We start from the raw sequence: 56,138 nt of genomic DNA on the forward strand, positions 1-56,138 counted from the left end.
CATAAATGCGCTTTTCGGCACTGGGTTCGCTCAGGCCTGTCAAGCGCAAACCCTGGCCATATTGGCCCCCGTTGAAAGTTGATCAAATATTGATCGCAGGTTAAATCGCCAACGCTGCCGGGCCCTTGCAAAGTTATCCACAGAGATACCCACGGTTTTCGTGGACAACTCTTTTTACTTTTTCAGGTTTTTTTTGCGCATCACGCGCCGTCAGGAAACGTGCCAGGCAGCAAGATCTCGCGATTCACCTCGCGTATATCGTTATAGCCACACAGTGCCATCGAAACATCCAACTCACGGGCGATGATCTCGAGCGCTTTTGTCACGCCCGCTTCGCCCATCGCCCCCAAGCCATACAGGTGCGGGCGCCCGATCATGGTGCCCTTGGCGCCCAGTGCCATGGCCTTGAGTACATCCTGACCAGAGCGGATACCACCGTCGAGCCACACCTCAATCCGACTGCCCACCGCCTCGACAATCGCCGGCAGCTGGCTGATGCTCGACGGCGCGCCATCCAGCTGGCGGCCGCCGTGGTTGCTGACCACCAACGCATCGGCGCCGGTATTGGCCGCCAGGCGCGCGTCCTCCACATCGAGGATGCCCTTGATGATCAGCTTGCCGCCCCAGCACTTCTTGATCCACTCCACATCGTCCCAGCTCAGGCGCGGGTCGAACTGCTGGGCGGTCCACGCCGACAGCGAACTCATATCGGCCACCCCCGTCACATGCCCGACGATATTGCCGAAGCCCCGTCGCTGGGTGCCCAGCATGCCCATCACCCAACGCGGCTTGGTCATCATGTTGAGGGTGTTCGGCAGGGTCAGCCTGGGCGGCGCGGACAAGCCGTTGATCAGGTCCTTGTGGCGCTGCCCGAGGATCTGCAGGTCCAGCGTCAACACCAACGCATCAACACCAGCCGCCTTGGCCCGCTCGATCAAACGCTCGATAAACCCACGGTCGCGCATCACATACAACTGGAACCAGAAGGGCTGGCCGACGTGCTCGGCAATGTCTTCCAGCGAACAGATGCTCATGGTCGACAAGGTATAGCGCAGGCCAAACGCCGCAGCGGCGCGGGCGGTGAGAATTTCGCCATCGGCGCGCTGCATGCCCGCCAGGCCGGTGGGTGCCAGCGCTACCGGCATGGCCATGTCCTGGCCGATCATGCTGGCGCGAATCGAACGCTCATCGATATTGCGTGCCACGCGTTGACGGAACTTGATCCGGGCAAAGTCGCTTTCATTGGCTCGGTAAGTGCTCTCAGTCCAGGAGCCGGAATCGGCGTAGTCGTAGAACATCCGCGGGACACGTTTTTGCGCAAGCTTGCGTAAGTCTTCGATGGTTGTGATCAACGACATCGGGTCACCTCTCCCTGAACTGAAAACAAAGAGTACCCGGCCCTCGCCCAGCTAACCAGCCGTTGCGTTTATAAGCCTTGCCGAGCGTCGAGGTGCGGGTAGACGTCGAGCAGGTCGAGGGCATCGGCGACCGCATGGCCGCTGGCGGTATTGTCGAAAATGCACCAGGTGGGAATGCCCTCTTCAATCGACTGGCGCAGCAACCGCGCATACGCCTGCACCCGCTCGTGCCCATAGGCGCTGTGATAAATCCGCGGCGAGCCGTGCAAACGCCAATAACGCACGCCGTGCCAGGCATCACCGGCAGCGATCACCGCAGGGTCGGCGCTGACCCAACCGATTTCGAGCGACTGCAACAAAGTTCCGGCCGCGAGCCAACTGGAATGGCGCGGTTCCAGCACCACGGTACCGGCAAACCGTTGGCGCAGCGCCTCGAAAAAAGCGTCGGCAACCAACGGCTCATACCTCAGGGACGGCGGCAGCTGCACTAACAGGCAACCCAGCTTCTCGTCCAGTTGCAGGCATTGCGCGAGAAACTCGTCCAAGGCGGTACCGCACTGCTGCAAGCGCAGTTCGTGGGTGATCCGCTTGGGCACCTTGACGGAAAAACGGAAACCCGCAGGCACCGACTCACGCCAACGCTCATAGGTTTTTGCCAGGTGAGGTCGATAAAACGAACTGTTGATTTCCACCGCATTGAAACGCGAGGCATAGCGTTGTAAATGCGTGCCTTGCTCTGCGAAGGCCGGCCAATGCTCGCGGGGCAAGCTCCAGCCGGCGCAGCCCACATACAGAGGTGCTGTCAAAACAACACCGTGGCGGCATCGCGCATGAAAATCTCGATGGTCTTGGGGCCGACACCCTCGAACTCACCCAGGCGTTTTTCGAACGCCTGGCGGTTATCGCTGGCCTCACGCATGTGGGTGATCTTGCCGCCGTACTCGGCGTTGAGCTTCGCACTCAGGTCCAACAGGCGTTGCGCCGTGGTTTCGTCGTAGCGCACGTAATGCGCACGCCCCAACATCGCGACCAGCTCCCGCGCCGTGCAGTGCTGCAATTTGCGCGGGGTGTCGCGGCCCTCCTCTTCAACGATCACCTTGTAGGCTTGCGCGGCAATGGGCGCCTGAATGCGCTTGCCCATCAGGAAACTGGCGATAAACCACTTGAACAGGCTGATGTCATCGTCAGGCTTGAGCGCGATGCCCAACTCAGCCGCGCTGATGGAACGGGCCATGCTCACTGCCCCTTGCTGAGCTTCTCGTTGATCGCATCCGTCTGGCGTTCGATGTCCTTGATCGAGGTTGGCGTCACGACCTTGTCGATGGTTTCGGTCTTGGGATTCGGACGCTCCAGGGTCTGCCCCTTGGCGCTGTCGGCATGGCCTTTTTGCGCGTCTTCGGAACTGATGGGTGCGGGGGTTTTATCGGCGGGCGTGTGATCGGTCACAGTGCTATCTCCTGGCAATGACAGGCCACCCACAGCGGCGGCCCTATGCAGCAGAACCTTGGGAATTTGGATTAGTTCAAGGAAATTGCCCGCTTGGCCGCTGGGTCAATTCACGCAAAAAAAATTTAAACCTTTTGCGCAGGGCGTGGCTCAACACTGATGTAACAGCATGACGTAACGGCATCACGCCATTTCCCAAGGAGAGACACCATGACGACTCGACTGATGAAACAAATGGGCCTGACATTCGCGCTGGTTGCGGGCTCGATTTCCACCGCGATGGCCGCCACGTCCAACGACTTTGTCGACAATGCCGCCGAGGGTGGTATCACCGAAGTGGAAGCCGGCAAGCTGGCCCTGGAAAAAAGCAGCTCGGCAGACGTGAAAACTTTTGCCCAACACATGATTACTGACCATACCAAGGCCAATCAGGAACTGATGGCCCTGGCGAAAAAACTCGACATCGAAGTACCGGATGATGCTGCTCTGACCGACAAGGCGAAGAAAGCCATCCTGGAAATGCGCGATGAATCGTTCGACAAGGCGTACGCCAACAACCAGGTCGACGCCCATCAAAAAACCGTCGACCTGTTCAAGAAGGAAGCCGAGTCCTCGGACAACGCCGAGTTGAAGGCCTTCGCTACCAAGACTCTGCCAACCCTGGAAGCACACCTGAAAATGGCCAAGGAGCTGCAAGCCAAACACGCCCATTAATCCTTCCATGACCCAAGGAGACACTCGACCATGAGTTCGCAACTCAACGGCAAGCACATCCTCGTCATCACCTCCAACACCGGCATCGAGCGTGACGAACTGCTCAAGCCCTTGCAAACCCTGCGTAGCTACGGCGCGACGGTAACGCACGCGTCCAGCAAAGGCGGCACCACCCAGACCTTTGTCGGCGATACGGAAAAAGACCAGACCGTGGAATCCGACGTGCAACTGTCGGACGTGGTCGGCGGCAACTTCGATGCGCTGGTCATTCCCGGCGGCACCGTGAATGCCGACACCCTGCGCCAGGACGCAGCCGCGCTGCGCTTGATCAATGAGTTCGCCCAGGCCGGCAAGACCATCGCGGCGATCTGCCACGGCCCGTGGGCGTTGATCGACGCCGGCGTGGTCAAAGGCAAGACCCTCACCGCGTATAAAAGCGTGCGTATCGACCTGGAAAACGCCGGTGCCGCTGGCGTGGTCGATGCCCAGGTGCAGGAATGCAAAGCCAATGGCTGGACCTTGATCACTTCGCGCACGCCGGACGATCTGCCGGCGTTCAATGAAGCGATTGCCAAAGCAGTCGCGGGCTGATCTTTAGGCCGCAACCAAAACAGGCGCCCCATGGGGCGCCTGTTTTTTTATCGCTGAATGCTGTTAGTTTTTGCGCTCTTGCGCCATCTCACGCTTAGGCCCGAACATCGCCCAGGCAATCAGCCCCAGCAGCGGTACGAAGACCAGCACCACCACCCACAAGCCCTTGGTTTCCCAGCCCCCAGTGCTGCGCAATACGATATTGATCGCCCACAGTTCCAACAGCAGCAGAATCACCGCCAGTACGATCCAGATATAGTTTATTTCCATGCTTCACCTCCTGATGTCTAAGGCTTAGGTCAAGCAGAAGCGCCAAGGGTTCCATTGGATTTTTTCAACTGAAACCTGGGCCAACGCGGTAAATGTGCGTTGTGCAATCCCGGCAACGCCTGATCATGCAAGCTGCACGACAGCGAAACGCTAGCTTGACTCTATCTATATGATTCTTAAAACAATTTTTTTACGTGAAAGTTGGTACGCGTAATGCAATTTTCTGACTCACGAGGCGTGCGTTTCGACATGCCCGACGACTATCCGTGAGGTTCCACATGAATGCCATCGACCTTCTCAAAGCCGACCATGAACGCGTCAAGACCCTGCTGACCCAACTGAGCGAATCCACCGAGCGCGGGGTGAAAAAACGCACCGAGTTGCTGGCCAAGCTGGAGATGGAAATTACCGTGCATACCAAGCTGGAAGAGGAAATCCTCTACCCGGCTTTCAGGGAAGCCGGCGGTAAGGAACAGGACATCATGTACCACGAAGCCAAGGAGGAGCACCGCACTGTCGATTCACTGGTGCTGCCTGACCTGAAGCAGACCGATCCGTCTTCCACCGAGTTTTCCGGTCGCGTCAAAGTGGTCAAGGAGCTGCTGGAACACCATATCGAAGAGGAAGAAACCGAGATGTTTCCCCAGGCCAAGAAACTGCTGGGCAAGGCAAAGCTGGACGAGCTGGGCGCGCAAATGGAAGCGATGAAAGCAACTTACAAGAAGTCTTTGGCGAGTAAGCCATTGGCCGCGTGATGCCCTGTTTTCAAGCCCTTCCCTGATTTGCGGTAGCGACAGGCCTGCTCACAGGCCCTGTCGCGTTGCATCGCAAATGAAAAAATCATCAATATGATCACGACAGTGACGGCGCTGCACATCGGGCAGGCAAAGTAGTTCGGGATGTTACTGGAAGACCGGTCAGCCAACCCTTTAGCGGACACCGAGACGTCCCTTTTCATGCGCCGACGCTACCACCGAACCCGCAAAAGGACGCAGCGCAATGCTGCCCTGTGGCAGAACGTCGCAGATTACGCGGGGTGGCCAAGGTTGGTAGACTCTGCACCCTTCTCGCTACTCCTTTTCAAAGCCGGGTGGGCCGCTGCACAGCCATTCAGGCGTTTCACAGGACGCACAGTTGATGAGTACGTTATTCACCCGCCGCAAAGTGCTGACCGGCATGGGCCTGTTAGGCCTGGGCAGCCTGCTGGGCGGCTGTGACTACAGCCCCAAGCTGAATTTCAAGTACGGCAAAGACCTCAGTGACAAGATCATGGGGCGCACCTTCAAGCTCAAGAACACCGACGGCGAAACCGTCACCCTCAGCTCGTACCGTGGCCTGATGCCCGTGGTGTTCTTCGGTTTTACCCAATGCCCGGCGGTCTGCCCGACCACCCTGGCACGCGCCGCCCAGGCCAAGAAGCTGATGGGCCGCGACGGTGAAATCATGCAGGTGGTGTTCATCACCCTGGACCCCGAGCGCGACACCCCCGAGATTCTCGACAAATACGTCAAGGCCTTCGATCCCAGTTTCGAAGCCCTCTACGGCACCCCGCAGGAAATCGCCGTGGCCGCCAAGGAGTTCGGGATCTTTTATGAAAAGATCCCCGCCGGCGACACCTACACCCTGTCCCACACCGCCACCAGCTTCGTGTTCGACACCCGTGGCAACCTGCGCCTTGGCTTGCAGGCGTCCCTTACTGCTAAAGAGTGCGCAGAAGACCTGCTCACCGTCATGGAGGTCTGCTAATGACTGCCGTTCAACACCTCAAGCGTCTCACCCTCGGCCTCACCCTGCTCGGCCTCGCCGCCCACGCCAGCGCCCAGGTGCAAGTGACCGACGCCTGGGTCCGCGCCACCGTGCCGGGCCAGCCCTCCAGCGGCGCGTTCATGACCGTCACCGCCGACAGCGACAGCCAGTTGCTGCGCGTGGCATCGCCCGTGGCCAAGGACGTGCAGATCCATGAAATGAGCATGAAGGACGACGTGATGCGCATGGGCCCGGTGGACTCGGTGGCCCTGCCCGCCGGCAAAGCCGTCACGCTCGACCCGAATGGCTACCACGTGATGCTGATGGGCCTGACCGGCCAGATCAAGGAAGGCGACCAGGTGTCGCTGACCCTTACGGTAAAAGATGCCAAGGGCGCTGAGCAAAGCATTGAAGTGAAGGCTGCTGCGCGGGGAGTTGACGGGATGGACCATAGCCAGATGGACCACAGCAAAATGCATTGAGGCTCGAACCCGGTCAGAAATGTGGGAGGGGCGGTGCGACGATTCGACTTGCCCTCGATGGCGGTGGGTCAGTCACAGATGGAGCGACTGATACTTCCTCATCGGGGGCAAGCCTCCCACATTTGGATTGCGGCGTATCAGTTACATAGCCGTCGATGGCCAAGCTCCCACAGATTCGAAACCACGCCCATTTCGGGGATCCTTGTTATCCTGGCGCTCCAGTTCACATGGACGCGCGCCCATGCCAATCGACCCCGCCTTCATCCTGCACCAGACCGAACACTGGCTGCTCAACCATCATCAATCTTCAAAACTGCCGGGCTACCTGATGCTGGGCGCCAAGGCACCGATTGCCTCCCTGGCTGAAATGCCCGACGCCGCACTGGCGGAACTGGGCGGTCTGCTTGCCCGAACCCAACGGATAATGGAAACGCAGCTGCAGCCCAAGTGGCTCTACATAAGCCGCTACGGGCATACGCCGGGATTTGCGCTGCACTTTCATTTCATCCCCGTCTATGACTGGGTAGAGCAAGCGTTCTGGCAGGACGAGCGCTATCGCACGCTGCACAATTTCGGCTCGCAAGCACAAGCCAAAACCCTGACCGATGGGGCTGAACTGACGCTGTTTGTATGGCGGGAATTTGGCGAGAGCCTCACACCGCCGCTGATTCAAGGGCCCGGGGTGGAGCAGGTGATTGAGCGATTGCGCACTGATTTCAAAGATCGTTCCCCCGCTCCCGCGTGGGAATGCAGCACATGACGCTCTGCGTCACCTGAGCGCAGTGGCTGGCAGGACGCGGAGCGTCCCGGAAGGCATTCCCACGCAGAGCATGGGAACGATCAGGGCCATATGATGATCGGCCGAGCAGATGATTACGTAACCAGGCACTCGCTTTGGTCGCCCGCCGCACCGGAATTCTGCGCAAGCTTTTTCACCATCGGCACACACGCCAGCACCAGTCCCGCTGGCGAGCGATACACCGCCTGCTCATGCCCCACATACCCGCACGCTCTATAAAAGCTCACCGCGTTCAACGTCGAGTCAAGCACCACCTCTGCAACCGCCCGCTGCCGCGCAACGTCTTCCAGGTGGTCAAGCATTGCCTTGCCATACCCGCGCCCGGTGAATGCGGACCTTACGAACAACGCCCCGAGTTCATTGTTGGCCAGGTCAAGCATGCCCGTGACGACGGCTTCACCGTTCACCCAACCCATGTAGAACAATTTTTCCATCAATGTGCTGTAACCGTCGCTTGCGCGACCTCGGGTCCAGAGTGCCATTTGCTCAGCGCTGTAGGCGCCAATGCACTGACTGCGAATGGCCTCGCGACGAATCTCAAACGCCCTGTCAGCGTCGTCTGGTGTGGCTCGTTTTATCTCTAGCACAGCACTCACTCTCTCCATGACTTTAAAAAATCCACCCTTAACCGTTTGTATTAATCGCCCTACCTCCTCCACCGAAGGCTATCTCAAGACCCGCTGCATCCGATATTTATGCTCACTCCCAAGCTTAATAATATTTTATTAAAAACCACCCTCCCCCTAGCCTTGAAGTCATGCCCACGTTGAATCCAACTGCATGACGCAAGGACAGACACATGACTGAATCAATAACAAAAACCGACACCCTGGTGGTCGGCGCCGGCCAGGCCGGTGTGGCCATGAGCGAGCATTTGAGCAAGCACGGCGTGCCGCACCTGGTGCTGGAGCGCAGTCGTATCGCCGAGCGCTGGCGCACCGGGCGCTGGGATTCACTGGTGGCCAACGGGCCGGCCTGGCATGACCGTTTTCCCGGCCTGGAATTCGATGATGTGGCCCCCGATGGCTTTGCGCCGAAGGAGCGCGTGGCGGATTACTTTGAAGCCTATGCGCGCAAGTTCAATGCGCCGATTCGTACGGGCGTGGAGGTGACGTCGGTGGTGCGCAATCAAGGCCGTCCAGGCTTTACCGTACACACCAGCCAAGGCGTGATCGAAGCCAACCGTGTGGTGGCCGCCACCGGGCCGTTTCAGAAGCCGGTGATTCCTGCGATTGCGCCGACAGATACCGCGCTGCATCAGCTGCATTCCGCCGATTATCGCAACCCGGCGCAACTGCCGGCGGGCGCCGTGCTGGTGGTGGGTGCGGGCTCTTCCGGCGTACAAATCGCCGATGAACTGCAACGCTCCGGTCGTCAGGTGTACCTGTCGGTCGGCGCCCATGACCGGCCGCCTCGGGCTTATCGCAACCGGGATTTCTGCTGGTGGCTGGGAGTGCTGGGCGAGTGGGACCAGGCCGCGATGAAACCCGGCCGCGAGCACGTGACCATCGCGGTGAGCGGCGCCCACGGCGGCAAGACCATCGACTTTCGGGAACTGGCCCAGCAAGGCATGACCCTGGTCGGCCTCACCCAAGCGTTTAATGGCAGCGTCGCCACATTCCAACCGAACCTGGTAGAGAATCTGGCCCGTGGCGATGAGAACTACCTGGCCCTGCTGGATGCGGCCGATGCCTACATCGAGCGCAACGGCCTCGACCTGCCGCTTGAGCCTGAAGCCCGCCGCGTATTCCCGGATGCCGATTGCATAAAGCATCCGATCCTGGAACTTGACCTGGCCCAGGCCGGTATCACTTCGATCATCTGGGCCACCGGGTTTGCCGTGGACTACAGCTGGCTCAAGGTCGACGCATTCGACGCAGCCGGCAAGCCCCGGCACCAGCGCGGCGTAGCCAGCGAAGTCGGGATTTATTTCCTGGGGCTGCCGTGGCAGTCGCGTCGTGGCTCGTCGTTTATCTGGGGCGTATGGCACGACGCCAAGTACGTGGCCGACCATATCGCCATTCAGCGTCAATACCTTGAGTACCGCGAAGCCGCCCCGCTGGCTCGCCCCTCCCCTGTCAGCGCCTGATCCCTTTTGCCGGAGTTTTTTTCGATGCCTACGCATACTCGCATCCGCATGTTCAACACCAAAGAAACTTACCCCAACCAAAGCCTGGACAACGACCTGTGCCAGGCCGTACGTGCCGGTAATACCGTGTATGTGCGCGGCCAGGTGGGCACCGATTTCGACGGCAACCTGATCGGCCTGGGCGACCCACGTGCCCAGGCCGAACAAGCCATGCGCAACGTCAAGCAACTGCTTGAGGAAGCGGGCTCCGATCTGTCGCATATCGTCAAGACCACCACCTACCTGATCGACCCGCGCTACCGCGAACCGGTGTATCAGGAAGTCGGCAAGTGGCTCAAGGGCGTGTTCCCGATCTCCACCGGGCTGGTAGTTTCGGCGCTGGGCCAGCCGCAGTGGCTGATGGAAATCGATGTGATCGCGGTTATTCCAGAGTAAGGAGACTAGCCATGACCTTTTCAATCGTGGGTCGCTGCGCGGAGACCGGCCAGCTGGGCATCGCCATCAGCTCCTCGAGCATCGCCGTGGGCGCGCGTTGCCCATGGCTGCGGCCGGGTGTAGGTGCGGTCGCCACCCAGAACATCACGCTGCCGGCTCTTGGCCCGGAAGTGCTCGACTGCCTGGAGCAAGGCCTCACGCCGGCGGACGCCGTCGACACAGCCCTGACGCGCAACGGCTACAGCCAATACCGCCAGCTGACCGCAATTGATCACCTGGGCCGCAGCGTGCATTTCAGCGGCAGCGAAACCCTGGGCACCCACAATGCCGTGTCGGGCGAGCAATGCGTGGCGGCGGGGAATATGCTCGCCGACCGAGGGGTGATCGAGGCGATGGTCAGCGCATTCGAACACGGCGAAGGCCAGTTGGCGGACCGCTTGCTCGCGGCAATGCATGCCGCCATCGGCGCCGGTGGCGAAGCCGGCCCGGTGCATTCCGCCGCGCTGGTGGTGGTGGGTGAGCTGACTTGGCCGATCATCAACCTGCGCGTGGACTGGGCCGATGAAGCCCCCATCAGTCAATTGCAAACACTGTGGGACGCCTACCGTCCGCAAGTGCAGGACTACATCGACCGCGCCCTCGCCCCGGATCGCTCCCCAGGCTATGGCGTGGCCGGAGACGAGCGATGAGCCGCAGCCGCGAGTTGCTGCAGACGCTGGTGGGGTTCGATACCACCAGCCGCGAGTCCAACCTGCAGTTGATCGAGTTCGTGCGCGACTACCTGGAGGGGTTCGGCGTGGCCAGCGAGCTGATCTACAACGCGTCGCGCAGCAAGGCTAACCTGGTCGCCAGCATCGGCCCGGTGGAATTACCCGGCATCGTGTTGTCGGGGCATACCGATGTGGTGCCGGTGGATGGGCAGCCCTGGACGCTGCCGCCGTTTCAACTGACCGAGCGTGACGGCAAGCTGTACGGGCGTGGCACCGCCGATATGAAAGGCTATATCGCCTGCGTGCTGGCGCTGGTGCCGGAGTTGGTCGAGGCGCGGTTGCGCCTGCCGGTACACATCGCCCTGTCGTATGACGAAGAAGTCGGCTGCCTCGGGGTACGCTCGCTGCTCGACGTGTTGGCGCAACGTCCGGTGAAGCCGATGCTGTGCATTATTGGCGAGCCGACCGAGCTCAAACCGGTGCTCGGCCATAAGGGCAAGCTGGCGATGCGCTGCGATGTGCATGGCGAGGCCTGTCATTCGGCGTATGCACCGTCCGGGGTGAATGCGATCGAGCATGCCGCCGAGTTGATCGGCGAACTGGGGCGCATTGGCCAACGCTTGCGTGCGCACCAGGACCCTCGCTTCGATCCGCCGTTCAGCACCGTGCAAACCGGCGTGATCAGCGGCGGCAAGGCACTGAATATCGTGCCCGCCGACTGCCGGTTTGATTTCGAAGTACGCGCCCTGCCCTCGACGGATCCCGGTGAAGTGGCGCACGAACTGCACACCTACGCCATGCAGCAAGTACTGCCGCGCATGCAGGCCGTGAGCACGCAGAGCTCGATTCGGTTCACCGCGTTGTCCGCCTACCCGGGTTTGGTCACCGATGAGCACAGCCAGGCCGCGCAATTGATTGCGTCGTTTTGCGGCTCCAGTGCGTTTGGCACCGTGGCGTTTGGCACTGAGGGTGGGCTGTTTGATGCAGCGGGTATTCCCACGGTGGTGTGCGGGCCTGGCAGCATGGACCAGGGGCACAAGCCGGATGAGTTTGTGAGCGTGGAACAGCTGGCAGAGTGTGATGCCCTGTTACAGCGGATGCTGGACTCGCTACGCATCTGAAATACACCACAAATCAAATGTGGGAGGGGGCTTGCTCCCGATAGCAGTGGTTCAGCCAATACATGAGCTGGCTGATACACCGCTATCGGGAGCAAGCCCCCTCCCACATTGGGCTCTGTGTTTACCCGAGCAATCGCGCCAGCTCTTCGCGACAGTAATCAACGAACAGTTGCACCGGCTTGGTCAGCGGGGCGCGCTTGAGCCACACCGCCGACAACCCCGAGCCAGTGACGGTTTCCGCCAGCGGAATACACACCACCTTCTGCCCATCATAGGTGTACTCGCTGAACGGCTTGGTCACCAGGATCGAAAACCCGAACCCGCGCCCCACCATGCCCCGCACCATCTCGATCGACGGCGAGCTGAACACGATATTCGGCGTCAACCCCCGCTCGTCAAAGATGCTCACGAAGTAGGTCCGGCTCGGCAGCACATCCAGCAGAATCATCGGCTCCAGCACCAGGTCGACCAACGACACCTTGGCCTGCCGTGCGAAACGGTGATCGGCCGGCAACAACGCGTATGGTTGCTGCGGCGGCATCAACGGCGTGGTCTCGATGGCGCCGCCCAGGTCGTGCTCGAACAGCATCGCCACATCGATGGTGCCCGCCGTCAGCGCCTGCACCAGCTCCTGCTGCTCGCCGTCACGCAGGCGGATTTCCACCCCCGGCCAGCGTGTCTTGAACCCGGCGATCAGGCGCGGCAGGTACAACGGCGCCACGGTTTCAAAGCAGCCGATATCGATCTGCCCGGCCACCACATCATTGTCGGCCAAGGCGTTCTGTTCGAACTCATGGGCCACCCGCAGCAGCTCCAGCGCCTTGCGATAAAACCGCGCGCCGCTGGGGGTCAGCGACACACCCTGGGCGTGATGGCGGATAAACAACTGCACACCAAAACTGTCTTCCAGCTGCTTGATGGCGGTGGACACCGACGGCTGGGCGATATACAGCTTGCGCGACGCCTCGGCGACGCTGCCGCATTCGGCGGTGGTGACGAAATATCTGAGTTGGCGCAGGTTGTAGGCAGCCATCGGGGCCTCCGAAAACGGGGGTTTTCGCCCCAAAAACGTGCAAGAAAAACCGGCTTTTTTCATCGATTCAAGCCCATGCAACATACCGGAGCAAAAACCGCCGCGAGATACTTTTTTTAAGGTCTATAGCAACAAACTTACTAATTTACCTCCCCCTGCCCATTGCAGATGATCACTCCAACAACAAAGCGCCGCCGTTGCTGCGCACAGCGAAGTACGTCCACGTACTCACCTTGCCTTGGAGCTCGTCATGGTTACCACTGCAACATCCTCCGCCCCGCTTATCGAAAAACACACGATTGGATACGTGCCCCCGGAAGATCGCCATGGAAAGGTAAGAGACCTGTTCACCCTGTGGTTCGGCGGCAACATCGCGCCGCTGCCGATCGTCACCGGCGCATTGGGGGTGCAGTTGTTCCACCTCAACCTGGTATGGGGCATCGTCGCCATCCTGGTCGGCCATCTGGTCGGCGGTGTGTTGATGGCGCTGCACTCGGCCCAGGGCCCGCAAATGGGCATTCCGCAAATGATCCAGAGCCGTGCCCAGTTCGGCTCCCTCGGCGCGCTGCTGGTGGTGGTGATTGCCGGCGTGATGTACATCGGCTTCTTCGCCTCCAACATCGTGCTGGCCGGCAAATCCCTGCATGGCGTGGTCGATGCGGTGCCGGTGCCCGTCGGCATCGTGATCGGCGCCATTGGTTCGGGCATCATCGGCATCATCGGCTATCGCTTCATCCATGTGCTCAACCGCATCGGTACCTGGGTACTCGGCGCCGGCATCGTGCTGGGCTTCGGCTACATCTTCACCCATGTGCAGACCACGGATTTCCTGACCCGCGGCAGCTTCAACATTTCCGGTTGGCTGGCCACCGTTTCCCTCGCCGCGCTGTGGCAGATCGCCTTTGCGCCGTACGTTTCGGATTATTCCCGCTACCTGCCGGCCGATGTACCCGTCGCGTCCACCTTCTGGACCACCTACCTGGGCTCCGTACTGGGGTCGAGCCTGGCCTTCATCTTCGGCGCCGTCGCCGTGCTCGCCACCCCCGTGGGCATGGACACCATGGACGCCGTCAAGCTCGCCACCGGCGCCATCGGCCCGCTGATGCTGGTGCTGTTCCTGCTCAGCGTGATCAGCCACAACGCCCTCAACCTGTACGGCGCGGTGCTGTCGATCATCACCCTGGTGCAGACCTTCGCCTACCGCTGGATCCCTACGGCGAAAAGCCGCGCGGTGATCTCGGTGGTGGTGCTGGCCGCCTGCGCGATTGCGGCGGTATTCGCCTCCAAGGACTTCATCGGCCACTTCGTCGACATGGTGCTGGTACTGCTGGTGGTCCTGGTGCCGTGGACGGCGATCAACCTGATCGACTTCTACGCGATCCACAAAGGCCAATATGACATCGCCTCGATCTTTCGCGTGGATGGCGGGATCTACGGCAAGTACAACCCACAAGCGTTGCTGGCGTATGCGGTGGGGATTGCGGTGCAGATTCCGTTCATGAATACGCCGCTGTACGTCGGGCCGATTTCCGAACACATCAACGGCGCGGATCTGTCCTGGGTGGTGGGGTTGGTGGTGACGTCGCCGTTGTACTTCTGGTTGGCGAGCCGGGACAGTGCGTATAAGCGCCGGATGGAGGGGGGCAAGTTGGCGGCTGGGGTCTGATACAAACGCTCGGTTGCGCCTGTGCGAAGGTCACCTTCTAGTTCGTCCCGTCGCTGGCTTTGGTCGGCGATGGGGTTTCGCAAGGTTCAAGCCTAACGATTGGTCGTGTCGATTCGGTCAAAACCGCGCAGATCTTTTGTAGGAGCGAGCTTGCTCGCGAAAGACTCATAGGCGCCGCGTTCATTCAGAAAGCACGCGTTATCGTTGACCTTTTTCGCGAGCAAGCTCGCTCCTACAAAAGGCGACGGATGACCTTCCGGTGCCATCAGCCCAATGTTTCTTTAAGATGCCCCTTTCACTGAATATCCCTGGAAACACCCGTGCCCGCCCTCTCCTTTCGCAACGCCCTGCCCACCGACGCTCCCCGCGCACTGGGCAAGCAAAGCATTCACTTGATGTGCAAGGATCAGCATGTGCCGTTGTACACCCACCTGGGCTACACCTATGTGCAGCCTTCGCCCTCGGAGCACGGTGGCATGGCGTGGGATGAGACGGTGCAGACGCTTTAGCCTCTATTTTTCGAGCCACGCCATTAGAAAAAACCCAACGAACACTCGTCGACTCGCGTTCGACCCAAGGAAGGATGCTCACCGTGCTCAATGCAACCCCCCTGACCTTTCAACAAACCTTGAAGAAAAATCTCAAACGAGTAGCAACCTATTGGGCACCACTGAGCGTCGTTTTCGCTGGGTTCGGCACGCTGCTGGGGTTTTATACGTTGTCGACCTACGCCACTTCGATAGGCCGCCCGGATCTGATGGCCGCCGCGCTCGAGGCCAAATCTGCGCTGATCCCGTGGCTCGCCGCGGTGATGGGAATGCTGAGTGTTTACCTGCTGATTCTATTGTCGACCACTGTGCTGTTCGGGCTGACGGTTTCGTTGTTCAACGACATTCCGTCCCAGCAGCACAAACTGACTGGCGTGCTTCTTGTACCCATACTGGTCGGAATCGTTGGGCTGCTCTGGCAAAACTTTAAAGGCCCCGACTTGGACGATTGGGGCAAACTTATCTGGATGCTTATCTGGCTTGCCGGGTCACTGCTTGTGCTGCTGCTGATTCCGACGTTCAGGGTGGCCGTGGACACGAGCGCCACTATGGCGAGCCTTCGCAACCCTCGCAGTTGGTCGCTACGGTGCTGGTTCATGCTGATGGTTGCATTGCTGCTGGTCGCAACCGTGATCGGCGCAGTGTTTCCGGCCAGCCTGATCCTGCAAGCCTACACGGGAGAAGACACACCCGAGGCCCTGAGCCGCCTGATGGTTATCTCGATGTTCGCCGCCACCATCGCGCTGCTGCCCGTCGTAGTGTTCTACGTCAGCAAGGCGGATTTATTCAAACGCCTCAGCCTTGGCTTGTTAATAATGCTCGTGTCCGCAGGCGTGGTCATCGCTATTTCGCCCGGCAGCCCCGCTGCGATCGTTTATTCGGCGGCATTGATGATGGAGGCCCGGACCTCGGTAGAGGCCCGGTACATGCTGACGAAGGATTATGCGACAGAAGATTTCGACACGACTATCTGGGGCAACGTGGAAACCGTGCGCGGCAAGCCCGAGGTATCAGCGTTCCCCCTGTTTTCCTTCGGTGACGTACTGTTGTTATGCCCCACGAGCCTGGTCAAGACGAGCCGCAAGGAGTGGCCGCAACACTCGGCCTATTGCGTGCTCACACAAGCCAGCAGCGCCATACGCCGGCCTAAAAAGTCAGACCCGGCAGCTGCGCCCACACCAGGCGTCGACGGCTCAACTGATCACTAGGCGCAGTGCCGGGCTGGCGGCGTAGGCTACCAACTCCCCGACGCCCCACCGCCGCCACTGGAACCTCCACCACCGGACGAGCTGCTACTGGAATTGGAACTGGAACTGCTGGAACTCGAACCCGACCCACCGCCAGACCCCGATCCCGAGCCCTCGCCGACCTTGCCGAAAATAATCAGCGCCACGAACGACGCAATAGGAAACGCCAGCAGCCAACCGTCGCGACCGTCATCCAGCATCCACCCGGCCACCCCATAGACGGCGACCGCCGCCAGCAGCCGCACGACAAAGCCTGTGCGGCTGGTCCTCCAGGTGTGCCTCATGATCATCAACAGCAGCAGATACAACCCCAACACCGCCAACACAGCCAGCGGCCACGCCAGCCAATGGACAAAACTGACGTCCACATACCGATCCGCCACCCCCAGCGCGACGCTGTAGACCAGCAGCCCGACCACGCCGTAAAACAGCGGCCGTAGCTGCCACAACGCGCCGAAAGTGGCTCCGCCAATCAACAGGGTCAGCGGTATTACAAACAGAAACATCGGCCATTCCCGACCACCGCCCAGCAGCGTCAGCAATAACGTGGCCGCCACGGCGACGATCAAGGCCTTGCGCCAATGCACCTTGCCGGCGGCGAGCAGCGCCCCAATGAGGCCGCCCAGGACAAACGCCGCCAGTACCGCGATGATTTGTGGATTGATCCCAGGCCCGGCCACTTTGGGCAGGTCGCCGCCGTCCACCAGCGCGGTCAGGGCGTCCACACCCTGTTGAACGCCGCCGGCAAAGTCGCCCTGACGAAACGCCGGGGTGATGCGCTCTTCGATGATGCGATGGGCCAGCAGGTCGGTGACCGTACCTTCCAGGCCATAGCCCACTTCAATGCGCACCGTACGGTCAGCCTTGGCCACCACCAGCAGGATGCCGTCATCGACGTCCTTGCGCCCCAGCTTCCAGGCGCGGAACAGTTGGTTGGCGTAGTCTTCGATGCCGGTGTCGCCGGTGCTGGGCACCAGCAATACGGCAACCTGTGCGCCTTTGCGCTGCTCAAGGTCGGCCAGTTGCTGCTTGAGGCGCAGGACGCTGCCCGCGTCGAGGGTATTGGTCAGGTCTATGACCCGTTGATCGAGCGCAACGCCAATGGGCGATGTGTCGGCTTGGGCGGTCATCAACAAACTGGCAAACATCAGCACCAGCACACTCATGACGGATTGCCGCAGAATCACCATCATCTATTGTTACCTGAAGTTTCTTCCTGAAGGCGCCGACTTTACCTTATCTACGCGCAAACGCGTGACCCAGGCCCTGCGACTCTCTAAACTGCCGCCACGCTGTATAGCAACAAGCCATCTACGAGAACGCCATGGATCTACGTCACCGCAACAACGTCAATGTGATGGGCCGCGGCGCTGCGACCCTGGTGTTTTCCCACGGCTTCGGCTGCAACCAAGCGATGTGGAATTACCTGGCACCGCATTTTCTAGAACGCTTTCGCGTAGTGCTGTACGACTTGGTCGGCGCCGGCCTGTCGGACCTTGGCGCCTTCGACAAAGCCAAGTACAGCACGTTGGAAGGTTACGCCCGCGACCTCGACGAGTTGATCGACGCCTATGCCGAAGGCCCGGTGATTCTGGTGGGCCACTCGGTCAGCGCCATGATCGGCACCCTCGCTGACCGTCTCGCGCCGGGGCGGGTCGCGGCGCACGTGATGATTGGCCCATCGCCGCGCTATATCGACGCCGAGGGTTATGTCGGCGGTTTCAAGCGCGACGACATCGAAGACCTGCTCGACACCCTCGACAGCAACTACCTCGGCTGGTCCAGCAGCATGGCCCCGGTGATCATGGGCGCCCCTGGGCAACCCGAGCTGAGCACCGCACTGACCGAGAGTTTCTGCCGCACCGAACCCGACATCGCCAAGCAATTTGCCCGGGTGACCTTTCTCTCGGACAACCGCGACGATGTGATCGGTCTGACCACGCCGGTACTGATCCTGCAGTCGAGCGACGACCTGATCGCCCCAGTGGCCGTCGGCGAATACCTGCATGCCGTGCTGCCCAACAGCACCTATCACCTGGTAGACAACATCGGCCATTGCCCGCACATGAGTGCGCCCCAGGCGTGCGCGGCGGCGATGGATGAGTTCCTGGCGCCATGGGCCAGCGTCAGTGCCGGCTGAGTCGCTGTTCGACAACGCCGCCTGCGCCCTGGCGGTGACCCAGCAAGACGGCACGATTCTGCACGCCAACCAGCGCTTGGGTGAGTGGCTCGGGCTCAGCGCGGCCCAGTTGCGCGGCCAACGTTTCCAAGACCTGCTGACCATGGGCGGGCGGATTTTCTACCAGACACACCTGGCGCCGATGCTGCGCATGCATGGCAGCGTCAACGAGGTGAAGCTCGACATTCGCCATCGTGACGGGCACAAAGTCACCGTGCTGCTCAATGCCAGCCAACGCCAGCAGGCCGAGAGCGTGGTGTATGACCTGGCGCTGTTTGGCACCACCGACCGCGACAAGTACGAGCGCGAGCTGCTCAACGCACGCAAGCTTGCCGAAGCGTTGCTTCAGGAAAAAACCGCCGCCGAACAGGCACTGCACCAGGCCCAGGCCGAATTGAGCGAAGCCTATGCCATTGCCCAGCAACGTGCGTTGTTCGCCGAGCAGATGGTGGCGATTGTCAGCCACGACTTGAAAAACCCCCTCGCCGCGATCCGCATGGCGTCGGACTTTCTTCGACGCGGCGAGCGCACACCCAAGGAGCACCAGCTGCTCGGGCATATCGACCAATCGTCCGAACGCGCCCAGCGCATGATCGCCGACCTGCTGGACTTCACCCAGGCCCGGGTCGGCCAGGGCATCACCATCCGGGCCCGGCCACTGGATTTGCACCGGGTGATTCATCACGCCGTGGACGAACTGCGTGTGGCCTTCCCCAGGGCCACACTGGTGCATCAGGCCGAGGGCCATGGCGACGCGTGCCTGGATGCCGACCGTGTGCAGCAGATGATCGGCAACCTCGTCGCCAACAGCGTGGCCTATGGTGACCTGCAACAGCCGATCACCGTCACCTCGCGCCTGGGCGCCAGGGGCGGTGAGGTTGCGGTACACAACTACGGCGCGGCGATTCCCGAAGCGTTGCTGGCCGGGCTGTTCGAACCCATGACCCGAGGCACTCACCAGGGCAGCGATGTGCGCAGCGTGGGCTTGGGCCTGTACATCGTGCGCGAACTGGCCAGAGTGCACGGCGGCGATGTGGCGGTGAACTCCTGCGCTACGCGCGGCACCACCTTCAGCGTGACGTTCCAGGCAGGTACGCCGCACCCTGCATGATCGGCTCGACGCTGCCCGTCAACACCACCCCACCCTGCCCGTCCCATTGCACCGTCAGGGTTCCGCCATCGCATTCGACCTCCACTTTGTCATCCAGCAGCCCGCGTCGAACGCCATTGACCACCGCCGCGCAGCAACAGGACCCGGAACCCAGCGGCACGCCGCCGCTACGTTCCCAGATCCGCAGGCGGATACGGTTACGCTCGAGCACCTGCACAAAATGCACATTGGTCCTGGCCGGAAACAGCGGGTGATATTCCAGGGCCGGGCCCACCGCTTCGACATCCACTGCAGCGATGTCTTCCACGAAGAACGTACAGTGCGGATTGCCCATGCCGCAGGCGGCCGGTTCACCGTCGATGGGCAGCACGCGGGTGTCCATCGCCCGCGCCAGCGGCACCGCTTCCCACGCCAACGATGGCTCGCCCATGTCCACCGACACCCGCTGCCCGTCCACGCGTACGCAGGTGAGCAGTCCACGGTCGGTACGCAGCACCACGGCATGGGTGCCGGCCTCATGCATCAAGCGGTCGGCCACGCCCCTTGTGGCGCTGCCACAGGTTTGCAGTGGCGTGCCGTCGCAGTTCCAGAACTGAATGCGGGCGGCGGCGTCGTCACAGTCGAGCATGACCGCGAGTTGATTGAAACCGATGCCGGTGTGCCGGTCGCCCAGGCGTCGGGCGATCTGCGCCGTGATAGGGTTATCCTGGCCACGGCGGTCGATGATGATGAAGTCGTCGCCGTGGGCGTGCATCTTGACGAAGGGCAAGGTCATGAACGGTCCTGTAGTCGAACGAAACAGCCCCACTCTAACACCCCCGTAGCAGCGAGGAGATCAACCATGCTTATCGTATTCAGCGGCCTGCCCGCCACCGGCAAGACCACGATTGCCCGGGAGCTGGCCCGGCAGATGGGCGCGGTTTATCTGCGCATCGATGTGATCGAACAAGCGCTGCGCGAGTCTGGCGGGCTGGCGGGCGATGTGGGTGCCAGCGGGTATGGCGTGGCGAATGCGTTGGCACTGAGTAATGCGCGCCTGGGGCAACGAGTGATCGCTGACTGTGTGAACCCGGTGAGGGAGAGCCGCGAAGCTTGGCGAGGCGTGGCGCGGGCGGCGGGCGTTGAGCTGGTCGATATCCAGGTAATTTGTTCTGATCAGCAGGAGCATCGGCGCAGGGTCGAGAGCCGTGAAAGCGATATTCCAGGGTTGCTGCCGCCGACTTGGCAGTCGGTGTTGGCACATGAATACGAAGCCTGGGATGAGCCGCCGTTCCTGCTCGATACGGCGCGGCTCACACCCGCACAGGCCATCGCGTCGGCCCACGCACTGCTTGATCGTCCCCACGCTCCGCGTGGGCATGCAGCCCGTGACGCTCTGCGTCACCTGCGCAACGGGACGCGGAGCGTCCCAGCAGGCATTCCCACGCGGGAGCGTGGGAACGAGCCCTGACAGAGGGTTGGCGTCAGCCGGGGAAGTTGGCGCGCAACGCCTCCAGGCCATCGCTGTACACGCCGGCAAACAACGTCTCCGCCGCTGCATCCGTGGTGCCCTCAGCCGGCGTGAACACACCGGACCAGGTTACTTTGGCAGACGATTCGGTCAGCGCTTCAACCTGCACGGTCGCCAAGTAGGCGCTCACCGGAAACGGCGACTGCTCGATGATGTAGCTGTAGGTGCGCGCCACGTTGTCGAAGGTCTGCAACCGCTCGACAATCTGGCCGCCATCGGCAGTATGCAGGTGACGCACGCGGCCACCGTCGCTCGGCTCGCTTTTGGCGATGAAGGGCAGCCAGTCAGGCAGGCTGTTGAAGCCACCGATGAGTTTCCAGACCTGGTCAGCCGACGCAGGGATTTCAATCACAGAAGACGCTGTTGCCACGATAAATACTCCAGACCGTTAAAAAATCAGATCGCCATGCTGTCGACAACACCACCGTCGACCCGCAACGCGGCGCCGGTAGTGGCAGACGACAGCGGTGAAGCAATGTACGCCACCAGGTTGGCCACTTCATCCACATTCGCCGCGCGCTGGATGATCGACGTCGGCCGCGCGTTGCGCACGAACACATCGGCCTCGTCCCGAGCGGTGCGCCCGGATTGTTGCGTGGCGTCCTTGAGCATGTGCTCCAGGCCATCGGTGAACGTCGGCCCCGGCAGGATCGCGTTGACCGTCACACCGGTACCTGCCAGGCGCTTGGCCAGGCCATGGGACACCGCCAGATTGGCGCTTTTGGTCACGCCATAATTGATCATGTCTGCCGGGGTCGCCACGCCGGATTCAGACGACACAAAGATCACCCGCCCCCAGCCCTGCTCGACCATGCCCGGTACGTAATGCCGCGCCAGGCGCACGCCGGAGATCACGTTGACTTCATAAAAACGCGTCCATTCACTGTCCGGTGCCTCGAAGAAATCCACATCATTGAAGATGCCCAGGTTGTTGACCAGGATATCGGCGCGGGGTTCGGCGGCGAACAGTGTCTCGGCGCCTTCGACCGTGCCCAGGTCGGCCACGCACCCGCGCAGATCGGCGCCTGGCACCGCCTGGCGGATGCTCGCCAGTGCAGCGTCGACTTTGCCGCTGTCACGCCCGATCACCACCACGGTGGCACCGGATTGCGCCAGGGCCTGACTGATGCCCAGGCCGATCCCGGCCGTGCTGCCGCTGACGATGGCTACTTTGCCGCTCACATCGATTTTCATGGTTGAACTCCTGAAGTTAAAGCGGCAGAGGCGCGCGAGGCGAGATCAACTGCGCATCGCGCAACGCCTGCCAGAAGGCTGCTGGAATCTGCTCTGACAACGCCGCCACGTCTTCGGCAATGCGCCCCGGACGACTGGCACCGGGAATCACCGCGGCCACGGCCGGGTGGGCCAGGGAAAACTGTAGCGCAGCGGCCTTGACGCTGACGCCAAACGCTTGGGCAATCGCCTTGATCTGCTCGACTTTGCCGATGATCGCCGGGCTGGCCTGCTGGTATTCAAAGTGCGCGCCGCCGGCAAGGATGCCGGAGCTGTAGGGGCCACCGACCACGATCTCAACGTGCTGTGCGAGGGCCGCGTCCATCAGGCGCTGCAAGGCACGCTCGTGGTCGAGCAGGGTGTAGCGCCCGGCCAGCAGAAAGCCGTCGGGTTGGGCTTCGGCCAGGTCCAGCGTCAGCTCGCACGGTTCGACGCGGTTCACGCCCAGGCCCCAGGCCTTGATTACGCCTTCTTCGCGCAAGCGCGTCAGCACCTTGAACGCGCCGGTACGCGCCTGGTTGAAGTACTCCAGCCACTGGTCGCCGTAGAAATCCTGGGCAATGTCGTGAATCCACACGATGTCCAGGCGGTCGGTGCGCAGGCGCTCAAGGCTGTCCTCGATCGAGCGCAAGGTGGCGTCGGCGCTGTAGTCATTGAGCATTTTGTTCGGACGGCCGTGCTCGAACACGCCGCTTTTCTCGCCCAGGTCACGGGCGCTGTCTTCGACTTCGTCGAGAATCACCCGGCCGACCTTGGTGCTGAGCACGTAGTCGTCGCGGTTGTAATGGGACAAGGCCTGGCCCAGGCGGATTTCCGACAACCCCGAACCGTAGAACGGCGCGGTATCGAAATAACGCACGCCGTGATTCCAGGCGGCCTCGACGGTGGCCTGGGCTTCGTCTTCAGGAATGGCGCGGAACATATTGCCCAGCGGTGCGGTGCCAAAGCCCAGGACGCCGGGCAGTTTGTCTTTCAAGCTCATGGTGGTTCCTCAATCGGTTCAGGGTCGCAATGACCGTTGAGCAGATCCTAGATTGCCTGGATCGGACCGTCCAAGACATACTACGACCAACTTGAGTCCTGATAGGTCTTACATGATTGATCTACGCCAACTGCGCTACTTCGAAGTGGTCGCCGAAGAACAACACGTCGGCCGCGCCGCCGAGCGCCTGCACATCTCCCAGTCACCGTTGAGCCGGCAGATCGCCCAGCTTGAAGATCGCCTGGGCCTGACGCTTTTCGAGCGCAGCCAGCAACGTATCCGCCTGACCCGCGACGGCCAGACCTTCCTCGCCGAAACCAGGGCGCTGCTGACCCACGCCAACCGCCTGGAGTCCCTGGGCAAGCGCCTGGGCCGGGGTGAAGAAGGCGGTTTGTGCATCGGCTATATCGAGAACGCCATGCACGCCGGGATATTGCCCACTGCCTTGCGCGTGCTGCGCGATGACCGGCCTAACGTGCATATCAAGCTGTATAACCTGCCCTCCCTTGAACAGTTGGAAGGCCTGCGCCAGCGCAGCCTGGACATTGCCCTGGTGGGCGAACCACCAGCAGCCGACGACCCGGACCTGACTGCCCGCCAGGTGCTCGATGAACCCATGCTGCTGGCCTTGCCCGAACATCACCCGCTGACGCAGCAACACGAGCTGTTGCCCGAGCACCTGGCCGACCAACAATGGATCGGCGTACAGCGCAAACCCGGCGCCAGCCCGGCTGATGACTTCGTCGCCGCGTGCATCCGTGCCGGTTTCACCCCACAGATTCCAATGGAAGCCAGCGAGCCCTTCACCGCCTTGGGCCTGGTGGCCTCCGGACTGGGCGTGGCCATGGTCCAAAAAGGCCTGAGCCGCAACGCACCGCCCGGCGTGGTGTTGCGCGAGCTGCCCTGGCTGAGCTACACCACCCCGCTGTGGGCGGCCTGGCATCGGATCAACCTGCGGCCGTTGGTGGAGACGTTTCGCAAGGTGCTGACCGACCCCCAAGGCTGACGCGATCCAAACTGTGGGAGGGGGCTTGCTCCCGATAGCGGTGGGTCAGTCAGCTCATCTATGGCTGATATACCGCAATCGGGAGCAAGCCCCCTCCCACAGTTTGACCGAGTCCATACTGGCATCTTGTAAAGTCCCGCACTTCACCCTAGCTTATGCGCCCCCCGCCCAGCGCTTTAAGGCCTTGCCCCATGGTTTTGCGTTTTCGTCCCGTCGTCACTTCACGTTTCGCCCTTGGCCTGTTGTTCAGTGGAGGCATCGGTCACAGCCTGGCGGCGCAGGTTGAACTGCCGGCGGTGCAGATCCAGGGCCAGGATGAGGCCGGCTATCGCTCGCAAACCGCCGCGGTCGATGGCTTCGATGAGGCGCCCCTGCTCGATACGCCCGCCTCGATCAGCGTAATCAACGCCACGCTGATCAAGGACCAGCAAGCCCGCCTGCTCAGTGAGGTGCTGCGCAACGACGCGTCGGTGGGCGACAGCTACGCGCCGATCGGCTATTACGAAAACTTCGTGGTGCGCGGCTTCTCGCTGAATGCAGCGAGCAGCTACAAGATCAATGGACGCACCATCACCGGCGAGCAGAACGTCGCCCTGGAAAACAAGCAACAGGTGGAAGTGCTCAAGGGCCTGGCCGGGTTGCAAAGCGGGATTTCCGAGCCCAGCGGGGTGATCAATTACGTGACCAAGCGCCCAGAGGACGTGCGTTCGGTGACGGTGTCCACCGATGATCGCGGCAGCGGTTATGTGGCCACCGATGTCGGCGGCTGGTTCGGCAGTGAGCAGCAGTTCGGCCTGCGCGCCAACGTCGCCCACGAGGATCTTAATTCGTACGTGGAGCATGCCAACGGCCAGCGCGATTTTATGTCCCTGGCCTTCGACTGGAACATCAGCCCGGATGCCATGTTGCAACTGGATGCTGAATACCAGAACAAACAGCAGCGCTCGGTACCGGGATATCAATTGTTGGGCGGCACTGAAGTGCCTCACGACGCTTCACCGAAAAAGCTGCTGGGGCATCAGACCGGGGGCAAGCAGGTGGGCATCGACTCACTGAACCTCAACGGCAAATTCGAATACCATTTCAGCGATCAATGGAAAGGCAGTGTCAGCGCGGCGCGCAGCAAGGTGGTGATTGACGATTACAGCTCATTTGCCTGGGGCTGCTACGGGTCGACCAGCTGCAGCTCGGCAAGCGTGCCGAACTACTTCAGCCCCGAAGGCAATTACGACGTCTACGACTACCGCAGCCCCGACGACACCCGCCGCGACGATGAAGTCCAGGCCGCCATGACCGGCCTGTTCGACACCGCAGGCATAGGCCATGAGCTGACCTTCGGCACCAGCGCGTTTCGCCGGGTGATCGACAAGCGCAAGTCGGTCAATGAGCTCATTGGCACCGCCAATATCGACGCAGATGCGCCGAGCTTCCCGCCGACTGACAAACCGTTGAACGACAGCCACCGCAACCTCGACAGCCGCCAATACGGCCTATTCGTCACCGATCGCATTCGCTTCAACGAGCAATGGCAAACCATCCTCGGCGGCCGCGAAGTGCGCCTGGATGAAACAGCCTTCGACGGCGTGAGCGGCAACCAGGTCCGCCACACCCAGCAGTATGTGTTCCTGCCGCAGGCTTCATTGATCTACAAACCCATTGAAAACATCTCGCTGTACACCAGCTACAGCAAGGGGTTGTCCCTGGGCGGCACCGCGCCCTGGTTTGCGAACAACACCGATGAAACCCTGGCGCCCACCACCTCGCGGCAGATCGAAGCCGGGGTGAAGTACGACTGGCGCCGCATCAGCTTCGCCGCCGCCGTGTTCCAGACACGCCAGGCCTATCAGTATGCAAAGCCCGAAGACGGCGGGTTCACCTACGTGCAACAAGGCGAGCAGAAAAACACCGGGATCGAACTGTCCGCCAACGGCTGGGCCACCGACCGCCTGCAGGTGTCCACCAGCGTGGCGGCAATCCGGGCACGGGTGAACGGCAGCGGCACGCCGGAATACGAAGAGCACCAGGCGATCAACGTGCCCAAGCTGCGCGCCAGTGTGTACGCCGATTATGCGTTGCCATGGGTCAATGGCCTGGCGGTGCTCGGCGGTGTGCAATACAGCGCCAAGAAGTACGCCAACCGCAACGGCACTGTGGACGTCGGCGATTATGCGGTGGTCAATATCGGCAGCCGCTATACCACCCGGGTCGATGGCTATGAAACGGTGTTTCGCTTGAGCGTCGACAACCTGTTCGACAAGCGCTACTGGCGCGACGCGGGCGAATACATGGGCGATGACTACCTGTTCCAGGGCGCACCGCTGACGGCGCGCCTGAGTGCTTCGGTGAATTTCTAAGGGTTACTTGGGCATCTTGCGAAAGCCGACGGCCAAGCGGTTCCAGCTATTGATGGTGGCGATCGCCACGCTCAGGTCAACCTGTTCCTGCGGGCTGAACTCAGCGGCCAGTGTGTTGAAGTCTTCGTCCGGGGCGTGGGTCTGGCTGAGCAGGGTCAGGCTTTCGGCCCAGGCCAGCGCGGCGCGTTCACGCGGGGTGAAGAACGGCGTTTCACGCCAGGCCGACAGCGTGTACAGGCGGCGCTCGGTTTCGCCGCCCTTGCGTGCGTCGGCGGTGTGCATGTCGAGGCAGAATGCGCAGCCGTTGATCTGCGAGACGCGCAGGCGCACCAGTTCCAGCAGCGGCAGTTCGATGGACAGTTTGCCGACCGCCGCCTCGAGGGCAAGCATGGCTTTCATGGCGTCGGGGGAAGCGGTGTAGAAATCGGTACGGGTTTGCATGGTGGAACTCCAGAACGGTGGGATTGGTGAGCAGGTTAGTCACCTGGGCGTTCTGGAGAAATAGCCAATCCGGGCGAAGAACAGGTGACCAATCTACAGCCCACGGTTCTTCAACCACTGCAGGAAACCCTTCTTCACCGGGACCACCGGCGCGTCCTCGGTCAGCGCCTGGGCGGCATGCACGCGGAAATCCAACAGCGCCTTCATGGCTTCGCCGATGTCATGCCGTGCATCCAGGCAGGGCTTGAGGTATTCGTTTTCGATGCGGTACAGGGTGCAATAAGTCTTGGCGGTGAAGTCCGCCAGCGTGGCCTGGTCGGACAGGATGCCGGACTCGCCAATCACCTCCCCCGGCCCCATGCGCCCGGCTTCGAACTTATGGCCACCCTTGAGCAACATCACCGAAACCACGCCGGATTCAATGATGAACAAATGGTCGCTGACCTCCCCCGCCGGCAGGATCATATCGCCGGCGCGGTAGGTGTGCAGGGTCATGTTCTGGCTGAAGGTGTCCTTTTCTTCCTGGCGCAACGTGGAAAAGATCGACGAACGCTCAAGCAAGGCCCGCGCGCCGGAGACCGTGGCGGGCGTGCTACCTTCGGTGGCAGACAACAGGCCCACGCCCGCCGCCTGCAGGTGCCGGAATGCCAGGTCGTAAAGCTGGTTGCGCACTTCGCGCTTGAGGCCCATGGCCGGCACGAAGCCACTGATTTCATACTCCACGCCGCCACTGGCCGACGCTTTGAACGCCACGCTGGGTGCCGGCTTGGCCAACAACGCCCGGCAGCCCTGCATCGCCCGCTCGAGGGCCTCGATCACCGTTTGTGGGCGCGCATGGGGGCTCACTTGCAGGCTGACTGCCAGGCCGAACATATCCGCCGGGCGCGAGAAGTTGATGATCTTGGCCTTGGCCGCCAGGGAATTGGGGATGACCGCCAGGCTGCCCTGGGACGTCTGCAACCGCGTGGCACGCCAATCGATATCGGTGACGCGGCCTTCGGTGCCGTCGATGGAGATCCAGTCGTCGATCTGGTAAGGCTTGGTGGTGTTGAGGACGATCCCGGAAAACACGTCGCTCAGGGTGCTTTGCAGCGCCAGGCCGACGATGATCGCCACGGCGCCCGAGGTGGCGAGCACGCCCTTGACCGGCAGGTCGAGCACGTAAGCCATGGCGGCGATGATCGCGATCAGGAAAATCACGGCGCCCATCAGGTCCTGCAACAACCGCCCGGTATGGCCGACCCGCTGCATCATCACCGCGCCGAGCAATACCGTGAGGGTGCGCGCGGCGAACAGCCACCAGCCGATCTGCAACGCGGTGGCCGCCAGGTGCAGGGTGGTGTCATCGGCGTAGGGCGCCGCTTGCATGGGGTTCATGCCGTCGTTGAACAACACCGCGCTGAACACCGCAAAGATGACCAGCCGCGCCGCAAGTTTCCAGTTGGCGAGCGTGGGCGAGATAAGGCGCCACACGGCAATGTCGATAAGGATCAGCGCCACGGCGCACAACATCGGGTGATCAGCGATAAATGAGGGCATCCAGGCGACTCCAGGGCGAATGCCGAGAAGATCGCATGAAATGGCGGTGCCGGGTATAGCGCAGAAAAAAATGTGGGAGGGGGCAAGCCCCCTTCCACGGGCTGTCAGGCCTGCATGCGCCCGAATTTTCCGGACTGGAAGTCGGCAAAGGCCTGGTGGATTTCCTGCTCGGTGTTCATCACGAACGGACCGTGGCCGACGATGGGCTCGTCGATCGGCTCGCCGCTGAGCAACAGCACCTTGGCGTCGTCATTGGACTCCAGGGTGAGCCGGTCACCGTCACGCTCGAACAGTGCCAGTTGCCCTTGGCGCGCGACTTCCTCGCCATTGATCAACACCGTTCCGCTCAGGATCACAAGCGCGGTGTTACGCCCGGCGTGCAGGTCCAGCGTAACGGCCTTACCGACCTTCAGGCGCAAGTCCCACAGATCAATGGGCGTGAAGGTCCGCGCAGGCCCCTGAGTGCCGGCGAACTCACCGGCGATCAAGCGCAGTTGCCCCGCGTCACCCGGCAGCGCCAACACCGGAATGTCGCCATCGACGATGGTCTGGTAACCGGCGTCGGCCATTTTGTCCTTGGCGGGCAGGTTGACCCACAGCTGCACCATCTCCAGCGGCCCGCCTTTGCGCGCGAAAGCTTCAGAATGAAATTCTTCATGGAGAATGCCTTTGGCGGCTGTCATCCATTGCACGTCGCCCGGGCCGATTTTGCCGCCGGCACCGGTGGAGTCGCGGTGCTCGACTTCGCCATCGTAGACGATGGTCACCGTTTCAAAGCCGCGATGGGGGTGCTGGCCGACGCCGCGACGGGTATCGGTAGGCGTGAAATCGGCCGGGCCGGCGTGGTCCAGCAGCAGAAATGGGCTGATGTGTTTGCCCAAGGTGTCGTAGGAAAACAGGGTGCGCACCGGAAAGCCGTCGCCGACCCAATGGGCGCGGGGGCTGGTGTAGATACCGATCAGTTTTTTCATGGTGTACCTCCAAAGTGCCTACACCATAAGTCTCCCAACCGTTGAACACTAGCCGGCGAACGCGGCTTTGAGCGTTCTATGTATAGGACAATACCTTGGACGTGCGCTGGCGCAACAGGTGGAACGCGACGAAGGCCGCGACGGCAAAAACGGCTTGAATAACGATCATTGGCGTCGCGCTGCCGTCACGCAAATGGCTCAACAACACGCCGCTGCAGGTGGCGCCGAACATCTGCGCAAACCCCATCAACCCAGCGGCCAGCCCGGCGCGATGGGCGTTGGGCATCACCCCGCCCGTGACCGCACCAGGTAGCACCAGCCCGCCCCCGAGCGTGGCCAGGGCAATGGGCAGGTCCAGGCCGACCACCGAGAGCCCGAACAGCGTATAAATCACCAGTGCCAACACCCCGCCGGCGGCCACCAGCGTCACGCCCATCGTCACAATCCGCTGCGGTCCCAGGCGCAAAATGTTGCGCCGGGTATAGGTGGAACCGACGATCAGCATCGACACGATCAGGCCAAAATTGATCCCGTACTCCAGGCTGCTCAACCCCAGCAGGTTGATGAATACCGCCGACGAACCGGCAATCACTGCAAACATCGCGCCGTAGGTACAGGCCAGGGCCACGGCATAGGCGCGGTACTGGCGGCCCTTGAGCAAATCCAGGTATTGCCCGCCGAGGGTGCGCCAATGCGCGGCCTTGGGATCGAGGTGAGGGTTGCTCTCGCGAAAGAACGCCACCGCCAGCAGCCACACGACGCTGCCGATGACCACAGCGAGCACGATGGGCGCGTGCCAACCGAACAGTTTGATCAGCAAGCCGCCCGCCATCGGCGCCACGACAATGGCATAGAGCATGCCGATCATGGTCAGCGCCAGGGCCGGGCCCGCCTCGGTTTTCCACACATCGCGTACCACCGTGCGCGCCAGCACCAACGCGGCGCATGCCCCCAGGCCCTGCAGCACGCGGGCGGCGATAAATTGCTGAATGTCCGTCACCAGCAGCATCGACAGTGTCGCCAGCACGTACAGCGTGAGGCCACCGATCAATACCGGTCGGCGGCCGATACGGTCCGACAGCGGCCCGAACAGCAACTGCCCCAGGCCGAACGCGGCCACAAACGCCGACAGTGCCATCAACGCCGAGCCTGGCGGCGCCGCCAACGCCTGCTCGATGGCGCCCAGGCCCGGGATGATCAATTGCGTCGAGACTTCACCCAGCGCTGTCAGCGCAACCAGTAAGAACAACAAGCGGCGCGAAGGTGCCGGGGCGTTTGCCATGGGGAATGTCCGGGGGCTGGATTAATTTATATTTCGACCATAATATGAGCGAAAAATTATGTCCATAATTTTTTGCCCTATGGTCACCCTGGAGTCCGTCATGCCGCCCCTTTCCCTTCGCCTCTTAACGCCCCTGGCTCTGTTGATGGTCCTCAGTGGCTGCAACAGCAAGGCCGACAGTGCCGCTCAAACCTCCCCGCCGCGTCCGGTACTCGCCGTCAAGGTCGAGGCTGGCGGCACCCAGCAAAGCGCGTACACCGGTGTGGTTGCCGCCCGTACCGAAAGCAACCTGGGCTTTCGGGTCAGCGGCAAGGTGATCGAACGCAAGGTCGATCCCGGCCAGCACGTCTCTCGGGGCGACACCCTGCTGGTGCTGGATATCGGCGATTTCGAACTGGCGTTGCGCTCGGCAAAAAACCGCGTCAACGCCGCGCAGGCGCAACTGCGCCAGCGCCGCGACGACGAAAACCGCTACCAGCGCCTGGCCAGTACCGGCGCGGTGTCGCGGCAAATCTTCGACCAGTCGGCGACCAACCTGCGCGTCGCCGAAGCGGAACTGGCGGCGGCGCAATCGGACGCCAGCCAGATCGAAAACCGGCGTACTTATAGCGTGCTCAAGGCCGATGGCGACGGCGTCATCACCGACGTCCTGGCGGATCGCGGCCAGGTGGTGGCCGAAGGGCAGATCGTCGCGCGCCTGGCCCATGACGGTGCCCGCGAAGCCATCGTCAACCTGCCCGAACAGCAGCGCGCCCAGGCCGCGCAAAACGCCCTGGCCTTCCCCTTCGGCGCCCCGGACCAGGCCGTCACCGCCACCCTGCGCGAGCTGTCCGCCAGCGCCGACCCCACCACCCGCACCTACCGCGCGCGCTATGTGCTGCATGGCCCGCTCGAACGTTTCGCCCTCGGTTCCACCATCACCTTGCGCCTGCAAGGCAACGGCCAGGCCCAACAAACCCGCGTGCCCATCGGTGCGTTGCAGGATGCGGGGCAAGGCACCGGCGTATGGCTGATCGGTGAAGACAACCGGATCAGCTTCGCCCCGGTGAAAGTCGCCAGCCTCGGCCAGGAAGAGGCCCTGCTCGACAGCGGCGTCACGCCCGGCCAAACCATCGTCGCCCTCGGCGCGCACCTGTTGCACAGCGGTGACAAAGTACGCCTGCTGCCCGCCCAGGCGCTGGCCCTCAACCGCCAACAGGACCAATGAGCATGCGTGGAATCAATCTTTCGGAACTGGCGGTCAAGCACCGCGCCGTCACGCTGTTCCTGATCATCGCGATTATCGCTGCCGGGATCTTCTCGTTCGGCAAACTGGGGCGCGCCGAAGACCCCTCGTTTACGGTCAAGGTCATGACCATCACCGCCGCCTGGCCCGGCGCCACTGCTGAAGAAATGCAGGAGCAAGTGGCCGACCGCCTGGAAAAGCGCCTGCAGGAACTGGACTACTACGACCGCGTCGAGACCATCGCCCAACCGGGTTTCGTCTCGATGCGCATGACCTTCCTTGAATCCACGCGCCCGAGCGAAATACAGGAGCTGTTCTACCAGACCCGTAAAAAACTCAGCGACGAAGCCGCGAAACTGCCCAAGGGCGTGATCGGGCCGTTTTTCAACGATGAGTATTCGGATGTCTACTTTGCGCTGTATGCCCTGGAGGCCGAACACCTGCCCCATCGCCAGCAGGTGCAAATGGCCGAAGCGCTGCGCCAGGGCCTGCTCAACCTGCCGGGAGTGAAGAAGGTCAATATCCTCGGCGAACAGGCCCAGCGCGTGTTTGTCGAGTTCTCCTATGAGCGCCTGGCGACCCTGGGTATCAAGCCCGAACAGATCTTCGCCGCCCTCGCCGCGCAAAACGCCGTGGCGCCCTCGGGCTTCGTCGAAACCGCCGGCGCCCGCGCCTACATCCGTATCGATGGCGCCTTCGACAGCCTGGCGCTGATCGAGAACGTGCCGGTGCAAGCCAATGGCCGCGTGCTGCGCATCGCCGATGTGGCCACCGTCAGGCGTGGCTATGAAGACCCGCCCAGCTACCGCATCCGCCATCAGGGCGACCCGGCGCTGATGCTTGGGGTGATCATGCAGAAGCATTGGAACGGCCTGGAACTGGACAAAAGCCTGCAGGCCCAGGAAGCCCGAATCCAGGCCGACCTGCCCCTGGGGGTAAATTTTGCCAAGGTGTCCGACCAGGCGAAAAACATCAGCCTGGCGGTAAACGAGTTCATGCTCAAGTTCTTCGTCGCCCTGGCGGTGGTGATGCTGATCAGCCTGTTGGCCCTGGGTTTTCGCGTGGGGTTGGTGGTGGCGGCAGCCGTGCCGCTGACGCTGTCGATCGTGTTTGTGATCATGCTCGTCACCGGCCGTGAATTTGACCGCGTCACCCTCGGTGCCCTGATCATTTCCCTGGGCCTGTTGGTGGATGACGCCATCATCGCCATCGAAATGATGGTGGTGAAACTCGAAGAAGGCTTTGACCGCATCCATGCGGCCACCTACGCCTGGAGCTCCACGGCAGCACCTATGCTGACCGGCACGCTGGTGACGATCATCGGCTTTTTACCCGTGGGGTTCGCGCGATCCGGTGCGGGCGAGTACGCCGGGAATATCTTCTGGATCGTAGGCTTTGCCTTGATTTCATCCTGGTTGGTGGCGGTGGTGTTCACGCCGTATCTGGGCGTGAAGCTGTTGCCGCAGATCAAGCCGGTGCCCGGCGGGCATGATGCGATTTACGCCGGGCGCTATTACCAGAAACTGCGCGGCGTGGTGGAGGCCTGTGTACGAGGGCGCTGGCTGGTGACCGGGCTGGTGGTGGCGGCGTTTGTGCTGTGCGGCCTGGGGATGGCGGTGGTGAAGAAACAGTTCTTCCCCGACTCCGACCGTTCCGAGCTGATTCTGGAGGTGTACATGCCGCCCGGCAGCGCGTTCAAAAGCACCGAAGCGGTGGCGGCGCAGGTGGAAAAAGCCCTGCTGCAGGAACCGCAGACGAGCCTGGTCGACACCTATGTAGGCGGCGGCGCACCGCGCTTTTTCCTGTCGTTGAACCCTGAGCTGCCGGACCCGGCGTTCGCCAAGCTGATCGTGCAAACCCCGGATTCCCACGCCCGCGATGCCTTGAAAGTGCGCATGCGCGAGCGCATCGCTGCCGGCGAGTTTCCCGCTGCGCGGGTGCGCGTCACGCAATTGGTGTTCGGCCCGCCGGTGCCGTTCCCCGTGGTGTTCCGTGTGTCCGGGCCGGACCTGGACACGCTGCGTGGGCTGTCCGAACAGGTGCGCCAAGTGGTGGCCGGCAACTCGCTGACTCGCGACGCCTTTCTCGAATGGGGCGAACGCGCCAGCGGTTACCGCCTGGTGCTGGACCAGGATCGCCTGCGCCTGCTGGGTTTCACCCCGGACGAGGTCAAATCCCAGCTCAACGCCCTGCTCAGCGGCAACCCGATCACCGAAGTGCGTGAAGGCAACCGCACCGTGTCCGTGGTGGCCCGCGCCCAGGGCAGCCAGCGCGAAGACCTTGGCAACCTCAACAACATGACCCTGACCAACAGCGCCGGCACGTCGGTGCCGCTGGCCCAGGTCGGGCATTTCCAGGCGGTGATGGAAGAACCGATCCTCAAGCGCCGCAACCGCGCCACCACCGTGGAAGTGCGCGCCGACATCATCGACGGCGTACAACCGCCCGATGTGGAAATGGCCGTGTACAAAGACCTGCAGCCGCTGATCGCCCAACTGCCCACCGGCTACCGGATCGACATCGGCGGCCCGGTGGAAGAAAGCGCCAAGGCCAACGTCGCCCTGGCGGCGCTGTTCCCGATCATGATCCTGCTGACGCTCACGGTGATCATGTTCCAGGTGCGCTCCTTTGGCGTGATGTTGATGGTCTTCGCCACCGCGCCACTGGGCCTGATTGGCGCGGTGCCGACTTTGCTGCTGTTCAACCAGCCGTTCGGGTTCAACGCAATCCTCGGGCTGATCGGCATCGGCGGGATTCTGATGCGCAACACGCTGATCTTCACCGACCAGATTCGCCAGAACCAGGACCACGGCATGCCGATCCGCGAGGCCATCGTCGAGGCCACCGTGCGCCGAGCGCGGCCGGTGATCCTCACCGCACTGGCGGCGGCGCTGGCGTTCATTCCGCTGACGCTGTCGGTGTTCTGGTCATCCCTGGCCTACGTGCTGATCGGCGGGGTGCTGGTGGGCACGGTGTTGACGCTACTGTTCCTGCCGGCGCTGTGCAGCCTGGTGCTGCGCGACAGGGTTGCTGAAACTTCCCACGCAACCGCCGGATAAGCTCTACTCCCCTGCCCTGAAAACCTCTGCAAAGTCCCTCGCCTGATTAAACAGTGCGAGGGAGTGCAGATGGTTTTTCCAGTGAGAGCCCTGATCGATGGGGCTCACCCATGATCGAAGCAACCGGCCGAGCCATCGGCTTTCTGGTGCTGGCCGCGATGGATTCAAAGACGCGGGACGTCGAATCCGTGCTCAGCGATTTCCGCGGTTGCCTCAACCACTACGACACCTGGGCGCAGAACTTCTTCAGCTCTTCGGCACTGGATGTGGAGCAGGTGTTCAAGGTCGGGAATGAGGTGGCGCTGGTCGCCCCGATCAACCGTTCGATCTTCCCCAGCAGCACCGTCGCTACATGCCAGGCCAACGGCACGTTGACACTGGTGCATATGTTCCAGAGCTCGCGCTTCGTGCCGATCGGCAACACGCCGGTGATGTTGCAGCGCATCGATCCAGACGGTGGCCCGCTGGGCGAGCCGATCCATAAAACCATCGGCCCAAGCGGCATCCTCGAAGTCACCGAGTGCGACCGCAACCAGAAGTACCGGGTCAGTTTCTACCCCGACGTTTCCTCGGCGCATTTCAAGGCGCTGTACGCCTCTTATCAGTCGGTCATCACGCCACTGGAAGGCTGGCTGCGCAGGGAATGGGACACCACCTTCGAACCGCTATGGAAGAACTATTGCGAAGCGAATTTTCTCCAGCGCTACCTCTCGCTGCACCGCGCTTATGCCCAAGGCTTTGGCGACGTTCTTTACTCGGTTTGGGACAACATCACGCAGTTACTCCAGTGGTTGTCCGACCCGCTGGCCAACGCTGAAAAGCTGCTGCAATACCTTTCCCAGGACGAGCTTGAAAAGCTGCTGGCGTTAAGTGCCGAGACCCTCGCCAAGGGGTTGCTGGTGCTCAGCGATGAGCCTTTGCTGTTCGTTCACCTGGCGGCGCTGGTCAGTTGGATGCGCATGCTGCCACCGCCGTATATGAACGAAATGCTCGGGGCGATTGGCGCCGAGATCGTCATCACCCTGTTATTGGGACTGGCAACGGCCTGCATGGGGGTTGTGGTGCGCATCAGCACCAAAGTGCTGGCCGGCATCAAGTCACGTCGGGTGCGCACGTGGCTGGAGCAGATAGCCACGCAGTTCGGCACAGCTCGCTTGGAGGAGCACACCGAAGCGCTTAAGCCGGTGTTGCTGGGCAGTGCGGCGACACCGATCAAGGCAGTGCCGGTAGCGCCGTTGAAGGCGGGTGACACGCTGGTTTCAAACCCGGTGCCGGCGGTGCGCAGCAAGACCCAGCGTACGGCGTTGGTGCGGCAGGAGGCGGTGGATGATGTGCCTGCTGTTGCGTCGAATCCGAAGGGCGATGCGGCGGCTCCGGCGGACAAGACCGTCACCCACGGCTGCCCGGTGTCGATGGTTACGGGCGAGGAACTGCTGACCCTCACCGATGGCGCGCTGGATGGGGTCTTGCCGTTCGAGTGGACGCGCGCGTATCGCAGCAGTGCGGTGGAAGTGGATTGTGGGTTGGGGTTTGGCTGGAGCCATGCACTGGCGCAGCGGCTCGTGGTTGTGGGCGATTCGGTGGTGTGGACCGACCATGAGAATCGCGCGACCACCCTGCCCTTGCCGACAGCTGCTCGGCCGGCGATTACCAACAGCCTGGCGGAAGCGGCGATTTATCTGGGGTCGTTGCCTGGTGAATTGGTGCTGGCCCGGTCATCCCGGTTTTATCACTTTCGCGACGGTGTGCTAACGGCGATCAGCGATGCGTATGACAACCGGTTGTTGGTTGTCCGGGATCGGTTGGGGCGGATTGAGCGGCTGGATAACGGTGTGGGCCGTTCGCTTTTGTTGCGTTATGAATTCGACCGCATCGTGGCGGTGGACTACCAGATTCATCGCGCCACGGGGCATGAACCCTTCGTCTGGGTGACCGAGCAGAACGTCGTTGCCTACGCCTATGACGACGCTGGACGACTGGTGTCGGCGACCAACGCTGTCGGTGAAAGCGAGGTTTATCGGTACGACGAACAGCACGTCATTCTTGAGCGGCAACTGGCCGGTGGGGCGAGTTTCTTTTGGGAGTGGGAACGTTCCGGCAAGGCGGCGCGCTGTGTCCGGCATTGGGCCAGTTTCTCGCAGATGGACACGCGGTATGCCTGGGGCGATGACGGTCGCGTCACCGTGCACAACGCCGACGGCAGCCAGGAAGTTTACGTACATGACCAGCGGGCGCGGCTGGTACAGCGCATCGATCCCGACGGCGCTCAACATTTCAAATCCTACGATGACAAGGGCCGCCTGACCGTCGAGCAGGACCCGCTGGGCGCGGTGACGGCCTATCAATACGACGACGCCGGACGCTTGATCGCGCTGTTTCCGGGGGATGACGAGCCGACGGCCTACGAGCATGACAACGGTTTCGTACGGGTGGTACGGCGGGGTGAAGCGGTCTGGAAATATGAGCGCAATGACCAAGGCGATGTCATTCGCCAGGTCGATCCCGATGGCAACGCGACCGACTACAGCTACGACAAACAGGGGCAACTGACCGGGGTTTGGTATCCCGACAACAGCTGCCATCGCTTGGTGTGGAATGAACGCGGGCAACTCGTTGAAGAACAGCTACCGAATGGTGGGATCAAGCGCTATCGCTATGACGACCAGGGCCGTCAGGTTGCGCGTGAGGATGAACAGGGCGCGCTGACCCAGTATCAATGGGACGCCGTGGGTCGGTTAACTCGCTTGGTAGTGCCGGACGGTGCCACACGAGAATTCAGCTACAACCCCTACGGAAAAATCATCGCCGAGCGCGACGAACTCGGCCACGTCACCCGCTACGAATACGCCGACGGCCTGCACCTGATCAGCCGCCGCATCAATGCCGACGGTACCCAGGTCAACTACCGCTACGACAACGCCCGCTTACTGCTGACCGCCATCGAAAACGAAGTCGGCGAAACCTACCGGCTCGACTACCACCCCAACGGCCTGATCCAACAGGAAACCGGTTTTGACGGCCAACGCACCGCGTACATCTACGACCTCAACGGCAACCTGCTGGAGAAAACCGAATACGGCGACGATGGCAGTCAGCTCGTCACTCAATACCAGCGCGACCACGCCGGCCGCCTCGTAAGAAAAACCCTGCCCGACGGAAGCGTTGTCGATTATGCCTACGACCGCCAAGGCAACCTCCTCAGCGTCGACGACGGCCACTGGTTCCTGGCCTACGAATACGACCGCCAAAACCGCCTCACTGCCGAACACCAAGGCTGGGGCACGCTGCGCTATGGCTACGACGCCTGCGGCCAGTTAAAAAACCTGCGCCTGCCCGACAACAACCGCCTCACCTTCAACCACGACAAAGGCGGCCATCTTGCCACCGTCGAACTGAACGGTGCGTTGCTAACTTCCCACCTGTTCAAAGCCGGTCGCGAACACCAACGCCAACAAGGCCAACTGCTCAGCCACTACCACTACGACGACCAAAACCGCCTACATACCCACGCCGTCACCCAGCAGGAAAACCACCTCTACCAACGCCACTACGACTACGACAAAACCGGCAACCTCACCCGCCTGCACGACACCCGCAAAGGCGAACACCTTTACCGCTACGACCCACTCCACCGCCTGACCCGCGCCGATCATTCGCAAGACGTCCAGGAGCGCTTCGGCCACAACCCGGCCGGCAACCTGCTCATGCAAGATCGTCCTGGCCCGGACATCGTTGCGGGCAATCGGCTGGTGATCCAAGGCGATCACCACTACGACTATGACGCCTTCGGCAACCTGATCCACGAGCGGCGTGGCAAGGGTCATCAGCTCGTTACCGAATACCGCTACGACTGTCAGCACCGGCTAATCGGCATCACAAAGCCCAATGGCCAAACCGTCAGTTATCTCTACGATCCGTTTGGGCGGCGCATCAGCAAAACCGCGGATGGGAAAACCACGGAGTTCTTCTGGCAAGGCGACAAAGTCATTGCTGAGCATCACGCGGATCGTCATCGCAGCTACCTCTACGAACCCGACAGCTTCCGCCCATTAGCACTGCTGGAAGGCTTCGGCCCAGCAGATACACAGCCCTACCACTACCAACTCGACCACCTCGGCACACCGCAAGAACTCACCGCGCCCGACGGCGAAATCGTCTGGTCCGCCCATTACCGCGCCTACGGTGAAATCAGCCGCCTCGACGTAGGCAAAGTCGACAATCCGCTGCGCTTTCAAGGCCAATACTTCGATCAGGAAAGCGGCCTGCACTACAACCGCCATCGCTACTACAATCCGGATATTGGTCGTTACCTGACGCCTGATCCGGTGAAACTGGCGGGTGGGATCAACGCGTACCAGTACGTGCCCAATCCAACGGGGTGGGTGGATCCGCTGGGATTAAATTCTTGTCCGAAATCCGCTGAATGCAGACCAGTCTATAAAGCCCAAAGTCCTTTTGATGCCGCTAGAGTTGACTCCGGTGAGCCACGAACTCCCGAGCCGCGGCTGACAGCTAGACAGGCTAGGATTGAGGAACTTACCGAGGCCAATGCGAAGCGTCAAATCCTGGAGTACGAAGAAAAGTACGACATGCATATGGTCGGCAAGCACAGCCCGGAGGTAGAGAGTCACAAGGTGGAAAGGCGATCGATTGATGGAACAGACCCAATAACGGGTAGAACGCCAATAAATAGAAGGGGCGTCCCGAGTTCGCAATTTAACAGTTGGAAGTTTCAGCTTCAGGCATGGACAAAAGCCACCTCGCGGACAGAGCGGGGGCTACCGCGCTACACCGGCGCTGATGACAGCAGAAACGATATTGTACGTTTAGAATTACCAGGAGCTGGACGAGGCTACAGGCCAAACAGAAGAGACCCAACCAACCCAACCTTTAACCCATCCATGAATGCTGTAGAAATGAAATTTCGAGAAGACGGCACACCTTTCACCTTATTCCCCATTAAGGAATGACAACAAATGTTATATCACCCCGGCTCCGAAACCGTCCCATTCGACGCCAGTCTTTACTATTTCGTGGGAGTTTTTGATATTTATGACAGGGAAGAAACCAAGGGGAAGGAACTCGCTCGCTATAATCCGAATAACAGTAAAGACAGAGAAAATCTCATACTAAAATATTGCTTAGACCCATACAAAAGACTCTCCTATCGACACAGATACAAATTAATAGAAAGCTTATCTTTCGCCTTAAACACCGTGAATTTCAACTTCCAATCTTATTTTGAGGACGATCCAGACAAATACACTACGATGGCCTGGGATGAAACAGAAATAGTCGACCTTCGAGGTTTCTTCGCCGACATCTACCGACTCGCCAATGAAGTCTGGAAAGACGACCTCCAAAAAGCCAGCCGCGAAGACCAATCAACTTGGTAACCCACCGCCTGTGGCGAGCAAGCAGTCTCCCTCGCCACAAGTACACGACCCGCTCAGCGCTTGGAAAGCTCCATAATCATCCGACTCAACAAATACACCCGAGGCACCACACTCTCCACCTCGGCATATTCCTCCGGCGTGTGAATATTCCCGCCCACTATCCCAAACCCGTCCAGCGTCGGTGTGCCGACCCCGGCCGACAAGCTTGCGTCCGCCGCGCCGCCGCTGCCTTCGATGGTCAGGGTTTTGCCCAGTTCGCCGTAGATGCCCTGGGCAATCGCGACCAGTTTGTCTGACTCCGCCGTTTGCGGCATCGGTGGCAAGCCGCGTTGCAGGCTGGTCTTCACTTCGGTGTCCGGGATCAGTTTGTTCGCGGAAACCCGTGCCAGGTCTTTCTCGATGCGGTCGAACTCTTCCGGCAGCGCGGCGCGCACGTCGGCCTTGGCGGTGGCTTGGTCGGGGATGACGTTGGTGCGGTCGCCGGCCTTGAGTACGGTGAAGTTGATGGTGGTTTTTTTCTCGGCGTCGCCCAGCTTGCCCAGTTGCAGGATCTGGTGTGCGGCTTCCATGGCGGCGTTGCGCCCCAGTTCGGGAGCGACGCCGGCGTGGGCGGCTTTGCCTTTGACTTCAACCACCGCAGTGGCGCTGCCTTTGCGCCAGACCACCAGGCCGTCGGCCGGGCGGCCGGGTTCCAGGTTGAGGGTTACGTCGTGGCCCTTGGCGGTGGTGCGGATCAGTTCAGAGGCGGCGTCGGAGCCAGTTTCTTCGCTGGCGTCGAGCAGGAAGGTGATTTGTGCATAGTCCTTGAAGCCTTGGTTTTTCAGGACTTTCAACGCGTAGATGCCGGCGACGATGCCACCTTTGTCGTCCATCACGCCGGGGCCATAGGCGCGGCCGTCCTTGATGTGGAACGGGCGTTCGGCGGCCGAGCCTTCCTTGAACACGGTGTCCATGTGCGCCATCAGCAGGATTTTGGCCTTGCCGGTGCCCTTGAGGGTGGCGATCACATGGCTGTTGTTGGCGGCTTTGTCCGGCACCAGCTCGATGCTGAAACCCAGCTGTTTCAATTCATCCACGGCGATGTCGCGCACTTGGGTCAGGCCGGGCTCGTAGCCGGAGCCGGAGTCGATATTCACCAGGCGCTCCAGCAGTTTCAGGGCCTCGGCCTTGTACTGTTCGGCGTCCGCCTGGATCGGCTTGTGGGGTTCGGCGCTGTAGGCCGGCACGGCGAAGGACAAGGCCAGGGTGGCGGCCAGCAGGGTGCGGGGGAAGGTGAAGAGCATGGACCGATCCTTGTTTTTCATTGAGGGGGGCCGCCACACCCTACCCCACTAAACGGACCGCAACCAAGCCCCCTGCAGCGAGCTGACCCGGTTGCGCCCGCTGCTTTTGGCTTCGTACAAAGCCTGGTCGGCATCGTTGAGCCAACTGGTGGCGTCGGCGTGGCTCGGCAGGTATGGCGCCAGGCCGATACTCAAGCTGGCGCGCAAGGTCGGGTCCTGGGCGTAGGCCAAGGCGTTGAAACGATCACGCAGGGCGTCCATCACTTCAGTGGCACGGTTGAGCGGCATGTCCGGCAGGATCACGCAGAACTCATCGCCGCCGTAACGTCCGGCAAGGTCGGTGGCGCGCAGGTTCTGGCGCAATACCCGGCTTAACTGGCGCAGGACGATATCGCCGGTGACATGGCCATAGGTGTCGTTGATGATTTTAAAGTGGTCGATATCGATCAGCGCGATGGCCGCACCGGCAGGGCCACGGCGGCAACGTTGGAACTCGATTTCCAATTGATCCTTCCAGGCGCCGTGGTTGAGCAGGCCCGACAGGCTGTCGGTGCGGCTCAGGGCCAGCAGTTCGCGCTTGTGCCGCGCCAGGGTCACGGCCTGGCGGTAGCAGATCCAGCCCAGGGCCAGGGGATACAACGTCAGGATCGGCAGGCAGGCATACAGCTGGGCCTGGGTGGTGACGCCGATGAATGCGGGCGCGACTATCAGCAGCGCCGTGGCGATGCCCAGCGCCTGGGCCACCCACCCCGCCAGCAAGAAGCGCGGCCCACCGATGGCGACGTTGTTCATGCTCATCATCGACAAGGTGGTGACGCTGGGCAGCGGGTTGAAGTGCATCGCGCCGACCCAAAAGCCGCCGCAGAAGGAATCGAACAGCAGGTTGCGGCGCTCACTGCGCAGGGTATGAGCGGCACGCAAAGACGCTTGGAACGCCAGGTGCGGCCAGATAAACGCGTTGATCAGCATCCAGGCCCATACCCATGGGGACGGGTTCAGCGGATACATGCCGAACGCCACGCAAACAAAGCCGAGCGCCAGCCCCAGGAGGCGCGATTTGTACAAGCGCGAAGCGAGCGGAAGTCCATTTCCTCCGACGGCTGCCATGATGGGGGGTAATCCTGGGTGAATCCCTGGAGTCTATCAGGGCAACGGCAAATCGCCACTACTGCTTACAGGCTAATCCTTCAGTGCGAAAACCCGCGTGCCAGCATCAATGCCACGCCGAGCAACATTATTGCCGTGATCCGCTGCAACATCACGCGCCGCTTGGGGTTTTCCAGCAGGTGTTTGATGCGCTGGCCGAAATAGCAGTACAGGCAACCACTGGCAAATTGCAGCAACAGGAAGGTCAAGCCGAGGATCGCGATATCCGCCGCCGAGCTGTGCTCCCCGGCCCCGGCGAACTGCGGGAAGACGGCGCTGAACATGATGATGGTCTTGGGGTTGGAAAAGCCGGTCAGCAAGCCCTTGCCGAACAGGCTGCGCGAGCCCTCCACGGCGCCGGCCTTGTCGATCGACACGCCGCTGCTGGTCCACTGCTTGTACGCCAGGTAAAGAATGTAGGCCACGCCGACAAACTGGATGGCCTGGGTAATCGCAAGGTTGCCCTTGATCAGCTCGGAAAAGCCCACGGCGAAGATCAGGATCGAAATCAGGTACGACACACTGGCGCCGATCTGCGCCGGGATCGAACTGCGCAGGCCGTCCTTCAGGCCCAGGCTCAATAACAACAGGGTCATGGGGCCGGGACTGAAGGTCATGGTCGCGCAAAACAGCACGAAGTAGAGAAACGAAGACAGCGTTAACGCACTTGTCATGGTCAGGGACCTTGAATGGGGCGCACGCCGCACGCGTGCGCCCATGGTTTACATCAGGCGACCGCGATTTCGGTCGTCAGCGATTCGCGGTACATCAAGGCCAGGTCAGCCAGGGCGGCCTTGGCGGTCTGGTTGCGGGTTTCGAATGCCACCAGGCCTTTCCAGTTGGTTTCGACGATGGCCTGCATCACGTCGGCGTAGTCGCAGTTGCCGTCGTGAATGCCGAAATGCTGGTCTTGCACGCCGTTGTTGTTGCTGAAGGAGATGCCCTTGATCACGTGGTGATACTTGCGCACCACCGCCGCCGGCAGGCCGTTCTCGATATTGGCGTGGCCGGCATCGAGGAAGAAGTACACATTGTCATGGGCTTGCAGGCGCTCGAACACAAAAGCGTATTCCGCCTCCTGGGTGAAGATGTAGTGGAACGGGCGATAGTTGACGTAGTTGGACAGGTTTTCCAGGTAGATGTCCGTGCCCTGGGTCGCGGCGTAAGCGGCCAGTTCCTGGACTGACTTGAGGTAATGTTCCAGGGCAACTTTCTTGGCCTTGAGCACCATCTTCGGTTCGACGATGCAGCCACCGTGAATGATCAGCGGCGCGCCCAGGCGACTGGCGATATCGATTTCTTGCTTGACGTAGGCCACCGCCGCCACGCGGAACGCCTCGACGTCACTGGCCAGCGGCGCCTTGAAGTTGCCGTGGAAGACCGGCTTGACGCCGCTGGCGGCGATTTGCGCGCGCAGGCTTTCGATGCGCGCCTCGCTCCAGTCATCGACCATTTCGCCGAACAGGCTGCCGTCGACATACCAGTGGGTGCACTGCCCTTCGATGGCAGCTTGCAGGCCCTGTTCAGCGTCCAGGTACTTCTGGTGCGCCACACCGGTACAGAACGGCACGGCAGAGTTGATCAGTTTGCTTTCCATGGAGCGATTCCTTTCGTTGATGGAGGGTCAGGCGTGTGAAGGGTCAGCGAGTTCGATGGCCATGAAATCGGCCTTGGTCACGCCGCAATCCGGACATGTCCAGTCTTCAGGCACCTCTTCCCAAGGGGTGCCGGCGGGTATTCCGTCCTCCGGAATGCCCAATTCTTCTACGTACATAAAACCGCAGGGTGCACACATATAAGTCTTCATGAGAATGCAGAATCCATTGCTCGTGTGTAGGAAATTTCGCCAATTCCTGGCGAGATGGCGCGCAGTCTAGGGGAATGGCATTGCGCCAGGCAGGTGAAGTGGTGCCTAATCTGGCCTGACTTCACCGGTAAAAGTACCGGCAAACAAAAGGACGCTTCATGTTGGTATCCGCCATCGCCTTTGTGGAAGGCACACCCAAGGTCCAGCAGATCGTGGAGGCCTTCAGCCAGGCCATCGAGGCCGGTGAATGGGCGCCCGGCAGCAAGTTGCCGTCGGTGCGGGCGTTGACCGAAATCCTCGGCGTCAGCAAATTCACCCTCAATGAGGCCCTGGACCGCCTGCGCGGGCGCAACCTGCTCACCTCCCGCCAGGGCCGTGGCTATTTCGTGGCGATGGACACTGCGCGCCCGGCGTCGGTGACCTGGGTCGACCTGCTGCCCCAGGACCTGCTCAGCGTGTTGCGCCGCCCCTTGGCCACCGCCAGTGGCGAGCTGCGCCCCGGCGGCGGGCACTTGCCGGAAGCATGGTTGAATGGCGAAGCAATCCGCCAGGCCATGCGCAGCGTGGTGCGCGCGCCGTCGCTGCGCATCGCCGGGCTCGGCACTCCGGCCGGGCTGTTGCCGTTGCGCCAGGCGCTGCAACAGAAACTGCACGGCGAGGGCCTGTCGGTGCCGGTGGAACAGATCATCACCACGCCCAACACCGTGCAAGGCCTGGACATGCTCATGCGCCTGCTGGTGCGTCCCGGCGACACGGTGCTGCTGGACGCGCCGTGCTACTTCAACTTCCACGCCAACCTGGCCCTGCATGGGGTCAAGGTGGTGACCCTGGAACGACGCCCCGACGGCTTCGACTTCACCGCCTTGGAACACCTGCTGGCCGAACACCGGCCCAGCCTGTACCTGACCACCAGCGTCTTGCATAACCCCACCGGCCATTCCTTCAGCCCCAGCCAGGCGTTTCGCTTGCTGCAACTGACCCAGCACTACCACTGCCATATCGTCGAGGATGACCTCTACGGCGACCTGCACCCCAACCCGCCGCCACGCCTGGCCGCCGTCGCCGGGCTGGATCAGGTCACCTACCTGTCGGGGTTCTCCAAGATCCTCAGCGCCAACGCCCGCGTCAGCTACGTGGTGGCCGCGCCACAACTGGCCGCCAACCTGACCAATATGAAGTTGATGAGCGGCGGCGTGACCTCGGAGCTGTTCGAGCAGATCGTGTACCGCATGCTCAGTGAGGGTAGCTATGCCAAGCACCGCAAGCGCATGGTCCAGCGTCTGATGGAAGCCGGTGGGCGCGTCGAGCAGTGGCTCAAGCGCTGCGGTTGCGAACTGCCGATGGCGTTTGAAGGCGGCATGTTTATCTGGGCGCGCCTGCCGACCGGCGTCAACGGCGAGCTGCTGGCCCAGGAAGCCTTGAAGCGCAGCATGGTGCTGGCGCCCGGCACACTGTTCGGCTACGACCCGGCGCATCGCGACCTGATGCGGTTCAATGTGGCCCACAGTGATGAGCCGCGGGTGCAGCGGGTATTCGAGGCGTTGTTGGTGCAGGCGGTACGGGCAGCTTGAGTGGCGGTGCCGTCACCCCGGCAACGGCATTACCCGCAACGGCCGCACCGACTTGTAGGAAAAGCTCGAATAAATTTCTTTCACACAGGGCAGGGTCTGCAGAACTTCCCTGGCGAATTCGCCAAATGACTCCAGGTCCTTGGCCACCACTTCCAGCAGGAAGTCATAGCGCCCCGACACGTTATGGCAGGCCACAATCTCTGGAATCGCCAACAGCCGCTGCTCGAACGCCCGGGCGATTTCCTGGGTGTGGCTTTCCATCATGATGCTGACGAAGGCGGTCACCCCATAGCCCAGGGCCTTGGGGGACAGGATCGCCTGGTAACCGCTGATCACCCCACTCTCTTCCAGGTTGCGCACCCGTCGCCAGCACGGCGACGTGGTCAGGGCAACGCGCTCGGCCAGTTCGGCCACGGTCAGGCGGGCATTGCTCTGCAAGGCGTTTAACAGGGCTTTATCGGTGCGGTCCAGACTGACAGGCATAACGTGCCTCTATTCATTGTTTTTATCGGGTTTTCATCCATGAACGCCGGCGTTTCGAGCCATTTTTGCAACGTTCAACTGTGGTTATGAGCATAGCATTGTAGGAAATAAGGAGCGCCTGACATGAACAATAAACACCCTGGGTTCGGTTTTTCTACCCGCGCGATTCACCACGGTTACGACCCCAAGGACCATCACGGCGCCCTGGTACCGCCGATCTACCTGTCGGCCACCTTCGCTTTTCCGACAGCCGAGTACGGCGCGGCCTGCTTTGCCGGGGAGGCCTCCGGTCACTTCTATACGCGTATTTCGAATCCGACCCTGGCCCTGCTGGAGTCGCGTATGGCCGCCCTGGAAAACGGCGAGGCGGCGGTGGCGTTCAGTTCCGGGATGGGCGCGATTGCTGCAACGTTCTGGACCCTGCTGCGCCCAGGCGACGAGGTAATCGTCAGTCAGACGCTGTACGGCTGCACCTTCGCCCTGCTGCACGGCATCGGCGAATTCGGCATCAAGGTGCGCCATGTCGACCTCACCGACCTGGCCGCCCTGCAAGCGGCACTCTGCCCCGCAACCCGCATGATCTACTGCGAGACCCCGGCCAATCCCACCCTGCGCCTGGTGGACATCGCCGCGGTGGCCCGGCTCGCCCACCAACAACCGAATGTCACCGTGGTAGTCGATAACACCTATTGCACGCCCTACCTGCAACGGCCCCTGGAGCTGGGCGCCGATGTGGTGGTGCACTCGGCCACCAAGTACCTCAGCGGGCATGGCGACATCACCGCAGGCATTGCGGTGAGCAGTCACGCGATAGCGAAACGCATCCGCCTGCAAGGGCTCAAGGACTTGACCGGCGCGGTGATGTCGCCGCAGGACGCCGCCTTGCTGATGCGCGGCCTCAAGACCCTCGCCCTGCGCATGGACCGCCATTGCAGCAACGCCCAGGCCGTGGCCGAAGCCTTGCAGGCGCATCCCGCCGTGCAATGGGTAACCTACCCTGGGCTGGCGTCCTTCCCACAATACGAACTGGCTGCGCGGCAAATGAAGCAATCCGGCGGCATGATTGCCTTCGAACTCAAAGGCGGGATCGATACCGGGCGGCGCTTCATGAACGCGCTCAAGCTGTTTACCCGCGCGGTCAGCTTGGGCGACGCCGAATCACTGGCCCAGCACCCGGCCAGCATGACCCACTCCACCTACACCCCCGAGGAACGCGCGCAACACGGCATCAGCGAAGGCCTGGTGCGCTTGTCGGTGGGGCTTGAGGACGTCGCCGACCTGTTGGCGGATGTGCAACAGGCACTGGGCAAGTGTGCCCGTGCGGTTGCGCGTCCAACGTTGCTGGCCGCGCACGCGGGGAAATAACCGTCGGGCTGTGGTAACGGGCTATAAGGAGCCCCAGGCACATCAATCCGGATCGCGTTCATCCAACGCACGCGCCGCCAGCGCCCCCATCACCCCGCCTGCGATTGGCGCCAGCCAGAACAACCAGAGCTGTGACAGGTAGTGCGCCCCGGCAAACAACGCCGGCCCGGTGCTTCGCGCAGGGTTGACCGACGTGTTGGTCACCGGGATCAGCACCAGGTGGATCAAGGTCAACGCCAGGCCGATGGCGATGGGTGCAAAGCCGGCCACTGCCCCCGGCGCCGTGACGCGCATGATGATCAACACAAAAAAGAACGTGGCGATCAGCTCGGCCAATGCAGCGGACTTCATGTCGAAGTGCCCGGGACTCAGCGGGCCATAACCGTTGGCGGCAAAACCGCCGAGTTCGAAACCGGGCTGGCCGTCGGCGATCAAGTACAGTGCTGCGGCCGCCAGAATTGCGCCAATCACCTGCGCCGCGATGTAAGGCCACACATCAGCACCGCACACCCGACGCCCCGCCCATAAGCCAATGGTCACCGCCGGGTTGAAATGCCCGCCGGAAATACCGCCCACTGCATACGCCATGGTCAACACGGTAAGACCAAACGCCAGCGACACCCCTGCAAAACCAATACCCAACTCTGGAAACGCCGCCGCCAGAATGGCACTGCCACATCCGCAGAAGGTCAGCCAGAAGGTCCCCAAAAGCTCTGCGATCAAACGCTTTTGCACACTCGACTCCATTGCAGTTCATGCCGTCACACGGGGGGTGGGCGGTCCCGCGAGACGGTAGCAATGGACATCGATGAACCCTGTAGGAATTGTCCGGTTTTGTGTGGGAGGGGGCTTGCCCTAATGCCAGTCAGTTAAGCGTACACCACCGTCTGTAGGAGCGAGCTTGCTCGCGAAAAACTCACAGGCACCGCGTTTATTCAGGAAGCACGCGTTATCGTTGACGTTTTTCGCGAGCAAGCTCGCTCCTACAAAAAGCCTTGACTGACTGGCATTAGCCCAAGGCCGCCCTCTATTTTTTTCCCGTTCAGCTCTGCACCACACCCGTCCCAAACCGCCGAATCGCCAAGCAATACCCTATCAACCCCAGCGCCGCCAGCAATCCGCCCGCCGCGCCGATCCAGGCGAAGCCGAAGTGGCTGCCGACCCAACTGCCCATCAGCGCGCCGCCGCCGATGCCGATGTTGTAGATGCCGGAAAACATCGCCATCGCCACGTCCGTGGCGTCCGGCGCGAGCACCAGTACCTTGGACTGCATCGCCAGGCCGAAGCCCATGATCGCCATGCCCCAGAACACGCTCAGCACCACCAGGTAGGATTGGGCGCCGCTCAACGGCAGCATCAGCGCCAGGCAGGCCGCGAGCAGGAACACGCAGCTGATCACGAACACGTGCGGATTGAACCGATGCACCAGGCTGAACAGCAGCGAGCCGATGATGCCGGCGCCGCCGAACACCAGCAGGATCAGGGTGACCGCACTGCCGCCCAGGCCGGCGACACCTTCGACGAAGGGTTCGATGTAGCTGTAGGCGGTGAATTGTGCGGTGACGGTCATCGCGGTCAGCACGTAGAGCGCCACCAATGCCGGGCGCTTGAACAGCAACGGCAGGCTGCGCAGCGAGCCGGAGTTCTGGCTCGGCAGCGGCGGCAAGGTGCGCGCCAGCCAGAACACCAGTGCGGCCGCAAACGCGGCGATCACCAGGAAGGTGGTGCGCCAGCCCATGGCTTCGCCGAGCAGGCGGCCAAGGGGAATGCCCAGCACCATCGCCAGAGAGGTGCCGGTGGCGAGCAGGCCAAGGGCTTGCACCTGCTTGCCCACCGGTGCCAAGCGTACCGCCAGGGAGGCGGTGATCGACCAGAACAACGCATGGGCCAGGGCAATACCGATGCGGCTGACCATCAGCAGGCCGAAGCTGGTCGCCACGCTGGACAGGATATGACTGGCGATAAACAAGCCAAACAACACGATCAGCAATTTGCGCCGTTCGACGTTACGCGTGAGCAGCATCACCGGCAACGATGTCAGCGACACGATCCACGCGTAAATAGTGAGCATCAGGCCGACGCTGGCCACGGGCATATCAAAGCTGGCGCCGATAGCGCTGAGCAGGCCGACCGGCACGAATTCGGTGGTATTGAACACAAATGCGGCCAGCGCCAGGGCGATGACCGGTTGCCAATTGGCTTGAGGGGTTGCGGCTGAAAGGCTCATTGACGGGCGAGGTACTCTGACAGTGATCAAACGGCCGCGCAGGGCATGCGGGCCGTTGAACATTCTATAGGTTTCTCGTGCAGCTGTTGGCGCCGATCCTGCGACAATCGCGCGCAGTCTCAGGGCAACGTATCAAGCCTGACTTACGGATCCACCTGCGTCATCAACTCAGGAATGCTCTCCGGTCGATTCGCATAGCGCTGGGCCAACGCCGCGCACACCATCAGCTGGATCTGGTGAAACAGCATCAGCGGCAGGATCAGCACGCCCATGGTCGCCCCGGCGAACAGCACCTGGGCCATGGGCACGCCGGTGGCCAGGCTTTTCTTCGAACCGCAGAACAGGATGGTGATGCGGTCTTCCTGGTTAAAGCCGAACGCCTTGCCCAACAGCGCGGACGCCACCAGCACCAGGGCCAGCAACACGCAGCACGCCACCACCAGCCCGCCCAGTTGCCACAGCGGAATCTGGTGCCAGATGCCTTCGTTGACCGCTTCGCTGAAGGCACCGTACACCACCAGCAAGATCGAGCCCTGGTCGACGAATTTGAGCCAGGTTTTATTGCGGCCCACCCAGTCGCCGATCCAGCGCCGAGCGATTTGACCGGCGACGAACGGCAGCAGCAACTGTACGCTGATCTTCAGGATCGCGTCGACGGTGGAGCCGCCATCGCCGTGCACATCAAGCAGCAGGGTCACCAGCAACGGCGTCAAGAAGATCCCGAACAGGCTCGAGGCCGCCGCGCTGCAGATCGCCGCCGGGATGTTGCCGCGCGCCAGGGAGGTGAAGGCAATCGCCGATTGCACCGTGGCCGGCAGCGCGCACAGGTAAAGCATGCCCATGTACAGCTCGTTGCCGATCAGCGGTGACAGCAGCGGCTTGAGCGCCAGGCCGAGCAGCGGAAACAGCACGAAGGTCAGGCTGAACACCAGCAGGTGCAGACGCCAGTGCCCGGCCCCGGCGACGATGGCCTGGCGTGACAGCTTGGCACCGTGCAGGAAAAACAGCAGCGCGATGGCGAGGTTGGTGACCCAGCCGAAGGCCACGGCGGTCTGGCCGCTGGCCGGCAGCAAGGAGGCGAGGATCACCGTGGCGACCAGCGTCAGGGTGAAGTTGTCGGGCAGGAAACGTGGACGGGTCATAAGCAAATCTTCCAGGGGTTGCCAAGAGCATCTTGGCGACTCTAACGTAACGACCTGTTACCGACTAACGCCAATGAGCCAGTAAATGCCGCCTAAAGGACACGAAAAAACCGTCCGCCGCAGCGTACCCGGGCTGTCCAGCCTGCCACGACCGGTGTATGGGCGCACCGAATCCTTGCCCAACCGCGCGCTGACGCGGCGGCACAGCCATCCGTGGGTGCAGTTGTCATATGCGATTTACGGGGTGCTGGAGATCCAGACCAGCGCCGGCCGCTTCGTTGCGCCACCGCAGCGTGCGGTATGGATTCCGGCGGGCATGCCCCATCGCGTGTACAGCTCGCCCCATACCGAAATGCGCAGCCTTTACCTCGATTGCCGCGTGACCGCTTGGGCGGCCGAGCGCTGCCAGGTGCTGGCGGTGAGCAATTTGTTGCGCGAATTGATTCGCAGCTTCAGCGAACTGCCCGTGGAATATGCCGAGGATGGCCCCGACGGCCGCCTGGCCCAAGTGGTGTTGGACCAACTCGCTGCAGCGCCCCATGTGGATTTGATGTTGCCCTTGCCCCATGACCCGCGCCTGCGCCAGATTTACCGCAGCCTTAATCTGCATCCAGAGCAGCAGACCACCCTGGGTGAGTGGAGCCGCAAACTGGGGGTGAGCGAAAAGACCCTCAGCCGTTTGTTTTTGCGCGACACAGGGCTGACGTTTCGCGCGTGGCGCCAACGCCTGCGACTGTTGAGCGCCCTGCCCGGCCTGGAGCAAGGTGAACGGGTGACGGATGTGGCGTTGGGCTGTGGTTATGAATCGACGTCGGCGTTTATCAACGCGTTTCGCCAGCAGTTCGAGGCCACGCCCGGTGAATTTTTTCGCTGAGCGTTGCCCAGTTGACCAAGCGCCACGTTCAAATAATCCCCAAACACGCGCTCGGCTGGTATTGTGCCGCGCTTTGAAAGACCGCTACCGACTTGCGAGGAAATGGACGTTGAACACTGACGAAAAAATGACCGGGGACCTGTTCGAGGTTGATAAGCGCCTGTCACTCAAGCCCGTGGTGGACTTCAACGCCTACCTGCGCAGCGCTTTCGGCGACGGCCCGTGCACCTGCATCCGTTGCAGCGCCAGCGGCGGCGATGAGACCGGTTATGTGTTCCAGCACACCTTCAATTTCGACGGCAAGCCCACGCACCGCCGCTTCGCCTCCACGGCGGGCAGTGATGTGGTGATGGTGCTGAAGAAAGCCTGGTTGTCCTACACAAAGGCGGAGTTGCCGCTCAGCGGCGTGCTGGTGCTCGATACCGTCAAGGAATTCGTCGAGCCACACCTGCACAAGCGCGTGGCGCCACTGCTATTGGCCAGCGGGTTGGTGAAGGATGTCGATGACCAATTGCACATTCAGCCACAAGCATTGACTTGAACGCACTTCAAATGTGGGAGGGGGCTTGCCCCCGATGGCGGTGAGCCAGCTAAGCATTGGTTGGCTGACACACCGCTATCGGGGGCAAGCCCCCTCCCACATTGGTTTTGTATTAGCAAATTAAAAACCGGGAACGCCTTGCACCCGGATCTCAGGCGTCAGTTCTTCCAGCGGCTCGGTCAGCGGCCGGTCGCTGCTCCCCGGCACCAGAATCACCTTGCGGCACTCCTCCTCGCACTTATCGAACAGCTCATAGCCGCGCGCCGCCTGTTCCAACGACAGCCGGTGGGTGATGATCGCTTCCGGGTTCAGGTGGCCCAGTTCGATATGCTCCAGCAGCTCCGGCAGGAAGCGCTGCACGTGAGTCTGGCCCATCTTGAAGGTCAGGCCCTTGTCGAACGCGTCGCCAAACATGAAGCCGTGGATAAAGCCGGCATACACCCCGGCCACGCTGACCACGCCACCACGGCGCACGGCGGCGATGCATTGGCGCAGGGCCTTGCCGCTGCTGCCTTCGATCTTCAAGGTGGTGAGGATCGTTTCGGTGGTGCTGCCCTTGGCTTCGAAACCCACCGCATCCACCACGCCATCGACACCGCGCATGCCGGCGGTCTGGCGGATGATGGTGTCGGCGGGGTCGTCGTCCTCTTCGAAGTTGATCGGGATCACGCCGTACATTTTTTGCGCGTAGGCCAATCGATAGGGATGGTCGTCGACCATGAAAATCTGTTCGGCGCCGAGCATCTGCGCGCACGCTGCGCTGAGCAAGCCCACCGGGCCAGCACCATAGATCGCCACGCTCGAGCCTTTGCCGATACCGGCATTGGTCACCGCCTGCCAGGCGGTGGGCAGGATGTCGGACAGGAACAACACCTTTTCATCCGCCAGCACACCGGGCACCTTGAACGGCCCGGCGTTGGCCTTGGGCACGCGCACCAGCTCGGCCTGGCCACCGGGAATGCCGCCATACAGGCGGCTATAGCCGAACAGCGCGGCCCCCGGCGGGATCGCCTTTTTATTCAGGATCGCACCGCGCCCGTCGTTGGTGGTTTCGCAGGCAGCGTACTGCTGCAACTGGCAGAAAAAACAGTCGCCACAGGCAATCACGAAGGGGATCACCACGCGGTCACCGCGTTGCACCGCCGTCACGGCCGGGCCGGTTTCCTCGACGATGCCCATGAACTCGTGCCCGAAGATATCGCCATGCTCCACGGTGGGGATTTTGCCTCGGTACAGGTGCAAATCCGAACCGCAGATCGCGGTGGCGGTGACGCGCAAAATGATGTCGTCGGGCTGTTCAATGATCGGGTCAGGTACCGTATCGACCTGGACTTTGTGGGCGCCTTGGTAGGTCATCGCGCGCATGCTCTGCACTCCTGTGGTTGGGCTTATTAGTTAAGGGCGCATGCAGTGCCCAGCGTTCCCTCAACCTGCTGCGGCAACCGATAAATGGTCGCCGCGGCTCTGGGCCAGGAGCCCATCCACCACGCGGCACAGGCCGCCCGACGCATCGGCACCCGCGCTGCGCGCCTGCGCGTACCAATGCAGCTGCTCGGTTGCACTGTTACCGCGCCGCAGCAACCTGTGCAGGCTGTCAAACAGCTGGCCTTCACCCAGGGCGTCGGCCGTGTCGGCGAACCTCTGGCAAGCGCGTTGCAACCACTGGTGCGCGCTGCAAAGGGCGCCTGAGGCGTCCAGCGCAAAGGTGCCGGCTGCGCCAAAGCGCTTGGCTTGCCAGCGGTTTTCCTTGAGCAGCCAACGCGTCTCGGGGGTGAAGCCCGCACCGGGCTGCTGCATCGCGCAGGCATGGCTGACCATCACCCGAAATAACGTCGCCAGGGCCAGGCTATCTTCCAGCCGCGGGCATGCATCGGTCATGCGCAGTTCAAGGGTGGGATAGCGCGCCGCCGGGCGAATGCCCCACCAGCCGTTGCCATCGGCTTCGATCGCGCCCATGCGCTGCAACATTGCCAAGTAGCGCTGGTACTCGTCCCAGTCGGCAAAATGCTCCGGCACACCCATGCGCGGCCACTCATCGCAGGCGGCTTGGCGGTAGCTCATGAAGCCGGTGGGCGCACCGTTCCAGAAGGGTGAGGAGCAGCTGAACAACAGCAGTAACGGCAACCAGGGCAACACCTCGTTCATCACCGCGATGCGATCGACCCGTGCCGGTACCTCGACATGCACGTGCAAGCCACACAACACACTGCGCCGCGCCACGTACTGCACATCCTCGAATAATTGCCGGAAGTGCCCGTGCTCAGTGGGCCGTTGCTCACGCCAGTCGGCCAAGGGATGGCTGCCGGCGCACACCACGCCCAGGCCGAAGTCAGCCAAGGCCCGCGCCAGGTTGCGGCGCACCGTTGCCAGGTAGTGGGCCGCCTCCTCACCGGAGTGGAACACCGGTGAGGCGGCCTCTATCTGGCCCTGGAACATTTCATGGGTAAAACCCTCACCGATGGCTTCTCGGCAGGCCGCGATTACGGTTGCCGAGGGTGCGGCGAGCATCTGGCGCGTGTGCAGGTCAGTGATGAAATACTCCTCTTCGACACCGAAGGTGAGCATGAGCGTTCAGCGCAGGCGTGTAACGGTAAGTGCAACCACAGCGATCCGCTCGACGCGTTCATACCCCGGTTTATCGAGTTCTTCGCCGAAGACGTCGGGGTCCAGTTCACGGTAGGTCCAGCCATAGGCGTCGCTGGTCAGCAGCGGCTTGACCGCCTCCAGAAACGCATCGCCGCCCGCCACCATGGCCACGCCGGTATACAACACCAGGCTGCCGCCAATGGCGAGGCGTGGGAGCGATTCGCTGACGATGCGCACCGACAGCTGTTCGCCCAACGCGCCACCGCCATGGCGATAGGCGCGCTGGCGGTCGTCATTCATGTACGGCGGGTTGGCGACGATCAGGTCGAATTCACCCTCGACGCTGGCCAGCACGTCACTCTGGTACACACTGACATTCGCCAGGCCGGCCAGCTCGGCATTCACTGCGGTGAGGCGCAGGGCGCGGGGATTGATATCCACGGCCAGCACCTCGGTGTCGTGCCGCGCGTGGGCGATAACCAAGGCGCCGACCCCCGCCCCGCAGCCGATATCCACCGCGCGCTTGAGCGGTTCGAAACGCTGCTGCAGATGGGCTTGGATAACCTGGGC

54 protein-coding genes and 1 pseudogene (2 of these 55 running past the window's edge) are annotated in these 56,138 nt (G+C 61.8%); 27 read left to right on the plus strand and 28 right to left on the minus strand.

The window, feature by feature from the left end; translation table 11 throughout:
* A protein-coding gene (locus tag C4J90_RS15235; protein WP_124363182.1) for an alpha/beta hydrolase crosses the window boundary here: on the plus strand, window positions 1-5 show its 3' end. Its footprint begins 922 nt before the window's first position; 5 of the gene's 927 nt are visible here — the last part of the coding sequence; the start codon falls outside the window, past its left edge; the stop codon is at window positions 3-5.
* A gap of 195 nt (window positions 6-200) precedes the next feature.
* Here the strand turns inward: C4J90_RS15235 and C4J90_RS15240 are convergent, their stop codons facing one another.
* From C4J90_RS15240 to C4J90_RS15255, 4 genes are all read right to left on the minus strand, one after another.
* Window positions 201-1,358 carry an alpha-hydroxy acid oxidase gene (locus tag C4J90_RS15240; RefSeq protein ID WP_124420221.1) on the minus strand — a complete coding sequence of 386 codons (1,158 nt, stop codon included), beginning with the start codon at window positions 1,356-1,358 and terminating at the stop codon, window positions 201-203.
* A 68-nt stretch (window positions 1,359-1,426) separates the two neighbouring features.
* Complete coding sequence (locus C4J90_RS15245) at window positions 1,427-2,164, minus strand: DUF72 domain-containing protein (protein WP_124414908.1); 738 nt, start codon at window positions 2,162-2,164, stop codon at window positions 1,427-1,429.
* Entirely contained in the window at window positions 2,161-2,592 is a 432-nt protein-coding gene (locus C4J90_RS15250) for a DNA methylase (protein WP_124420222.1), read from the minus strand. Before C4J90_RS15250 ends, C4J90_RS15245 begins: the two co-directional genes overlap by 4 nt.
* 2 nt (window positions 2,593-2,594) lie before the next feature.
* Window positions 2,595-2,804 (minus strand): hypothetical protein, encoded by a 210-nt coding sequence (locus C4J90_RS15255; RefSeq protein ID WP_124420223.1) that lies wholly within the window; start codon window positions 2,802-2,804, stop codon window positions 2,595-2,597.
* A 210-nt stretch (window positions 2,805-3,014) separates the two neighbouring features.
* Between C4J90_RS15255 and C4J90_RS15260 the strand changes: the two genes are divergently transcribed.
* Both C4J90_RS15260 and C4J90_RS15265 read left to right on the plus strand, forming a co-directional pair.
* The gene (locus tag C4J90_RS15260) at window positions 3,015-3,518 is read left to right on the plus strand and encodes a DUF4142 domain-containing protein (protein ID WP_124363187.1); all 504 of its coding nucleotides are present in this window, start codon (window positions 3,015-3,017) and stop codon (window positions 3,516-3,518) included.
* Between the two features lie 30 nt (window positions 3,519-3,548).
* Window positions 3,549-4,109 (plus strand): type 1 glutamine amidotransferase domain-containing protein, encoded by a 561-nt coding sequence (locus C4J90_RS15265; RefSeq protein ID WP_124414910.1) that lies wholly within the window; start codon window positions 3,549-3,551, stop codon window positions 4,107-4,109.
* A gap of 63 nt (window positions 4,110-4,172) precedes the next feature.
* Here the strand turns inward: C4J90_RS15265 and C4J90_RS15270 are convergent, their stop codons facing one another.
* The gene (locus tag C4J90_RS15270; RefSeq protein ID WP_124363189.1) at window positions 4,173-4,379 is read right to left on the minus strand and encodes a hypothetical protein; all 207 of its coding nucleotides are present in this window, start codon (window positions 4,377-4,379) and stop codon (window positions 4,173-4,175) included.
* A gap of 278 nt (window positions 4,380-4,657) precedes the next feature.
* Between C4J90_RS15270 and C4J90_RS15275 the strand changes: the two genes are divergently transcribed.
* The 4 genes from C4J90_RS15275 to C4J90_RS15290 all read left to right on the plus strand — a co-directional run bounded on the left by C4J90_RS15275 (window position 4,658) and on the right by C4J90_RS15290 (window position 7,367).
* Window positions 4,658-5,134, plus strand: a complete 477-nt coding sequence (locus tag C4J90_RS15275) for a hemerythrin domain-containing protein (protein WP_124414911.1) — start codon at window positions 4,658-4,660, stop codon at window positions 5,132-5,134.
* A gap of 382 nt (window positions 5,135-5,516) precedes the next feature.
* Window positions 5,517-6,125 carry an SCO family protein gene (locus tag C4J90_RS15280; RefSeq protein WP_124363191.1) on the plus strand — a complete coding sequence of 203 codons (609 nt, stop codon included), beginning with the start codon at window positions 5,517-5,519 and terminating at the stop codon, window positions 6,123-6,125.
* Window positions 6,125-6,607 (plus strand): copper chaperone PCu(A)C, encoded by a 483-nt coding sequence (locus C4J90_RS15285; protein ID WP_124420224.1) that lies wholly within the window; start codon window positions 6,125-6,127, stop codon window positions 6,605-6,607. The genes C4J90_RS15280 and C4J90_RS15285 overlap by 1 nt, the downstream gene beginning before the upstream one ends.
* 241 nt (window positions 6,608-6,848) lie before the next feature.
* A complete protein-coding gene (locus C4J90_RS15290) occupies window positions 6,849-7,367 on the plus strand; it encodes an HIT family protein (protein ID WP_124420225.1) in 519 nt (172 codons plus the stop codon).
* A 113-nt stretch (window positions 7,368-7,480) separates the two neighbouring features.
* Here C4J90_RS15290 and C4J90_RS15295 read toward each other — a convergent pair whose 3' ends face one another.
* Window positions 7,481-7,993, minus strand: a complete 513-nt coding sequence (locus C4J90_RS15295; protein ID WP_124421220.1) for a GNAT family N-acetyltransferase — start codon at window positions 7,991-7,993, stop codon at window positions 7,481-7,483.
* Between the two features lie 212 nt (window positions 7,994-8,205).
* On the opposite strand from C4J90_RS15295, the gene C4J90_RS15300 reads away from it, so the two are divergent.
* From C4J90_RS15300 to argE, 4 genes are read left to right on the plus strand one after another with little or no spacing between them, the layout of a single operon-like run.
* Window positions 8,206-9,495: an NAD(P)/FAD-dependent oxidoreductase gene (locus C4J90_RS15300; protein ID WP_124420226.1), complete on the plus strand. Its 1,290-nt coding sequence runs from the start codon at window positions 8,206-8,208 to the stop codon at window positions 9,493-9,495.
* Between the two features lie 24 nt (window positions 9,496-9,519).
* Window positions 9,520-9,930 (plus strand): RidA family protein, encoded by a 411-nt coding sequence (locus tag C4J90_RS15305; protein ID WP_063030874.1) that lies wholly within the window; start codon window positions 9,520-9,522, stop codon window positions 9,928-9,930.
* A gap of 11 nt (window positions 9,931-9,941) precedes the next feature.
* Window positions 9,942-10,619, plus strand: a complete 678-nt coding sequence (locus C4J90_RS15310) for a DUF1028 domain-containing protein (RefSeq protein WP_124363195.1) — start codon at window positions 9,942-9,944, stop codon at window positions 10,617-10,619.
* A complete protein-coding gene (gene argE, locus C4J90_RS15315) occupies window positions 10,616-11,761 on the plus strand; it encodes an acetylornithine deacetylase (protein WP_124420227.1) in 1,146 nt (381 codons plus the stop codon). Before C4J90_RS15310 ends, argE begins: the two co-directional genes overlap by 4 nt.
* 121 nt (window positions 11,762-11,882) lie before the next feature.
* Here the strand turns inward: argE and C4J90_RS15320 are convergent, their stop codons facing one another.
* Complete coding sequence (locus C4J90_RS15320) at window positions 11,883-12,794, minus strand: LysR substrate-binding domain-containing protein (RefSeq protein WP_124363197.1); 912 nt, start codon at window positions 12,792-12,794, stop codon at window positions 11,883-11,885.
* Window positions 12,795-13,044: 250 nt separating this feature from the next.
* Between C4J90_RS15320 and C4J90_RS15325 the strand changes: the two genes are divergently transcribed.
* From C4J90_RS15325 to C4J90_RS15335, 3 genes and pseudogenes are all read left to right on the plus strand, one after another.
* On the plus strand, window positions 13,045-14,460 hold the full coding sequence (locus C4J90_RS15325; RefSeq protein ID WP_124420228.1) for a cytosine permease: 1,416 nt from the start codon (window positions 13,045-13,047) through the stop codon (window positions 14,458-14,460).
* 365 nt (window positions 14,461-14,825) lie between these two features.
* A pseudogene (locus C4J90_RS15330) lies at window positions 14,826-14,969 on the plus strand (GNAT family N-acetyltransferase); the annotation flags it as partial.
* An 83-nt stretch (window positions 14,970-15,052) separates the two neighbouring features.
* Window positions 15,053-16,216, plus strand: coding sequence for a hypothetical protein (locus C4J90_RS15335; protein ID WP_124420229.1), 1,164 nt, complete (start codon window positions 15,053-15,055; stop codon window positions 16,214-16,216).
* A gap of 26 nt (window positions 16,217-16,242) precedes the next feature.
* Here the strand turns inward: C4J90_RS15335 and C4J90_RS15340 are convergent, their stop codons facing one another.
* Complete coding sequence (locus tag C4J90_RS15340) at window positions 16,243-17,448, minus strand: YgcG family protein (RefSeq protein WP_124420230.1); 1,206 nt, start codon at window positions 17,446-17,448, stop codon at window positions 16,243-16,245.
* 131 nt (window positions 17,449-17,579) lie between these two features.
* On the opposite strand from C4J90_RS15340, the gene C4J90_RS15345 reads away from it, so the two are divergent.
* Together C4J90_RS15345 and C4J90_RS15350 are read left to right on the plus strand one after the other, a co-directional pair.
* Entirely contained in the window at window positions 17,580-18,395 is an 816-nt protein-coding gene (locus C4J90_RS15345; RefSeq protein ID WP_124420231.1) for an alpha/beta fold hydrolase, read from the plus strand.
* Window positions 18,355-19,545: an ATP-binding protein gene (locus C4J90_RS15350; RefSeq protein WP_372237479.1), complete on the plus strand. Its 1,191-nt coding sequence runs from the start codon at window positions 18,355-18,357 to the stop codon at window positions 19,543-19,545. Before C4J90_RS15345 ends, C4J90_RS15350 begins: the two co-directional genes overlap by 41 nt.
* Here the strand turns inward: C4J90_RS15350 and dapF are convergent.
* A complete protein-coding gene (gene dapF, locus C4J90_RS15355) occupies window positions 19,505-20,320 on the minus strand; it encodes a diaminopimelate epimerase (protein ID WP_124420232.1) in 816 nt (271 codons plus the stop codon). The two genes, C4J90_RS15350 and dapF, sit on opposite strands and share 41 nt — an antisense overlap.
* A 66-nt stretch (window positions 20,321-20,386) precedes the next feature.
* Here dapF and C4J90_RS15360 point away from each other — a divergent pair, with 66 nt between their 5' ends.
* Entirely contained in the window at window positions 20,387-20,995 is a 609-nt protein-coding gene (locus tag C4J90_RS15360; protein WP_124420233.1) for an AAA family ATPase, read from the plus strand.
* 13 nt (window positions 20,996-21,008) lie between these two features.
* On the opposite strand, the gene C4J90_RS15365 is transcribed toward C4J90_RS15360, so the two are convergent.
* Genes C4J90_RS15365 through C4J90_RS15375 form a run of 3 tightly spaced genes read right to left on the minus strand, consistent with a single transcriptional unit; the run spans window position 21,009 to window position 23,270 of the window.
* Window positions 21,009-21,425, minus strand: a complete 417-nt coding sequence (locus C4J90_RS15365) for an SRPBCC family protein (protein WP_124420234.1) — start codon at window positions 21,423-21,425, stop codon at window positions 21,009-21,011.
* Between the two features lie 26 nt (window positions 21,426-21,451).
* Entirely contained in the window at window positions 21,452-22,249 is a 798-nt protein-coding gene (locus C4J90_RS15370) for an SDR family NAD(P)-dependent oxidoreductase (protein WP_124367338.1), read from the minus strand.
* Window positions 22,250-22,265: 16 nt separating this feature from the next.
* Window positions 22,266-23,270 (minus strand): aldo/keto reductase, encoded by a 1,005-nt coding sequence (locus C4J90_RS15375; protein ID WP_124420235.1) that lies wholly within the window; start codon window positions 23,268-23,270, stop codon window positions 22,266-22,268.
* A 112-nt stretch (window positions 23,271-23,382) separates the two neighbouring features.
* On the opposite strand from C4J90_RS15375, the gene C4J90_RS15380 reads away from it, so the two are divergent.
* Together C4J90_RS15380 and C4J90_RS15385 are read left to right on the plus strand one after the other, a co-directional pair.
* Entirely contained in the window at window positions 23,383-24,276 is an 894-nt protein-coding gene (locus C4J90_RS15380) for a LysR substrate-binding domain-containing protein (protein ID WP_124420236.1), read from the plus strand.
* A 191-nt stretch (window positions 24,277-24,467) separates the two neighbouring features.
* Window positions 24,468-26,630, plus strand: coding sequence for a TonB-dependent siderophore receptor (locus C4J90_RS15385; protein ID WP_124420237.1), 2,163 nt, complete (start codon window positions 24,468-24,470; stop codon window positions 26,628-26,630).
* Between the two features lie 3 nt (window positions 26,631-26,633).
* On the opposite strand, the gene C4J90_RS15390 is transcribed toward C4J90_RS15385, so the two are convergent.
* From C4J90_RS15390 to C4J90_RS15405, 4 genes are all read right to left on the minus strand, one after another.
* Window positions 26,634-27,071, minus strand: a complete 438-nt coding sequence (locus C4J90_RS15390; protein ID WP_124420238.1) for a carboxymuconolactone decarboxylase family protein — start codon at window positions 27,069-27,071, stop codon at window positions 26,634-26,636.
* A 93-nt stretch (window positions 27,072-27,164) separates the two neighbouring features.
* Complete coding sequence (locus C4J90_RS15395) at window positions 27,165-28,610, minus strand: mechanosensitive ion channel family protein (RefSeq protein WP_124404482.1); 1,446 nt, start codon at window positions 28,608-28,610, stop codon at window positions 27,165-27,167.
* A gap of 104 nt (window positions 28,611-28,714) precedes the next feature.
* On the minus strand, window positions 28,715-29,581 hold the full coding sequence (locus tag C4J90_RS15400) for a pirin family protein (RefSeq protein ID WP_124420239.1): 867 nt from the start codon (window positions 29,579-29,581) through the stop codon (window positions 28,715-28,717).
* A 76-nt stretch (window positions 29,582-29,657) separates the two neighbouring features.
* A complete protein-coding gene (locus C4J90_RS15405; protein ID WP_124420240.1) occupies window positions 29,658-30,863 on the minus strand; it encodes a multidrug effflux MFS transporter in 1,206 nt (401 codons plus the stop codon).
* Window positions 30,864-30,963: 100 nt separating this feature from the next.
* Here C4J90_RS15405 and C4J90_RS15410 point away from each other — a divergent pair, with 100 nt between their 5' ends.
* The 4 genes from C4J90_RS15410 to C4J90_RS15425 all read left to right on the plus strand — a co-directional run bounded on the left by C4J90_RS15410 (window position 30,964) and on the right by C4J90_RS15425 (window position 40,543).
* Window positions 30,964-32,070, plus strand: a complete 1,107-nt coding sequence (locus C4J90_RS15410) for an efflux RND transporter periplasmic adaptor subunit (protein ID WP_124420241.1) — start codon at window positions 30,964-30,966, stop codon at window positions 32,068-32,070.
* Window positions 32,071-32,072: 2 nt separating this feature from the next.
* The gene (locus tag C4J90_RS15415; RefSeq protein ID WP_124420242.1) at window positions 32,073-35,147 is read left to right on the plus strand and encodes an efflux RND transporter permease subunit; all 3,075 of its coding nucleotides are present in this window, start codon (window positions 32,073-32,075) and stop codon (window positions 35,145-35,147) included.
* Between the two features lie 110 nt (window positions 35,148-35,257).
* A complete protein-coding gene (locus C4J90_RS15420) occupies window positions 35,258-40,117 on the plus strand; it encodes an RHS repeat-associated core domain-containing protein (protein WP_256658868.1) in 4,860 nt (1,619 codons plus the stop codon).
* 6 nt (window positions 40,118-40,123) lie between these two features.
* Window positions 40,124-40,543 (plus strand): hypothetical protein, encoded by a 420-nt coding sequence (locus tag C4J90_RS15425; protein ID WP_124420243.1) that lies wholly within the window; start codon window positions 40,124-40,126, stop codon window positions 40,541-40,543.
* 53 nt (window positions 40,544-40,596) lie between these two features.
* Here the strand turns inward: C4J90_RS15425 and C4J90_RS15430 are convergent, their stop codons facing one another.
* From C4J90_RS15430 to C4J90_RS15450, 5 genes are all read right to left on the minus strand, one after another.
* Window positions 40,597-41,826, minus strand: coding sequence for a M20/M25/M40 family metallo-hydrolase (locus C4J90_RS15430; RefSeq protein ID WP_124367351.1), 1,230 nt, complete (start codon window positions 41,824-41,826; stop codon window positions 40,597-40,599).
* A gap of 48 nt (window positions 41,827-41,874) precedes the next feature.
* The gene (locus C4J90_RS15435; RefSeq protein ID WP_124420244.1) at window positions 41,875-42,933 is read right to left on the minus strand and encodes a diguanylate cyclase; all 1,059 of its coding nucleotides are present in this window, start codon (window positions 42,931-42,933) and stop codon (window positions 41,875-41,877) included.
* 80 nt (window positions 42,934-43,013) lie between these two features.
* Window positions 43,014-43,646 (minus strand): LysE family translocator, encoded by a 633-nt coding sequence (locus C4J90_RS15440; RefSeq protein ID WP_124420245.1) that lies wholly within the window; start codon window positions 43,644-43,646, stop codon window positions 43,014-43,016.
* Window positions 43,647-43,699: 53 nt separating this feature from the next.
* Entirely contained in the window at window positions 43,700-44,569 is an 870-nt protein-coding gene (locus tag C4J90_RS15445) for a sugar phosphate isomerase/epimerase (protein WP_124420246.1), read from the minus strand.
* Window positions 44,570-44,596: 27 nt separating this feature from the next.
* Window positions 44,597-44,779, minus strand: coding sequence for a rubredoxin (locus tag C4J90_RS15450; RefSeq protein WP_124363222.1), 183 nt, complete (start codon window positions 44,777-44,779; stop codon window positions 44,597-44,599).
* Window positions 44,780-44,937: 158 nt separating this feature from the next.
* On the opposite strand from C4J90_RS15450, the gene C4J90_RS15455 reads away from it, so the two are divergent.
* Entirely contained in the window at window positions 44,938-46,350 is a 1,413-nt protein-coding gene (locus tag C4J90_RS15455; RefSeq protein WP_124420247.1) for a PLP-dependent aminotransferase family protein, read from the plus strand.
* A 12-nt stretch (window positions 46,351-46,362) separates the two neighbouring features.
* Here the strand turns inward: C4J90_RS15455 and C4J90_RS15460 are convergent, their stop codons facing one another.
* Window positions 46,363-46,833, minus strand: a complete 471-nt coding sequence (locus C4J90_RS15460; protein WP_124410194.1) for an Lrp/AsnC family transcriptional regulator — start codon at window positions 46,831-46,833, stop codon at window positions 46,363-46,365.
* 123 nt (window positions 46,834-46,956) lie between these two features.
* On the opposite strand from C4J90_RS15460, the gene C4J90_RS15465 reads away from it, so the two are divergent.
* Window positions 46,957-48,198, plus strand: coding sequence for a methionine gamma-lyase (locus C4J90_RS15465; RefSeq protein WP_124420248.1), 1,242 nt, complete (start codon window positions 46,957-46,959; stop codon window positions 48,196-48,198).
* A 42-nt stretch (window positions 48,199-48,240) separates the two neighbouring features.
* On the opposite strand, the gene aqpZ is transcribed toward C4J90_RS15465, so the two are convergent.
* From aqpZ to C4J90_RS15480, 3 genes are all read right to left on the minus strand, one after another.
* Window positions 48,241-48,945 carry an aquaporin Z gene (aqpZ, locus tag C4J90_RS15470; protein WP_124420249.1) on the minus strand — a complete coding sequence of 235 codons (705 nt, stop codon included), beginning with the start codon at window positions 48,943-48,945 and terminating at the stop codon, window positions 48,241-48,243.
* A gap of 295 nt (window positions 48,946-49,240) precedes the next feature.
* Window positions 49,241-50,425, minus strand: a complete 1,185-nt coding sequence (locus tag C4J90_RS15475) for a sugar transporter (protein WP_124363228.1) — start codon at window positions 50,423-50,425, stop codon at window positions 49,241-49,243.
* 143 nt (window positions 50,426-50,568) lie between these two features.
* On the minus strand, window positions 50,569-51,567 hold the full coding sequence (locus C4J90_RS15480; RefSeq protein WP_124420250.1) for a bile acid:sodium symporter family protein: 999 nt from the start codon (window positions 51,565-51,567) through the stop codon (window positions 50,569-50,571).
* 85 nt (window positions 51,568-51,652) lie between these two features.
* On the opposite strand from C4J90_RS15480, the gene C4J90_RS15485 reads away from it, so the two are divergent.
* Together C4J90_RS15485 and C4J90_RS15490 are read left to right on the plus strand one after the other, a co-directional pair.
* Window positions 51,653-52,441 carry a helix-turn-helix domain-containing protein gene (locus C4J90_RS15485; protein WP_124420251.1) on the plus strand — a complete coding sequence of 263 codons (789 nt, stop codon included), beginning with the start codon at window positions 51,653-51,655 and terminating at the stop codon, window positions 52,439-52,441.
* Window positions 52,442-52,550: 109 nt separating this feature from the next.
* Window positions 52,551-52,982 carry a hypothetical protein gene (locus tag C4J90_RS15490; RefSeq protein ID WP_124420252.1) on the plus strand — a complete coding sequence of 144 codons (432 nt, stop codon included), beginning with the start codon at window positions 52,551-52,553 and terminating at the stop codon, window positions 52,980-52,982.
* A gap of 120 nt (window positions 52,983-53,102) precedes the next feature.
* Here C4J90_RS15490 and C4J90_RS15495 read toward each other — a convergent pair whose 3' ends face one another.
* The 3 genes in view from C4J90_RS15495 to C4J90_RS15505 are tightly spaced (at most 60 nt apart) and all read right to left on the minus strand, a layout consistent with a single transcriptional unit that may run on beyond the window.
* Window positions 53,103-54,347: a zinc-dependent alcohol dehydrogenase gene (locus tag C4J90_RS15495; RefSeq protein WP_124363232.1), complete on the minus strand. Its 1,245-nt coding sequence runs from the start codon at window positions 54,345-54,347 to the stop codon at window positions 53,103-53,105.
* 60 nt (window positions 54,348-54,407) lie between these two features.
* Window positions 54,408-55,547 (minus strand): carboxylate-amine ligase, encoded by a 1,140-nt coding sequence (locus C4J90_RS15500; protein ID WP_124420253.1) that lies wholly within the window; start codon window positions 55,545-55,547, stop codon window positions 54,408-54,410.
* 6 nt (window positions 55,548-55,553) lie between these two features.
* On the minus strand, window positions 55,554-56,138 hold the 3' portion of the coding sequence (locus C4J90_RS15505; protein ID WP_124414946.1) for a class I SAM-dependent methyltransferase. It continues 360 nt past the right edge of the window; the window shows 585 of its 945 coding nt (coding positions 361-945); its start codon lies beyond the right edge, outside the window — the gene reads right to left on this strand; the stop codon is at window positions 55,554-55,556.

The sequence above is a fragment of the Pseudomonas sp. R2-60-08W genome (assembly GCF_003852335.1).
GTDB lineage: Bacteria > Pseudomonadota > Gammaproteobacteria > Pseudomonadales > Pseudomonadaceae > Aquipseudomonas.

What these genes read in the sequence shown, in the direction of transcription:
- C4J90_RS15380 (WP_124420236.1), top strand. Translation starts at nt 23,383, where the DNA reads ATGATTGATCTACGCCAACTGCGCTACTTCGAAGTGGTCGCCGAAGAA.
- C4J90_RS15250 (WP_124420222.1), bottom strand. Translation starts at nt 2,592, where the DNA reads ATGGCCCGTTCCATCAGCGCGGCTGAGTTGGGCATCGCGCTCAAGCCT.
- C4J90_RS15410 (WP_124420241.1), top strand. Translation starts at nt 30,964, where the DNA reads ATGCCGCCCCTTTCCCTTCGCCTCTTAACGCCCCTGGCTCTGTTGATG.
- C4J90_RS15430 (WP_124367351.1), bottom strand. Translation starts at nt 41,826, where the DNA reads ATGCTCTTCACCTTCCCCCGCACCCTGCTGGCCGCCACCCTGGCCTTG.
- C4J90_RS15305 (WP_063030874.1), top strand. Translation starts at nt 9,520, where the DNA reads ATGCCTACGCATACTCGCATCCGCATGTTCAACACCAAAGAAACTTAC.
- C4J90_RS15240 (WP_124420221.1), bottom strand. Translation starts at nt 1,358, where the DNA reads ATGTCGTTGATCACAACCATCGAAGACTTACGCAAGCTTGCGCAAAAA.
- C4J90_RS15445 (WP_124420246.1), bottom strand. Translation starts at nt 44,569, where the DNA reads ATGGAAAGCAAACTGATCAACTCTGCCGTGCCGTTCTGTACCGGTGTG.
- C4J90_RS15420 (WP_256658868.1), top strand. Translation starts at nt 35,258, where the DNA reads ATGATCGAAGCAACCGGCCGAGCCATCGGCTTTCTGGTGCTGGCCGCG.
- C4J90_RS15455 (WP_124420247.1), top strand. Translation starts at nt 44,938, where the DNA reads ATGTTGGTATCCGCCATCGCCTTTGTGGAAGGCACACCCAAGGTCCAG.
- C4J90_RS15345 (WP_124420231.1), top strand. Translation starts at nt 17,580, where the DNA reads ATGGATCTACGTCACCGCAACAACGTCAATGTGATGGGCCGCGGCGCT.
- C4J90_RS15340 (WP_124420230.1), bottom strand. Translation starts at nt 17,448, where the DNA reads ATGATGGTGATTCTGCGGCAATCCGTCATGAGTGTGCTGGTGCTGATG.
- C4J90_RS15370 (WP_124367338.1), bottom strand. Translation starts at nt 22,249, where the DNA reads ATGAAAATCGATGTGAGCGGCAAAGTAGCCATCGTCAGCGGCAGCACG.
- C4J90_RS15440 (WP_124420245.1), bottom strand. Translation starts at nt 43,646, where the DNA reads ATGACAAGTGCGTTAACGCTGTCTTCGTTTCTCTACTTCGTGCTGTTT.
- C4J90_RS15265 (WP_124414910.1), top strand. Translation starts at nt 3,549, where the DNA reads ATGAGTTCGCAACTCAACGGCAAGCACATCCTCGTCATCACCTCCAAC.
- C4J90_RS15495 (WP_124363232.1), bottom strand. Translation starts at nt 54,347, where the DNA reads ATGCGCGCGATGACCTACCAAGGCGCCCACAAAGTCCAGGTCGATACG.
- C4J90_RS15450 (WP_124363222.1), bottom strand. Translation starts at nt 44,779, where the DNA reads ATGAAGACTTATATGTGTGCACCCTGCGGTTTTATGTACGTAGAAGAA.
- C4J90_RS15395 (WP_124404482.1), bottom strand. Translation starts at nt 28,610, where the DNA reads ATGCCCTCATTTATCGCTGATCACCCGATGTTGTGCGCCGTGGCGCTG.
- aqpZ (WP_124420249.1), bottom strand. Translation starts at nt 48,945, where the DNA reads ATGGAGTCGAGTGTGCAAAAGCGTTTGATCGCAGAGCTTTTGGGGACC.
- C4J90_RS15485 (WP_124420251.1), top strand. Translation starts at nt 51,653, where the DNA reads ATGCCGCCTAAAGGACACGAAAAAACCGTCCGCCGCAGCGTACCCGGG.
- C4J90_RS15435 (WP_124420244.1), bottom strand. Translation starts at nt 42,933, where the DNA reads ATGGCAGCCGTCGGAGGAAATGGACTTCCGCTCGCTTCGCGCTTGTAC.
- C4J90_RS15390 (WP_124420238.1), bottom strand. Translation starts at nt 27,071, where the DNA reads ATGCAAACCCGTACCGATTTCTACACCGCTTCCCCCGACGCCATGAAA.
- C4J90_RS15360 (WP_124420233.1), top strand. Translation starts at nt 20,387, where the DNA reads ATGCTTATCGTATTCAGCGGCCTGCCCGCCACCGGCAAGACCACGATT.
- C4J90_RS15400 (WP_124420239.1), bottom strand. Translation starts at nt 29,581, where the DNA reads ATGAAAAAACTGATCGGTATCTACACCAGCCCCCGCGCCCATTGGGTC.
- C4J90_RS15415 (WP_124420242.1), top strand. Translation starts at nt 32,073, where the DNA reads ATGCGTGGAATCAATCTTTCGGAACTGGCGGTCAAGCACCGCGCCGTC.
- C4J90_RS15285 (WP_124420224.1), top strand. Translation starts at nt 6,125, where the DNA reads ATGACTGCCGTTCAACACCTCAAGCGTCTCACCCTCGGCCTCACCCTG.
- C4J90_RS15405 (WP_124420240.1), bottom strand. Translation starts at nt 30,863, where the DNA reads ATGGCAAACGCCCCGGCACCTTCGCGCCGCTTGTTGTTCTTACTGGTT.
- C4J90_RS15480 (WP_124420250.1), bottom strand. Translation starts at nt 51,567, where the DNA reads ATGACCCGTCCACGTTTCCTGCCCGACAACTTCACCCTGACGCTGGTC.
- C4J90_RS15375 (WP_124420235.1), bottom strand. Translation starts at nt 23,270, where the DNA reads ATGAGCTTGAAAGACAAACTGCCCGGCGTCCTGGGCTTTGGCACCGCA.
- C4J90_RS15425 (WP_124420243.1), top strand. Translation starts at nt 40,124, where the DNA reads ATGTTATATCACCCCGGCTCCGAAACCGTCCCATTCGACGCCAGTCTT.
- C4J90_RS15320 (WP_124363197.1), bottom strand. Translation starts at nt 12,794, where the DNA reads ATGGCTGCCTACAACCTGCGCCAACTCAGATATTTCGTCACCACCGCC.
- C4J90_RS15290 (WP_124420225.1), top strand. Translation starts at nt 6,849, where the DNA reads ATGCCAATCGACCCCGCCTTCATCCTGCACCAGACCGAACACTGGCTG.
- dapF (WP_124420232.1), bottom strand. Translation starts at nt 20,320, where the DNA reads ATGACCTTGCCCTTCGTCAAGATGCACGCCCACGGCGACGACTTCATC.
- C4J90_RS15460 (WP_124410194.1), bottom strand. Translation starts at nt 46,833, where the DNA reads ATGCCTGTCAGTCTGGACCGCACCGATAAAGCCCTGTTAAACGCCTTG.
- C4J90_RS15325 (WP_124420228.1), top strand. Translation starts at nt 13,045, where the DNA reads ATGGTTACCACTGCAACATCCTCCGCCCCGCTTATCGAAAAACACACG.
- C4J90_RS15270 (WP_124363189.1), bottom strand. Translation starts at nt 4,379, where the DNA reads ATGGAAATAAACTATATCTGGATCGTACTGGCGGTGATTCTGCTGCTG.
- C4J90_RS15475 (WP_124363228.1), bottom strand. Translation starts at nt 50,425, where the DNA reads ATGAGCCTTTCAGCCGCAACCCCTCAAGCCAATTGGCAACCGGTCATC.
- C4J90_RS15500 (WP_124420253.1), bottom strand. Translation starts at nt 55,547, where the DNA reads ATGCTCACCTTCGGTGTCGAAGAGGAGTATTTCATCACTGACCTGCAC.
- C4J90_RS15260 (WP_124363187.1), top strand. Translation starts at nt 3,015, where the DNA reads ATGACGACTCGACTGATGAAACAAATGGGCCTGACATTCGCGCTGGTT.
- C4J90_RS15280 (WP_124363191.1), top strand. Translation starts at nt 5,517, where the DNA reads ATGAGTACGTTATTCACCCGCCGCAAAGTGCTGACCGGCATGGGCCTG.
- C4J90_RS15465 (WP_124420248.1), top strand. Translation starts at nt 46,957, where the DNA reads ATGAACAATAAACACCCTGGGTTCGGTTTTTCTACCCGCGCGATTCAC.
- C4J90_RS15275 (WP_124414911.1), top strand. Translation starts at nt 4,658, where the DNA reads ATGAATGCCATCGACCTTCTCAAAGCCGACCATGAACGCGTCAAGACC.
- C4J90_RS15350 (WP_372237479.1), top strand. Translation starts at nt 18,355, where the DNA reads ATGAGTTCCTGGCGCCATGGGCCAGCGTCAGTGCCGGCTGAGTCGCTG.
- argE (WP_124420227.1), top strand. Translation starts at nt 10,616, where the DNA reads ATGAGCCGCAGCCGCGAGTTGCTGCAGACGCTGGTGGGGTTCGATACC.
- C4J90_RS15300 (WP_124420226.1), top strand. Translation starts at nt 8,206, where the DNA reads ATGACTGAATCAATAACAAAAACCGACACCCTGGTGGTCGGCGCCGGC.
- C4J90_RS15385 (WP_124420237.1), top strand. Translation starts at nt 24,468, where the DNA reads ATGGTTTTGCGTTTTCGTCCCGTCGTCACTTCACGTTTCGCCCTTGGC.
- C4J90_RS15310 (WP_124363195.1), top strand. Translation starts at nt 9,942, where the DNA reads ATGACCTTTTCAATCGTGGGTCGCTGCGCGGAGACCGGCCAGCTGGGC.